General features: G+C 64.0%; 50 protein-coding genes (2 of these 50 cut by a window edge). 22 read left to right on the top strand and 28 right to left on the bottom strand.

Features of this window, described 5'->3' with window-relative positions; genetic code table 11:
- Positions 1-1597, bottom strand: partial view of an arginine decarboxylase gene (speA, locus tag FHS47_RS15870; protein WP_167030035.1) — the 5' portion only. The gene continues 293 nt to the left of window position 1, outside the view; 1597 of the gene's 1890 nt are visible here — the first part of the coding sequence; it begins with the start codon at positions 1595-1597; its stop codon lies off the left edge, out of view.
- A 318-nt stretch (positions 1598-1915) separates the two neighbouring features.
- Between speA and speE the strand changes: the two genes are divergently transcribed.
- On the top strand, positions 1916-2773 hold the full coding sequence (gene speE, locus FHS47_RS15865) for a polyamine aminopropyltransferase (RefSeq protein WP_167030033.1): 858 nt from the start codon (positions 1916-1918) through the stop codon (positions 2771-2773).
- A gap of 39 nt (positions 2774-2812) precedes the next feature.
- Here the strand turns inward: speE and FHS47_RS15860 are convergent, their stop codons facing one another.
- Positions 2813-3847 carry a hypothetical protein gene (locus tag FHS47_RS15860; protein WP_167030030.1) on the bottom strand — a complete coding sequence of 345 codons (1035 nt, stop codon included), beginning with the start codon at positions 3845-3847 and terminating at the stop codon, positions 2813-2815.
- A gap of 195 nt (positions 3848-4042) precedes the next feature.
- Here FHS47_RS15860 and FHS47_RS15855 point away from each other — a divergent pair, with 195 nt between their 5' ends.
- The 5 genes from FHS47_RS15855 (at position 4043) to FHS47_RS15835 (ending at position 8058) form a co-directional block, all read left to right on the top strand.
- The gene (locus FHS47_RS15855; protein ID WP_193569940.1) at positions 4043-4240 is read left to right on the top strand and encodes an antitermination protein NusB; all 198 of its coding nucleotides are present in this window, start codon (positions 4043-4045) and stop codon (positions 4238-4240) included.
- A 67-nt stretch (positions 4241-4307) separates the two neighbouring features.
- Positions 4308-4940, top strand: a complete 633-nt coding sequence (locus FHS47_RS15850) for a ParA family protein (protein WP_167030027.1) — start codon at positions 4308-4310, stop codon at positions 4938-4940.
- A 63-nt stretch (positions 4941-5003) separates the two neighbouring features.
- Entirely contained in the window at positions 5004-5474 is a 471-nt protein-coding gene (locus FHS47_RS15845) for a histidine phosphatase family protein (RefSeq protein WP_167030024.1), read from the top strand.
- A 10-nt stretch (positions 5475-5484) separates the two neighbouring features.
- Positions 5485-6039: a YceI family protein gene (locus FHS47_RS15840; RefSeq protein WP_167030021.1), complete on the top strand. Its 555-nt coding sequence runs from the start codon at positions 5485-5487 to the stop codon at positions 6037-6039.
- Between the two features lie 60 nt (positions 6040-6099).
- Complete coding sequence (locus FHS47_RS15835) at positions 6100-8058, top strand: phospholipase D family protein (RefSeq protein WP_167030018.1); 1959 nt, start codon at positions 6100-6102, stop codon at positions 8056-8058.
- Positions 8059-8085: 27 nt separating this feature from the next.
- Here FHS47_RS15835 and FHS47_RS15830 read toward each other — a convergent pair whose 3' ends face one another.
- Positions 8086-8646, bottom strand: coding sequence for an energy transducer TonB (locus tag FHS47_RS15830; protein WP_167030015.1), 561 nt, complete (start codon positions 8644-8646; stop codon positions 8086-8088).
- A 50-nt stretch (positions 8647-8696) separates the two neighbouring features.
- Positions 8697-9983 (bottom strand): acetyl-CoA C-acetyltransferase, encoded by a 1287-nt coding sequence (locus FHS47_RS15825; protein WP_167030011.1) that lies wholly within the window; start codon positions 9981-9983, stop codon positions 8697-8699.
- Positions 9984-10167: 184 nt separating this feature from the next.
- Here FHS47_RS15825 and FHS47_RS15820 point away from each other — a divergent pair, with 184 nt between their 5' ends.
- Together FHS47_RS15820 and FHS47_RS19960 are read left to right on the top strand one after the other, a co-directional pair.
- On the top strand, positions 10168-11295 hold the full coding sequence (locus FHS47_RS15820) for a hypothetical protein (protein ID WP_167030008.1): 1128 nt from the start codon (positions 10168-10170) through the stop codon (positions 11293-11295).
- 79 nt (positions 11296-11374) lie between these two features.
- Positions 11375-13879 (top strand): GGDEF and EAL domain-containing protein, encoded by a 2505-nt coding sequence (locus tag FHS47_RS19960; RefSeq protein ID WP_167030005.1) that lies wholly within the window; start codon positions 11375-11377, stop codon positions 13877-13879.
- Here the strand turns inward: FHS47_RS19960 and FHS47_RS15810 are convergent.
- From FHS47_RS15810 to FHS47_RS15785, 6 genes are all read right to left on the bottom strand, one after another.
- Complete coding sequence (locus tag FHS47_RS15810; RefSeq protein WP_167030002.1) at positions 13876-14331, bottom strand: GNAT family N-acetyltransferase; 456 nt, start codon at positions 14329-14331, stop codon at positions 13876-13878. The two genes, FHS47_RS19960 and FHS47_RS15810, sit on opposite strands and share 4 nt — an antisense overlap.
- A 3-nt stretch (positions 14332-14334) precedes the next feature.
- Positions 14335-15720: a nitrogen regulation protein NR(I) gene (gene ntrC / locus FHS47_RS15805; RefSeq protein WP_167029999.1), complete on the bottom strand. Its 1386-nt coding sequence runs from the start codon at positions 15718-15720 to the stop codon at positions 14335-14337.
- Complete coding sequence (locus FHS47_RS15800) at positions 15717-16724, bottom strand: ATP-binding protein (RefSeq protein WP_167029997.1); 1008 nt, start codon at positions 16722-16724, stop codon at positions 15717-15719. The genes ntrC and FHS47_RS15800 overlap by 4 nt, the downstream gene beginning before the upstream one ends.
- 277 nt (positions 16725-17001) lie before the next feature.
- A complete protein-coding gene (locus FHS47_RS15795) occupies positions 17002-18177 on the bottom strand; it encodes a hypothetical protein (protein WP_167029994.1) in 1176 nt (391 codons plus the stop codon).
- A gap of 472 nt (positions 18178-18649) precedes the next feature.
- On the bottom strand, positions 18650-19579 hold the full coding sequence (locus FHS47_RS15790) for an FRG domain-containing protein (protein WP_167029991.1): 930 nt from the start codon (positions 19577-19579) through the stop codon (positions 18650-18652).
- 1119 nt (positions 19580-20698) lie between these two features.
- The gene (locus FHS47_RS15785; RefSeq protein WP_167029988.1) at positions 20699-21172 is read right to left on the bottom strand and encodes a hypothetical protein; all 474 of its coding nucleotides are present in this window, start codon (positions 21170-21172) and stop codon (positions 20699-20701) included.
- A gap of 594 nt (positions 21173-21766) precedes the next feature.
- On the opposite strand from FHS47_RS15785, the gene FHS47_RS15780 reads away from it, so the two are divergent.
- Both FHS47_RS15780 and FHS47_RS15775 read left to right on the top strand, forming a co-directional pair.
- Positions 21767-22651 (top strand): hypothetical protein, encoded by an 885-nt coding sequence (locus FHS47_RS15780; RefSeq protein WP_167029985.1) that lies wholly within the window; start codon positions 21767-21769, stop codon positions 22649-22651.
- A gap of 76 nt (positions 22652-22727) precedes the next feature.
- Complete coding sequence (locus tag FHS47_RS15775; protein WP_167029982.1) at positions 22728-23837, top strand: DUF4062 domain-containing protein; 1110 nt, start codon at positions 22728-22730, stop codon at positions 23835-23837.
- A 157-nt stretch (positions 23838-23994) separates the two neighbouring features.
- On the opposite strand, the gene FHS47_RS15770 is transcribed toward FHS47_RS15775, so the two are convergent.
- The 4 genes from FHS47_RS15770 to FHS47_RS15755 form a co-directional block, all read right to left on the bottom strand.
- Positions 23995-24657 (bottom strand): hypothetical protein, encoded by a 663-nt coding sequence (locus FHS47_RS15770; protein ID WP_167029979.1) that lies wholly within the window; start codon positions 24655-24657, stop codon positions 23995-23997.
- A gap of 69 nt (positions 24658-24726) precedes the next feature.
- On the bottom strand, positions 24727-26412 hold the full coding sequence (locus FHS47_RS15765) for a methyl-accepting chemotaxis protein (protein ID WP_167029976.1): 1686 nt from the start codon (positions 26410-26412) through the stop codon (positions 24727-24729).
- 288 nt (positions 26413-26700) lie between these two features.
- On the bottom strand, positions 26701-28281 hold the full coding sequence (locus FHS47_RS15760) for a M56 family metallopeptidase (RefSeq protein WP_167029972.1): 1581 nt from the start codon (positions 28279-28281) through the stop codon (positions 26701-26703).
- Positions 28281-28655, bottom strand: coding sequence for a BlaI/MecI/CopY family transcriptional regulator (locus FHS47_RS15755; protein WP_167029969.1), 375 nt, complete (start codon positions 28653-28655; stop codon positions 28281-28283). Before FHS47_RS15755 ends, FHS47_RS15760 begins: the two co-directional genes overlap by 1 nt.
- A 217-nt stretch (positions 28656-28872) precedes the next feature.
- On the opposite strand from FHS47_RS15755, the gene FHS47_RS15750 reads away from it, so the two are divergent.
- A complete protein-coding gene (locus tag FHS47_RS15750; protein ID WP_167029966.1) occupies positions 28873-29988 on the top strand; it encodes a type IV toxin-antitoxin system AbiEi family antitoxin in 1116 nt (371 codons plus the stop codon).
- Positions 29972-30883, top strand: a complete 912-nt coding sequence (locus FHS47_RS15745; protein WP_167029963.1) for a hypothetical protein — start codon at positions 29972-29974, stop codon at positions 30881-30883. Before FHS47_RS15750 ends, FHS47_RS15745 begins: the two co-directional genes overlap by 17 nt.
- Positions 30884-30947: 64 nt before the next feature.
- Here the strand turns inward: FHS47_RS15745 and FHS47_RS15740 are convergent, their stop codons facing one another.
- The 8 genes from FHS47_RS15740 to FHS47_RS15705 are packed head-to-tail and all read right to left on the bottom strand — an operon-like array spanning position 30948 to position 39300.
- Entirely contained in the window at positions 30948-31724 is a 777-nt protein-coding gene (locus FHS47_RS15740) for a DUF1080 domain-containing protein (RefSeq protein ID WP_167029960.1), read from the bottom strand.
- Positions 31725-31743: 19 nt separating this feature from the next.
- Positions 31744-32655 (bottom strand): TIM barrel protein, encoded by a 912-nt coding sequence (locus tag FHS47_RS15735; protein WP_167029958.1) that lies wholly within the window; start codon positions 32653-32655, stop codon positions 31744-31746.
- A complete protein-coding gene (locus FHS47_RS15730; protein WP_167029955.1) occupies positions 32652-33707 on the bottom strand; it encodes a sugar phosphate isomerase/epimerase in 1056 nt (351 codons plus the stop codon). The genes FHS47_RS15735 and FHS47_RS15730 overlap by 4 nt, the downstream gene beginning before the upstream one ends.
- A 1-nt stretch (position 33708) precedes the next feature.
- Positions 33709-34299, bottom strand: coding sequence for a gluconate 2-dehydrogenase subunit 3 family protein (locus tag FHS47_RS15725; protein ID WP_167029952.1), 591 nt, complete (start codon positions 34297-34299; stop codon positions 33709-33711).
- Between the two features lie 12 nt (positions 34300-34311).
- Positions 34312-36003, bottom strand: coding sequence for a GMC family oxidoreductase (locus FHS47_RS15720; RefSeq protein WP_167029949.1), 1692 nt, complete (start codon positions 36001-36003; stop codon positions 34312-34314).
- A gap of 10 nt (positions 36004-36013) precedes the next feature.
- On the bottom strand, positions 36014-36889 hold the full coding sequence (locus FHS47_RS15715) for a sugar phosphate isomerase/epimerase (protein ID WP_167029946.1): 876 nt from the start codon (positions 36887-36889) through the stop codon (positions 36014-36016).
- Positions 36890-36907: 18 nt separating this feature from the next.
- Positions 36908-38113 (bottom strand): MFS transporter, encoded by a 1206-nt coding sequence (locus FHS47_RS15710; protein WP_167029943.1) that lies wholly within the window; start codon positions 38111-38113, stop codon positions 36908-36910.
- Positions 38110-39300, bottom strand: coding sequence for a Gfo/Idh/MocA family oxidoreductase (locus FHS47_RS15705; protein ID WP_208382063.1), 1191 nt, complete (start codon positions 39298-39300; stop codon positions 38110-38112). The genes FHS47_RS15710 and FHS47_RS15705 overlap by 4 nt, the downstream gene beginning before the upstream one ends.
- 309 nt (positions 39301-39609) lie before the next feature.
- Here FHS47_RS15705 and FHS47_RS15700 point away from each other — a divergent pair, with 309 nt between their 5' ends.
- On the top strand, positions 39610-40695 hold the full coding sequence (locus FHS47_RS15700) for a LacI family DNA-binding transcriptional regulator (protein ID WP_208382062.1): 1086 nt from the start codon (positions 39610-39612) through the stop codon (positions 40693-40695).
- On the opposite strand, the gene FHS47_RS15695 is transcribed toward FHS47_RS15700, so the two are convergent.
- Both FHS47_RS15695 and FHS47_RS15690 read right to left on the bottom strand, forming a co-directional pair.
- On the bottom strand, positions 40692-42272 hold the full coding sequence (locus FHS47_RS15695) for a Gfo/Idh/MocA family oxidoreductase (protein WP_167029940.1): 1581 nt from the start codon (positions 42270-42272) through the stop codon (positions 40692-40694). The two genes, FHS47_RS15700 and FHS47_RS15695, sit on opposite strands and share 4 nt — an antisense overlap.
- A 98-nt stretch (positions 42273-42370) precedes the next feature.
- Positions 42371-43480 carry a glycosyltransferase family 9 protein gene (locus FHS47_RS15690; RefSeq protein ID WP_167029937.1) on the bottom strand — a complete coding sequence of 370 codons (1110 nt, stop codon included), beginning with the start codon at positions 43478-43480 and terminating at the stop codon, positions 42371-42373.
- Between the two features lie 229 nt (positions 43481-43709).
- Here FHS47_RS15690 and FHS47_RS15685 point away from each other — a divergent pair, with 229 nt between their 5' ends.
- The 7 genes from FHS47_RS15685 (at position 43710) to FHS47_RS15655 (ending at position 49950) form a co-directional block, all read left to right on the top strand.
- Complete coding sequence (locus FHS47_RS15685; RefSeq protein ID WP_208382061.1) at positions 43710-45914, top strand: alpha-N-acetylglucosaminidase; 2205 nt, start codon at positions 43710-43712, stop codon at positions 45912-45914.
- Positions 45915-46040: 126 nt separating this feature from the next.
- Positions 46041-46331, top strand: coding sequence for a hypothetical protein (locus FHS47_RS15680; RefSeq protein WP_167029934.1), 291 nt, complete (start codon positions 46041-46043; stop codon positions 46329-46331).
- Between the two features lie 158 nt (positions 46332-46489).
- Positions 46490-47224: an alpha/beta hydrolase gene (locus tag FHS47_RS15675; RefSeq protein ID WP_167029931.1), complete on the top strand. Its 735-nt coding sequence runs from the start codon at positions 46490-46492 to the stop codon at positions 47222-47224.
- A gap of 119 nt (positions 47225-47343) precedes the next feature.
- On the top strand, positions 47344-47937 hold the full coding sequence (dsbG, locus tag FHS47_RS15670; protein ID WP_167029928.1) for a thiol:disulfide interchange protein DsbG: 594 nt from the start codon (positions 47344-47346) through the stop codon (positions 47935-47937).
- 105 nt (positions 47938-48042) lie between these two features.
- Positions 48043-48447, top strand: a complete 405-nt coding sequence (locus FHS47_RS15665) for an MAPEG family protein (RefSeq protein WP_167029925.1) — start codon at positions 48043-48045, stop codon at positions 48445-48447.
- A gap of 43 nt (positions 48448-48490) precedes the next feature.
- On the top strand, positions 48491-49456 hold the full coding sequence (locus FHS47_RS15660) for a helix-turn-helix domain-containing protein (protein WP_167029923.1): 966 nt from the start codon (positions 48491-48493) through the stop codon (positions 49454-49456).
- 95 nt (positions 49457-49551) lie between these two features.
- Positions 49552-49950 carry a tautomerase family protein gene (locus FHS47_RS15655; RefSeq protein WP_167029922.1) on the top strand — a complete coding sequence of 133 codons (399 nt, stop codon included), beginning with the start codon at positions 49552-49554 and terminating at the stop codon, positions 49948-49950.
- A gap of 21 nt (positions 49951-49971) precedes the next feature.
- Here the strand turns inward: FHS47_RS15655 and FHS47_RS15650 are convergent, their stop codons facing one another.
- Positions 49972-50472, bottom strand: coding sequence for an OsmC family protein (locus tag FHS47_RS15650; RefSeq protein ID WP_167029920.1), 501 nt, complete (start codon positions 50470-50472; stop codon positions 49972-49974).
- Between the two features lie 248 nt (positions 50473-50720).
- On the opposite strand from FHS47_RS15650, the gene FHS47_RS15645 reads away from it, so the two are divergent.
- Positions 50721-51590, top strand: coding sequence for a hypothetical protein (locus FHS47_RS15645; RefSeq protein WP_167029918.1), 870 nt, complete (start codon positions 50721-50723; stop codon positions 51588-51590).
- A gap of 16 nt (positions 51591-51606) precedes the next feature.
- On the top strand, positions 51607-52371 hold the full coding sequence (locus FHS47_RS15640) for an NAD(P)H-binding protein (protein ID WP_167029916.1): 765 nt from the start codon (positions 51607-51609) through the stop codon (positions 52369-52371).
- Between the two features lie 8 nt (positions 52372-52379).
- Here the strand turns inward: FHS47_RS15640 and FHS47_RS15635 are convergent, their stop codons facing one another.
- From FHS47_RS15635 to FHS47_RS15625, 3 genes are all read right to left on the bottom strand, one after another.
- Complete coding sequence (locus tag FHS47_RS15635; protein ID WP_167029914.1) at positions 52380-54065, bottom strand: hypothetical protein; 1686 nt, start codon at positions 54063-54065, stop codon at positions 52380-52382.
- Positions 54066-54195: 130 nt separating this feature from the next.
- Positions 54196-56421, bottom strand: a complete 2226-nt coding sequence (locus FHS47_RS15630; protein ID WP_208382060.1) for a toll/interleukin-1 receptor domain-containing protein — start codon at positions 56419-56421, stop codon at positions 54196-54198.
- 129 nt (positions 56422-56550) lie between these two features.
- On the bottom strand, positions 56551-57494 hold the 3' portion of the coding sequence (locus FHS47_RS15625) for a L,D-transpeptidase (protein WP_167029912.1). Its footprint extends 94 nt past the window's final position; 944 of the gene's 1038 nt are visible here — the last part of the coding sequence; the start codon falls outside the window, past its right edge — the gene reads right to left on this strand; its stop codon occupies positions 56551-56553.

Raw genomic sequence — 57494 nt, 5'->3', positions numbered from 1 at the left:
TGAAGATGCCGAGCCGGTAGGACTCGCCGTCCTTGAGGCCATGCAGCGGCAGGCTGACATCGACGCCTTCGGCGTCCACGTAGTGGTCGATACGGCCATCCGAATCGCAGGTGAGGTCTGCGATCACACCTCGGCGCAGCGGTTCCTCGTCCAGGCGTGCAATGGGCACGATGGGAAAGATCTGGTCGATCGCCCAGATGTCCGGCACCGATTCGAAGACCGAGAAATTCACGAAGTACTTGTCGACCAGCTTCTCGTCCAGGTCGTCCAGGGCCTGGCGATGCGCGCGCTCGGCCGGCAGCAGGCGGGGCCGCACCGCGTTCGCGATGGCGTAGAACAGTTCGTCGAGCTTCGCGCGGTCGCGCAGGTCGAGCTGGCCTAGCGCGTACAGCGCCTGGCCTTCCGCGAAGTGGTGCTGCGCCTCATGGAAGAGTTCCAGCGGCGGGCGGTGGCCCAGCTCGGCGTGGGTTTCGCGCAGATGCCTGAGCACGGCCGGCTCGCCGTCACGCTCGGGGGGAATGGCACCTTCCGGCACGGGCTCCACTTCGCTCACGTTCACGACCATCACCGCGTGGTGGGCCGTCATCGCGCGGCCCGACTCGGTGAAGATCACCGGTGCCGCCATGCCATGCTCCGCCACCGCCTCGGCCAGCGGTTGCACGATGCTGGCCGCGTACTGCTCAAGGCTGTAGTTGATCGAGTTGTAGCTGCGCGAGCGCGTGCCCTCGTAGTCCACACCGAGGCCGCCGCCCACATCCACCACGTCGATGGGCACGCCGAGGCGATGCAGTTCGACGAAATAGCGCACGGCTTCGCGCATGCCGGCCGCGATGTCGCGCACGTTCGATATCTGCGAACCCATGTGGAAATGCTGCAGGCGAAGGGTGTGCTTGAGGCCCGCGGCATCGAGCCGCTCGATCAGCTCCAGCACCTGTCCGGGGCTCAGGCCGAACTTGCCCTTGTCGCCACCGGTGTTCTGCCACTTGCCGGCGCCGATGGAGGCGAGGCGCACGCGCACACCGAGCAGCGGCTCGACGCCCAGAGCCTTCGCTTCCGCGAAGACGTGGTCGAGTTCCGAAAGTTTCTCGATGACGATGTGCACGCGCAGGCCAAGCTTGAGGCCGATGAGGGCCAGCCGTACGTATTCGCGGTCCTTGTAACCGTTGCATACGACCATGCTGCCCGGCCGCGCCTGGGCGAGCACGGCCATCAGTTCCGGCTTGGAACCCGCTTCGAGGCCGAAGCCTTTTTCACCCGCCGCGACCAGCTCGCTGACGACGCCGCGTTGCTGGTTCACCTTGATGGGATAGATGGCGGTATAGGTGCCGGCATAGTTCGCATCGGCGATGGCCTTGCCAAAGGCCCGCTGCAGGTGAGCGAGGCGGTCGGCCAGGATGTCGGGAAAGCGTACGAGCAGCGGCAGGCGCAAGCCCTCGGCGGTGGCCTTGTCGACGATCGCCGGCAGGTCGAGGGCAGGGCCCTCATCGCCGCGGGGGCGGATCAGCAGGTGGCCGGTGCCGGCCACATCGACGTAGCCGTTGCTCCAGTGCGGAATCGCGTAGGTCAGCTTCGCGCGATCGGTGGTCCAGTTCGTCATGGGGGTGACGATCTCCATTTGATTGTGTCGAGTCCCCCGGAAGAGGGGGGCGCGGAACAGTCGCAGCGGCGAACCTTGACCTGAAGCGGGCCTGGCGGCCGGGAGCCTCGCACGCCGCGGGGCCGACCAGACGGGTCTGCGCGACCCGGCGGGCGGGCGGCAGACCGTCTATTGTAGCGGCGCCTCATGACATCGGGGTATCGGCCCGCCGGGGTGGGCACCGCCCTACTTTCCAACGGGCGCAAGGACTTGGCCGCTTTCCGGCCCGTGGCGGTACAATCCACCGTTTAGCCCCCTACCCGTCTTCAGGAAAGCGTCATGTCGCAGCAGCAGCTCAGCTGGTTCACCGAAGCCCACCAGGCATCGGGCTCCTCCATCGGTTTCCGCGTCGAGCGCCTGTTGCACGCCGAGAAGACGCCCTTCCAGACCATCGAGATCTACCAGACCACCGACTGGGGCAACCTCATGGTGATCGACGGCTGCGTCATGCTCACCAGCCGCGACAACTTCCTCTACCACGAGATGATGACCCACCCCGCGCTGTTCACCCACGCCCGGGCCAAGCGCGTCGTCATCATCGGCGGCGGCGACTGCGGCACCCTGCGCGAAGTGCTGAAGCACGAGGAAGTGGAAAAGGCCACCCAGGTGGAAATCGACGAGCGCGTCACCCGCCTGGCCGAGCAGTATTTCCCGGAGCTGTGCGACGCCAACGGCGACCCGCGCGCCGAACTGCTCTTCATCGACGGCATCAAGTACATGGCGGAAGCCGAGCCGGAGTCGATCGACCTCATCATCGTCGATTCCACCGACCCGGTCGGTCCGGCCGAAGGCCTGTTCAACGCCGCGTTCTATGCCAGCTGCTACAAGGCGCTGCGTCACGGCGGCATCCTCGTGCAGCAGTCCGAATCGCCGCTGGCCCATATCGAGCTGATCAAGGCCATGCGTGCGGCCATGCGCACCTCCGGCTTCAAGGCCGTGCGCACGCTGCCGTTCCCGCAGCCGTGCTACCCCACCGGCTGGTGGAGCTGCACCATGGCCCGCAAGGACGGCGACCTCTCTGGCTTCCGCGAGCGCGGGGCGATCAGCAAGGGCTTCGCCACGAAGTACTACAACGCCGACGTGCACAAGGGCGCGCTGGCGCAGCCGGAATTCATGCGCGAGCAGCTGGGCGAATAACGCCGCTCCTAAAAAAAAGCGCCCTCACGGGCGCTTTTTTTATTTCTCGACCTTCGCCGGCTCCCAGCCGGCAGGCGCTTCCGGCGGCATGCCGTAGGCGCGTAGCGCAGCCAGGATCACGCTCATTTCCGTGCCGCCGCTGCGGGCAAGGGCCAGGAGCTTCTGCGCCGTGGCCTTGTCGCCCTGAGCCTGCATGTTGAGCTGCGCGAAGCGCTGCATCTGCCAGATCAGGTTGAGGCGCGCGCGCTTGGCATCCTGCTGGTCGGCTTCGCTGGCCGAGAGCGTCTCGCGCAGGTGCAAGCCAAGCGAACGACCGAGGGGGCTGCTGCCCCACTCCAGCACCTTGGCCAGCTTCAGGCAGTCGCCGGCGACGCCCGCGTCGGCCTTGTTGTCTTCGCAATACTTCGCCGTGGCCTGGAAACCGGGCACCGGTTGCGCGCTGGCCAGGCCAAACACGATCACCATCTGCACGCCGGCAGCGCCCGAGCCCTGCAAGGCGTTGAAGGTGTCCGCCGGGGGAGGCAGCTGGCTCACCGAATTGGCGAGTGCCTTCAGGCTCGCGCCCAGGTAGTCGTCATAGAGCCTGGCATTCGCGGCGCGCCCCAGATCGGCGCGCACGGCGTCGCCGGCGTTCGCGTGGTCATCCATGCCCAGCTTCAGCAGCCAGACCGCCGCGTTGTCGGGCGCCTGCTTTTCCAGCTGCGCCAGCGCTTCCGCATTGGGGCAGGTGCCGCCCTTGGCATCGCAGTCGGCGAGCCGCGCCCACGTCACTTGCGGACCGGCGTCGGCGTTCCTCGACGCACGCTCCAGAAGCGAGTGGTAGCTCAGGACCTCGGGCGGGTTGGCCAGCGGGCGAGCGAGCAGCGCGGCGCCCAGCAGGGGCTCCGCCTCGGTACGCAGGGCCAGCACGCTGGCGAGGTCCTTCTGGAACTGCAGCAGGGCCTTGGTCTGATCCTTCTGCACGACCGGGCCTTTGGCCGGCCCCTTGGCGGCGCCGGGCCACGGGCCATCGGCCAGGGCGGGCAAGGACAGCAGACCCGCAAGGGCCAGCACTGCGATGCGACGTCCGCGCATGGGCCATCTCCGTGAAATAAAACGACAAGGATACGGCCCGACCATGAACGGAAGCTGGGGAGAGACGTGCCCTGCCGGACGCTTCCACGGCTCCGGGGCGACGTTCGCCGCCGAAGTCGCTACCATCGAAGTCTGCTTTCCCTGTTGCATCATGCGCCGGGGGCCACCAATCCTGCGACAGAACAGGAGTTTACCGTGGACCAATTTGCCATCTTCGCCAGCGAACGCGCCGGCTTCTTCGTCGGCTGGGGCACGCTCTCGTTGATCAACGCCGGCCTTGCCCAGGGCAAGAATCGCAGTGGCCTGGCCTGGTGGCTTCTTTCGCTGGTTCTCGGCCCCATCGCCACGCTCATCCTGGTGATCATGCCCAAGGTGCGCACCAAGCTCTTCTGAGCCGCAGGCTTGGCCGCAAGCATCGGGGGTGTGTAGGCTAGGGCTCTCCCAAGGCAGGTGCGCGCGAATGCTTACGACGCTCGTGGCAAGCAGCAAGGGCGGTTGCGGGAAGACCACGCTGGTCACGCAACTTGCCACCCATTGGGCCCAGGCGGGTAAGAAAACGGCCGTGATCGATGCGGACCGTCAGCACTCGAGCCTGCGCTGGGTCGGCCGCCGGCCGGAGAACGCGCCCTCCATCACCGCCATCGAAGGCAGCCGCCGCGCCTTCGACCGCCTGCCGGAGGACGTCGAGAGGGTGATTGTCGACACGCCCGCGGGCGTGGACGAGAAAGACCTCGAACCCTACCTCGAACGCGCCGACGTCATCGTCGTGCCGGTGCTTCCCTCGCATTTCGACCTGGACGCCACGCTGGATTTCCTGAAGGTGCTCAAGGGCTTCAGCCGCGTGAAACGCGGCAAGCTGCCCGTCGGCCTCGTGGGCAACCGACTCAAGCCGTGGACAAACGCAAGCCAGGCCGCCCTCGCCGAACTGGGCGAGCGGGCGCCTTTTCCTGTGGTTGCGGAACTTCGCGACTCGCAAGCGTACGTCTTGCTCACAGCGCTCGGTAAGGGCATCTTCGATTACCACTCGGAAAACGTGCGCGGCCACCAGGACGATTGGGCGAAACTGCTGCGCTGGATCAAGCGCAACACCTAGCAACCAAGGGGCCGCGTCATCGATCACGCCACCGAAGGTGGCCTTGCGGAAGAGACGTTACCCATGCACGAACTCATCCTGTTACGCCACGCCGAGGCCACGCCGCACGGCAAGGACGGCAAGGACGACCGCGAGCGAAGCCTGACCGAACACGGTCGCCGGGAAGCCCGCGCCGCGGGCGAATGGCTCTCGCAGCAAGGCATCTCGTACACGCGCATTCTCTGCTCCCCCTCCAAACGGACGACGGAAACCGCCGAACTCGCCCTCGGCAAGGTCGAATGGCAATTGGAAGACGATATCTACGACGCCACCGTGGGCGAGCTCTACGACATCCTCGACAAGAACTGGGACGCGGACGGCGTGGTCCTGGTCGGTCACAATCCCGGTATCGAACAACTGGTGGCGTTCCTCGTCGAAGGGCGCTCCGAGGACTACCGCGGCATGCCCCCTGCAGGCATCGCGCGCATCCAGTTCGACGGCAAGCTCGAACCCGGCATGGGCAAACTGAAGGTTTTCTGGTCCCCTCCGAACTGAGCCTGCCCGAATGCGCCACCTGCTGTCGGCGATCGTCGCGCTCCTCGCGGCGGCGCCCCTCTCTGCCGCCGACCTTCGCATCGACCCGGTTCACTCGCGCGCCGAATTCAGCGTGCGGCTGCTCTGGGTCAGCACGGTCACGGGCAGCTTCGAAGGCATCCGCGGGGAACTGGCCATCGATCCGGCCCGGCACAGCGCCATCGTCAGCGCCGACATCGACACCGAGAGCGTCCGTATGGAATCGGCACGCCTGCGCCGCTGGCTGCTGGCGCCCGAGTTCTTCGATGCCAGCCGCTACCCGCAGATCCACTTCGAATCCTTCCCCGTATCCTTGCAACTGCTGAGCGAAGGCGGCGACGTGCAGGGCCTGCTCACCCTGCGAGGGGTAACCCAGCCGGTGACGTTCCACCTGCAAGCCAATCATTGCCCCCCGCACAGCCTGGCCGGATGCGTGCTGCAACTGAAGGGCACCATCGACCGGACGGACTTCGAGATGCGAGGGCGCCGGGGCGCCCTCTCGGACCGGGTCAACCTGGGCATGGCCATCGTGCTGACCAATCCCTGACAAGGCGTGGCGGCGCGCGAACTCACGTCGCGTTGCTACTCCTCCCCTATCATCCGCGGCATGCGCCGCCTACTCACGCTCCTGCTCCTTGCCGCCACGCTCGCCGCGGGCGGATGCTCATTGTCCCAGGAGCGAATCCGCAAGGCCGACGCGGTGGTTACCCTCACCGCGGACCGGCAGGACACCTGCGACCCCGCCGATACGAGCCATTGCGCCACGCCCTCCCCCTTGATCGACGCAGCGCTCGAAGCCGATGCCGCCTCCACGGAGGCGAAGCCGGTGCACGTGGCCACGTTGCTGGAAGACGGCGAAAGCGCGCTTGCCGCACGCATCAACCTGATCCGCGCGGCCCGCAAGAGCATCGACGTGCAGACCTACATCTGGGAACAGGACGACGCCGGCAAACTGGTGCTGGACGAACTGGTACGCGCGGCCCGGCGCGGCGTCCACGTGCGCATCCTGGCCGACCAGCTGTTCTCCTTCCGCGATCCGGGCCTGCTCGCGGCGCTGGCCCGCGCCAGCGACCGCATGGAGATCCGGCTATACAACCCCACGTTCCACGCCGCACGTACGCCGCCGCTGGAGTTCGCCGCCGGCATCCTCTGCTGCTTCTACAAATTCAACCAACGCATGCACAACAAGCTGCTGGTGGTGGACGACCTCGTGGGCATCACCGGCGGGCGGAACTACGAGAACCGGTATTTCGACTGGGACGACGCCTTCGACTACATCGACCGCGACGTGATGGTGGGGGGTCCCGCCGCTGCCGAAATGGGCGCCAGCTTCGAGCAGTTCTGGACGCACAGGCGGTCGGCACCGCTCACTCACCTGCGCGATGTGAACCGCGAACTGCTGGCCGATACCGACGACCCGCACCACTGGGAACCACCCACCTACGAGAGACCCGACCGCGTCGCCACGCTGGTGTCCGACGCACTCGATCCCGCGTGGGTCGAGGAGCACATCACGCGCAACACCCTGCGCATGAACCGCGTGGAATACCTCTCGGACCTGCCCGGCAAGACCGACGAACCCAAGCGCAGGGAAGCACGGGCGCTTACCCGCCACATCATGGGGCTGGTGCGCAACGCGAAAAGCGAGATCGTGCTGCAGACACCCTACCTCGTCATGAGCAAACCGGCGAAGAAGATATTCAGTGCGCTGGGGCGTCGCGCGGACCCGCCGCGCGTGGTGGTCTCGACGAACTCGCTGGCATCCACCGACGCATTCGCCGTGTATGCGCTTTCGTACAAACATCGCAAGCGCTACCTCACCGATTACGGATTCGAGATCTACGAACTGAAACCGCATCCGTTCAATGCGGACCCCGACGCACTGGAGGGCCGCACGAACGCCGTCGATACGCCGCCGGTGGACGGAACCGTTACGGGCACAACGGGAAGCGGTTCGAGCGGCGGTGGCCGGGCACGGCACCATGGGCATGGCGCGCCCCCGGAACGGTTCGCGCCTTCGGAATCGTCCAGTCTCCTCAGTATCGGCAGTCGCGCCAGCCGCGGCCCGCGCAACCGTCCCGCACCGCTGCTGACGGCCGGCGTACGGTTCGGGCTGCATGCGAAATCCATCGTCGTCGACGACACCTTCGCGATGGTGGGCACGCATAACTTCGATCCACGTTCTGACCATTACAACACCGAGTCCGGCGTGATCATCTACGACAAGCGCTTCGCCGACCGGCTGCGCGATTCGATCCTGCAGGACACGGAACCCGGCAACGCGTGGACGATCGCGCCCCGCCGGAAGACGATACCGGTGTTGTCGTCGATCAACGAGTTCATTGGGGACGTGTCGGAACGACTGCCATTCTTCGACCTGTGGCCGTTCCGTTATGCCACCAGTTACGACCTCAAGGCGGGCTGCATCCCGATGCGCTGGAAGGACCCTCGCTTCTTCGAATGCTACGAGCCCGTGGGCGACTTCCCCGAAGTGGACGTGTCGCTCAAGCTGATCTACACGCGGATGATCACGGCCTTCGGCAGCTCGGCAGCCGGCATTCTGTAGGATGCGCGCCCTGCGCAAGCGGAAGGTTTACCGCGTCAGTTCAAAGGTGACGGGCAACTCGGTTGTGTAACGATCGGGGCGGTCGGCAGCGGCGAAGCGCCAGTCGCGCACCGCTTCCTGTGCGGCGCGGTCCAGGGCCTCGTCGCCGCTGGAACTGCCAACGGCGACGCGGGTGACGTCGCCTTCAGGCGTGACCGTCACGTGGAGCACCACCTTCCCTTCGCGATGCGCACGCAGCGCGGACATCGGATAACGAGGCGACGGCATGTATACGGGCACCAGCGGGGCCGGCGCGGGAGCAGGCGCCGCGCTGACCATGCGCGCAGGGGGCAGGGCCACGGAGGCAGGCCGCTGACTGGCGGGCCGTACGGACGACGGGGCAACCGCGACCGGACGCGTCGCGGCAGGCGCCACCTGGGACACCGTTCTCGACACCATTGCTGGCGCCGCCGTGGGCAACGTGACCTCGGCGAAGCTGCGTGTCTTCGGCGCGCGCTCGTAGGTAAGCGCGGTGAGCCAGCTCGTGCCGGCAATGCCGACGAGCAGTGCCAGGGCGCTGAGGGAGGTACTGGTACGTAGGGCAAGCATGCGGAGACAGGGTGATGGCGACGCGAGCGCGTCGCCTTTTCCTTCCTTTATCAGGGACGTTCGAGGATGGCCGTGACACCCATGCCGCCCGCCGTGCAGATGGAGATCAGGCCGCGGCCCGAACCCTTCTGCTCCAGCATCTTCGCCAGGGTGGCCAGGATACGCGCGCCGGTGGCCGCGAACGGGTGACCGGACGCGAGACTGGAACCGTTGACGTTGAGCTTGGCCGGGTCGATCGAACCCAGCGGAGCATCCAGGCCCAGCCGCTGGCGGCAGTAGTCTTCGCTTTCCCAGGCCCGCAGCGTGCAGAGCACCTGGGCAGCGAAGGCTTCGTGGATCTCGTAGAAGTCGAAATCCTGCAGCGTGAGGCCCGCCTGCTTGAGCATGCGCGGCACCGCGATGGTCGGGGCCATGAGCAGGCCTTCGCCATGCACGAAGTCGACCGCCGCCACCTGCGCGTAGGTGAGGTAGGCCTGGATCGACAGGCCGCGTGCCGCGGCCCATTCCTCGCTACCCAGCAGCACGGCGGCGGCGCCGTCGGAAAGGCCCGTGGAATTGCCGGCGGTAAGCGTGCCCTGGCCGGAGGTCTTGTCGAAGGCGGGCTTCAGCGCCGCCAGTTTTTCCAGCGTGGTGTCTGGACGGAGGAAACCGTCGCGCTTCAGGCCACGGAAAGGCACCACCAGGTCGGCGAAGAAACCGGCGTCGTACGCGGCGGCGAGCTTCCGGTGGCTGGCCAGCGCCAGTTCGTCCTGCTCCACGCGGCCGATCTTCCACTCCTTGGCCATGAGTTCGCAGTGGTCGCCCATGGACTTGCCCGTGCGCGGCTCGGCAACGCCCGGGAACGACGGCTTCAGTTCCTTGAACGAGAAGCCCCGGGTCGCGGCCTGGAACTTCTCTTTCACCGTCTTCGCACGGTTCATGGCCAGCAGCCGCTTGCGCAGCTTCTGCCCGTACACGATGGGTACGTCGCTGGTGGTGTCGGAACCGCCCGCGATACCGGCTTCGATCTGGCCGGTGGCGATCTTGCTGGCGATGAGGATGGCGTTGTCGAGGGAGGTGCCACACGCCCGGGCCGTGGTGATGCCGGGCGTGGTGGGCGCCAGCCCCGAGGACAGCACCGCCTCACGCGCCAGGTTCCAGTCCGAGGAATGGCGGATGACGGCGCCCATGGCGACCTCGCCCAGCTCGGCGCCATGCAGCCCGAATTTTTCCACCAGCGCCCCAAGCACCTTCACCGACATGCCGAAGTTGCCGACATCGGCGTAGGCCGTGTTGTTGCGACAGAAGGGGATGCGGACGCCGCCGACCACACCCACACGCTTTTGCGTCTTATCCATGCTTGAGAAACTGTCCAGACCGAGGGGATGCCCCAGGGGCAGCCGAGTGCGAAGAAGAGATCGCGGATGCCGACGATCGCCGACGAACGCGTATCGGCAAGGCTAACCCGCATCCCTTCCCGGTGAAAGCCCGATCCGGCCGAATGATAGAATTGCGTTCCTTTGCCGTTCGGAAAAACCTGCCGTGAACGAGTCGCTGATCGCCTGCCCCGCCGTCCTGGCGCTGGAACTGGCCGGGGACGGCGCCCCCGACCGGCTCGAACTCACCCGGGACGAGGCCCGCGTGCTGGCCTCCCTGGTGGCCGACGACCTGCGCGCCCTGCTGCCCGGCATCGAGACCTCGCGCCTGGCCATCGCCGGTGCCCTCTTCGATGGCGTGGAGCTGCTCCGCCCCGGTTTTCCGGCATTCGCCACGCTGGAGGAACTGGCGCGGCGCATCCCCCGCGTGACCGACGCCGGCGGGGTGGTCGCCTTCGGCACCCATGAGGGCCACATGCCCGCGCAGCCGCTGGTGCCCGATCCCGCCTACGCCGGGGGCCCGATGCGGCTCATACCCTGGATGGTGCTGGCGCCCGCCAGCCAGGCCGAAGACATCGCGGCCGCCATGGAAGTGGAACTGGTCGGGCGCGGCGAGGCCGGCACCGCCACAGCGGATTACCTCATGCGCACCCTGGGCATGCGCCTGGAGCATGCGCGATATCTCAGCCGCAACGACCTGCTCGCGCTCACCTGCGTGCAATACGAGCACGTGAACCTGGCGCCCTTGTGGACCGTGCTCGAGGCCGCGCTGCTCACGCCCTACAAGGAGGAGACGGCCCTGGGTTCGCGCGGGCTGCCGTTGCACTATGCGGAGGGGCGCGTGGGGGTTCCGGGGCCGTCGGCGTGGTTCGCGCGCGCCGGCAACAAGGGCGCCAACGCCACCCACGAATTCGCCGGTACGCTGTTCGAACTTCGCCAATACGCCGCCCTGCTGGCCGCACACCACGTCCCCCTTCACATCGAAGGAGAATCGGCTCAAACGGCGGGCTACCTCATCGAGTCCATCGCAACGGCCGACCCGGCGCTGCCGCCTCCCGCCCTTTACGCCCACGAGGCGGCGGGGCTGGGCATGGCGGCCATCACCGTCGCCCAACCCGCACCGGGCAAGGCCAGGGTGCTGGCCCACGGGTATCCGCTGGCGCCCGATGCACTGGCACCCCTGCTCGACGCCCTGGCCAAGGGCCATGGCGCAGCCCACGAGGTTCACGCGCTGGGCCGGGTGCTGCTGGACGCCGACGGTGCCCTGTCGGCCCCGGCACCCGCGCTGCATTGAGGCTCTTTTTTGACGAATCGTCCGATATACGAGAGGGAACCAAGACCGTAGAGTGAGGCGACGTTATCCCGGCTCCTCCATGCGCTCATCGATTCCACCCGTCAGCGACTCACCCTCGGACTGGTCCGCGTACCTCCTGGAGCGCACGCCGGCCATGATCGCGTACGTCGACACGGCCATGCGTTATCGCTACGCCAGCCCCGCGTACCTCGCGTGGATGAATGTCGGCGACGTCGACGTGGTCGGGCGGTCCGTCGCCGAGGTGATCGATCCCGCCCTCTGCGCGCTCATCGAACCCGACATCCGTGCCACCCTCGGCGGCACGGCCATGGTGGCCGATCGCGCCATCCACAACGGCGCCGGCGACCGCTATGCGCAGGCCACTTTCTCGCCGGATATGGACGACGACGGCAACGTGCGCGGCGTGGCCATTCTCCTCGCCGACATCTCCAGCCGCCAAGTGCTCGAGGCACGCCTGCGGGAAAGCGAGCGGCGCTTCGCGCAGGCATTCCGTTACGCCGCGATCGGCATGGCGCTGGTACTGCCCGACGGTCGCTGGCTGCAGGTGAACGAGGCCCTGTGCGCCATGCTGGGCTACGACGAGCAAGCGCTCATGCGTACGTCGTTCCAGGACGTCACCCATCCCGACGACCTCGCCGCCGATCTGGGGCAGGTGGAAAAACTGCTCTCCGGCGACCGCCTCTCCTACCAGATGGAGAAACGCTACCTGCATCGCGACGGCCACGTGGTGCATGTGCAGCTCAGCGTCTCGCTGGTGCGCGACGAAGTCGGCGGGCCGCTGTATTTCATTTCGCAGGTGCAGGACATCAGCGAACGCAAGGCGTTCGAGGACGCTCTCTTCCGCGAACGGGAACTCGCCGAGGTCACGCTGAAATCCATCGGCGACGCCGTCATCACCACCGACACCCAGTTCATCGTCACTTCGCTCAACCCCATTGCCGAGGCCATGACGGGATGGTCCAGCCACGAGGCCGTGGGCCGGCCCATGGACGATATCTTCCAGCTGCGCGATCCGCTCACCCGCCGGCCGATACCGAATCCGCTGATCATGGCGGTCAGCAAGAACAGTATCGTCGGGCTCACCACCGATGCCATCCTCGTGCATCGCAATGGCTTCGACAGCCCGATCGAGGACTCGGCGGCTCCCATCCACGACCACGCGGGCAACGTGGTGGGCGGCGTGGTGGTGTTCCACGACGTGAGCGAGACCCGCGCCCTGGCCTTGAAAATGGCCCATCTCGCGCACCACGACACGCTTACCGGCCTGCCGAACCGCGCCCTGCTCACCTCGCGCATGGAATTCGCGGTGACTGCGGCGGCGCGCCGCAACCAGCGCGTGGCACTGCTGTTCGTCGACGTCGACCACTTCAAGCAGATCAACGACTCGCTGGGCCATGCCGCGGGCGACAGCCTGCTCCAGGAAGTGGCCCGGCGTATCCGTGGTGCCGTGCGCTCCGACGACACCGTGAGCCGCCTCGGCGGCGACGAGTTCGTGGTGCTGCTGCCGCATATCGAGAGCCCCGGCGATGCCAGTGTGGTGGCCGAGAAAGTGTTGTCCGCCTGCGGCCAGGCATTCGGCCTGGGTCTGGACACCTCGGCGCTCACCATCAGTTTCAGCATCGGCATCAGCGTGTATCCCGACGACGCGGAAGACGCCGAGTCGCTGTTGCGCAACGCCGATACCGCCATGTACGAAGCGAAGATGCAGGGGCGCAACGGCTATCGCTTCTTCAATCCCACCATGAACGAGCGCAACACCGCCCGCGTGCGCATCGAGGTGGAACTGCGCAAGGCCCTCGCCCGCAACGAACTCAGCCTGCACTACCAGCCCAAGGTCGACGTGGAACTGGGCACCATCATCGGCGCAGAGGCTCTGCTGCGCTGGCAGATAGACGGCGAAGACATCTACTCCCCCGAGCAGTTCATTCCCGTGGCCGAAGACTGCGGCCTCATCGTGCCCATCGGCGAGTGGGCGTTGCGCGAAGCGTGTCGCCAGGCGGAAGCGTGGACGCGGCTGTACCGACCGCTATCCGTGTCGGTGAACGTCTCGGCGCTGCAATTCCAGCACACACGCTTCTTCGAGTCGCTGCGCGCGGTGCTCGCGGATACCGGCCTGCATCCCACGCTGCTCGAACTGGAAGTCACGGAACGCACGGTGATGGAAGGCGGCGACCACATCGCCGAACTGCTGCGCAAGATCAAGTCGCTCGGCGTGGCGCTCAGCCTCGACGACTTCGGCACCGGCTATTGCAGCCTCTCGTACCTCAAGCACTTCCCGGTCGACATCCTCAAGATCGACCGCGCCTTCATACGCGACGTGGCGTGGGACAACGACAGTGCCGCCATCGTCAGCGCCATCGTCGGCCTGGGCAAGGGCATGAACAAGCAGGTGCTTGCCGAAGGGGTGGAAAGCATGGAGCAAGCCACCTTCCTCGGTTCTGCCGGCTGCTCGCAGATGCAGGGATTCCTGTTCGGCAAGCCGATGACCGCGCGCGAGTTCGAGGAACGCATCGCCGTGGTGGACATGGGCGATCCCACCGTGGGGCTGGACCAGGAACCCTAGGGTTTCAGCGGCGCTTCGTACATGTAGTAGTGGCAGCGCTCCATGCCCAGTCCGGCATACGTGGCTTGTGCACGCTCGTTTTCCAGTTCCACGTAGAGCCGCAGCCCGACCGCGCCCGCGCCTTCGGCCATCGCTTTCACATGCGCGTACATGGCCCGGAACACGCCTGACCGGCGCGCCTCGGGTGCCACATAGACGCTCTGCACCCACCAGAAATCACCGCAGCGCCAGTCGCTCCACTCGTAGGTGACCAACAGGCAGCCCACCGCGATGCCGTCGAGTTCCGCAACGAGGTAGAACCCGCGACGCGGCTCGTCGAACACGGCCCGCACGCCGCGCCCGATGGTCTCGGCGTCCAGTCGCTTCTGCTCCGTTTCCCAGGCCATGGCGATATTCCAGCGGGCTATCGCGTCGGCGTCTTCCGGCCCGGCTCGGCGAATCTGTAATGACATGCGTTATTCCTTCGTGGGCCGCCGCGTGCGCGACGCCCCCAGTTTGCGGGTCAAGGTATTCCGGCCGACACCGAGCGCCGCTGCGGCGTGCTGCCGGTGGCCGTCGTTGGCGATCAGCGCGACGTGCAGCAAGGTCTTGTCCAGCGCCTCGCGGGCACGCGTGTGGATGTCCGGCTCGTTTCGCGCCAGCGCGTCCTGCGCCCAGGCCCGCAGGGCTTCGGTCCACTCGGTGCCGCGTGGCTGCCCGACCGCGACGCCGCCCAGATCGCTCGCCTGGATCTCCACCCCGGGGGCGATCACGGCAAGCCGGCGGCACAGGTTCTCCAGCTCGCGCACGTTGCCGGGGTATTCGCGCTGCTCGATCAGCTTCATCGCGCCGCGCGAGAAACGCTTGGGCGGCAGGTTCAATTCGGCCGCCGCCTGGGCGAGGAAGTGCTTCGCCAACAGGGGAATGTCGGCGCGTCGGTCGCGCAGTGATGGCAAGGCGATGCGCACCACGTCGAGGCGATGCTTGAGGTCCGCGCGGAACAACCCCGCCGCCACGCGCGCCTCCAGGTCCTGGTGGGTGGCGGCGACGATGCGCACATTGCCGTGCATGAGTTCGCGCCCGCCCACACGGTAGAACTCGCCACCGGCAAGCACGCGCAAGAGCCGCGTCTGCAAGGCAAGGGGCATGTCGCCGATCTCGTCGAGGAACAGCGTGCCGCCGTCGGCCTGCTCGAAGCGTCCGGCGTGGCGGCGCGTGGCACCCGTGAAGGCACCCGCTTCGTGACCGAAGAGTTCGCTTTCCAACAACTCGGAAGGAATGGCCGCGGTGTTGAGTGCCACGTAGGGCTTGCCTCGCCGCGCGCTCTCGTCATGCAGCGCCCGCGCCACCAGTTCCTTGCCCGTGCCCGTTTCGCCCGTGATCAGCACATTGAGATCGCTGGCGGCCACGCGGCCGATAAGCCGGAACACCTCGCGCATCGCCGGGCTTTCGCCGAGCAGCGCATGCGTTTCCGCCCGCGTGGCGGGCACCACCACCGCTTCGCGCGCGGCAGCGAGCGCGCGCTCCACCGCTTCCACGGCGTGGTCGAGGTCGAACGGCTTCGCGATGTAATCCGCGGCGCCCGCACGGTATGCCGCCGCCGTGGTCGCGACATCGGTGTAAGCGCTCATCACGATCACGGGACCGATGTTGCGCCGGGTGAGGTCCTCGAGCAGACGCAAACCGTCCTCGCCCGGCATGCGCACGTCGGTGACGAGCAAATCCGGGTGCCCTTCCGTCAGCGCCGCACGCACCGCATCGCCGGTGCTGAATTCGCGCACGGCGTGGCCTGCATCGCGCAGGGCCTCGGCGAGCACGAAGCGCACACCGCGATCGTCGTCGGCGATCCATATGTCGGTCATGCGCGCTCCATGGGGAGATAAAGCGAGAAGGTGGTTTCGCCCGGGTGACTGGTGTAGCGGAGGTCGCCACCGTGTTCGAGGGCGATCTCGCGGGAGAGGGCCAGGCCCAGGCCAGTGCCCTCGGGGTGGCCGGAAACGAGGGGCTGGAAGAGCGTGTCGCGGAGTTCCGCGGGCACGCCCGAGCCGTCATCCACGATGTCGACGCGCAAGGCGGCGCGGACCACACGCTCGCCGAGGCGGACGCCGTGGTCCACGCGCGTGCGCAGGGTGATCGTGCGCGCGTTCGCCTGGGTCGCGTTCCGGGTGAGGTTCAACAGCACCTGGAGCAGGCGATCGGCATCGCCCTGGATGTCCGGCAAGCTCGGGTCGTAGTCATGCCGCGTGGCGGGGGCGCCCGGCTCCGCCGCGACCAGGGCTTCCAGGCGCTCGAGCAATTCGTGCACGTTCACCGGTGCGATCCGGGCCGAACCTCCATGGCGCAAGAGCCCATCTGCAAGCGCCGCCAGACGGTCCGCCTCGGCGATGACCATGGAGGCCAGCTGGCGCAGGTCTTCATCGCCGAGCCGGCGTTCGAGCAGCTGCGCCGCGCCGCGCAGGCCCGCGAGCGGGTTCTTCACCTCATGCGCCAACCCGCGCAGCGTGGCCGACAAGGGCGTGGCAGCAGGCGTCAGATCGGGCGCCAGGGGATGCACTTCGACCAGGACCCGCTCCTCCGCGACCGGCTGCATCGTGACGTCCGCCACCAGGTCCCGGCCCCGCCCCACGTGGAAGGCCGTTCCACGCAGGTTGAAAGCTCGGCCTTCGCTCAGGGTACGAGCGAGGTGAGGAAGGAGCGCGGGGTTGCGCAGCAAGGCCGCGAGGTTCTGGCCGACGGCCGTCCGCGGCCCCACGTCCAGCATTTCACCCAAGGCGGGGTTGAGCCATTGCACCCGGCCGTCGGGCTCGAGCAGAGCCAGGCCTGTACTCAGGAGCGTGAGAAGTTCGGTGTCTTCGGGTGCAGGCATTGCACCAATTTAGGGAACCGACGAGTCCTACGCAACATCGGGTGGATGCGGCGGCCCGTGGACAAAACGCAAAGTCGGAAGCACGCAACTTTGCTGACTGCCAGCAGTTTATCTAATAACCAAACGGTTGCGGATACCGGTCCAGCCCTTTTTTGCGTCCGACCAAATAGAGTGACGGCTTTGTTGGTGGCGTAGCCGCACAAGCCCTTGGTCCTCCATCAATCTGCGAGCCACGGCTGATGGCGGAGCAGGGGTAGAAAGCTACCGGCTCGGCGACCTAGAACGGGAGCCCAGTGGTGAATGTGAAATTTCCGTCGTACTTGAAAATTTGCTTGAGTGCATCCCGTGTCTTATTCATTAAATTTTCGCTTCCGTTCAGAAGTTGGATAGCAGCCTCATCCAGCGTATTGTTAAGTTGTATCTCGAGCTGGTTGTGCTCACGGTGATAGAAAAGGTCGATCGAATCCTCGGTGGCGACTTCGTCTCCACGGAACTTGCCATAGACATTGATCGCGAGCAGAACCTTCTTCCCAAATGCTGGGATGAGGCTCCCACGTTGATCTGCATTGCTTAGTACGGTGGCAAAGAAGCCCTTCCTGGCAGCGTCGACCTGCGCTACGGTGTTCGTGTGTGCGGCATCTAACTCCTTAATAATCCCAGGAAGAGATGAAGCATGAACGAAGTTGATCCGGCTAAATTGTTCAGCCCCCTTGATGATGTAGTGGGCTATGTAATTTTGAAGTTTGGTTTCTTCAATGGATGGATCCTTCTCTTGGTAACTGACCTCTAGCATGTCGCCGTCCATCACAGCCAGTAAGCTAAAAACGTATACGGCCGGCTTTTTCCATCTGCTCCCCAAGCGACCCAATTCATATGCCTGAGCTTTCATCAATGACTTGATAGAGCTGAACATCGCTCGATCGTCGATCGCGCTGAACCTCGTTATCTCAGGCGGCGCATTCTTCTTTGACTGCGTGACAGCCACGAGCTCCTGAAACCCGAATATTTCATGTTTGGGAACGCCCCATATCGAGGGGCTATGGGTAGCCAATGCCTCGTTAAACTCTTCGGGGAACTTGTTCCGGGACAGCGGATACTCGATCGCCGGATCGTTGGTCCAGAAGTGGAGAGGCGTCGAGTTAACATTCGGGTCGAACGGCTTGGCGGGCCTCGTCATGAACACCCACTTATTGTCAGAGGTCCGCTTGCAACTGACAATTATCGCCGAGTAGACGCTGTACTCCTCGTGCCTATGCACTTTATAGGCAATAAGGTCGATCTCCCGGACTTCGCCACTCAGGTCGTCTACGTAGTACTTGTTGCTTACTGTTGACCACCCGGCTTCGGCGAAGGCACGCGCGGTACGATTCTCTAATGGAAACCCAGTTCGTTCGATCGCGGAAAGGATAAGGGCTTTTTCGGATTCGTCAGAGGCACCGCTATGGTCTTCCATAGTCGTCATAGCTTCTCTCTCAGCAGGTTGGTTCGTTGGAGGGAATGGGCTAAAGCGCTCAATGCCAGCTACTTCGATCCGCCCGGCTCAGTATGGCCGCACCGTACTCGCGTTTGAGTTGTCGCTAACCCGATCTAGTGACTTGCCCCCATTGACCCTTGAATCGACGCGCCGTGGGGCAGAGGCTCAATGGGTCCCGAGGGGGTCACTTTGGCATAGCGGATCTGGGCAGCTGTCGGCGTCCAAAATCTGGGTTCAAGACTCTCCCAAGCTTGGGAGCTAGCTATCGCTACGCTCATTCACTCCGTCCGGGACCAATGCTCGCCCAAGCTTCAGTCCCAGACCCGAATCGACGAGCCGCGCCCCGGATAGCCAAACCATCGTCACTCTGACCGGCTCTGGCAGGGACCGGCCAGTCCCCGTTTAGCGTCTGCCTTGCCTACCACCGTGGGTGGCGCAATTGGGTCCGAGGCTAGGTAGGAACGACCCATCGCCTGCTAATGTACTTGGAAACCGATTCAATCTCGGGGAATAACGAGCGCGAATTGATGTTTATTTGATCGAGCTCATCGATGATCGATGACTTGCACCTAGATGGAATTACAATTTGATGAGCCACAACGCCCGACGATTTTTCGAGACCATCGAAGCGTAAGATACCCGCGGCCACAAACGCGCCAGATTGTGCGATGACTCTTCTGTTTGTCTTCTCGGGATAGACGAAGAAATATTTCGCCACATCGACCGGCTTGATTACATTTAGAAAGTAGGGCTTCTCAACCCGGACGAATTGAATCAAACGCTCGACCGGCGCGAGTTGGCGAAAAGCCGTTACTTTTGACTTCGTCCACGGGCCGCCTTCCCTGTAAGCTGCCCGAATTCTCTGAAGTTCGCTATGCGATAGCTTCGCAAGATTACAAATAACGCTCACGGCATCACTGTCGGCGAACTTCACTCGATCTTCGTTGAAGTCGAAGATATGTACTACCCCGTCCGCACTGCCGGTGTCACAACAAGCGAAATAGATAGCGACTAAGGGATTCATCGTGACATCGAGCAGCCGGGTCGGTAAACCATAGTGCTGAGCGCGCACCAATTTCGAGAACATGGATTTGTCAGTTCCGAATTCGAGCGGCGCCTCAACCATCAACTCGCTGAGGATCGCTGGCTCAGCACCCTCGCGATAATCACGTAGGATCGCCGGCCTGACCTTCCACTCACGACAATCTTGCCCTCGAAAGCAACGCGTGTGCGTCGCATTTTTCTCCAGCTTCAAGATCGTCCTGAGAAAGCTTGTTAAGTCGCGCGCCTCGATACCCTCGCTTCGTCCATTTCTTTTCAAAGAACCCGTTGCCAATCCGATACCCCCATTGGTTTGGTGACCAAGCCGGATGCCGATCATATTCGCAAATCAAGACCAACCCATAGGTCGTCCGTCCAACTCGACCTTGTATCGCGTCTCTAGCGAGGGTCTTTCGACTCGAGATATAACGCCACGCTCTATCAATCGCTGGATTTGCAATGCTGCAATCTTCTCTACGCTCGCATGATCAAGCCTCGCGCCTAACATACTCGCGTAAGGACGAAAAATTGGAGTGCTCACTAGACGGCGGTAGTATCCCGAGGACAGCATATCGATTACCCGGTAAATATCGCCTGCCGTAATCTCGCTTATGTGCCCCGCACTTCTCGCCCCTTCGCTCATCAGAGCCTCCCAGATAACGCTGAGGCACGCGTCGGAGCTCCAGTACTCAACAGCTGATTCGGTTCGCCGCTCCCCATACCAAGTCATTGCAAAAAACATCGCACTCAGCATCACAGCAGAAAGCAAGACAATCGATGCGTCCGGCGAACTTACGAATCGTCCAATCAGTGGATTGCTTCCGAATTTTTCCGGGAAGGTCAGCAGGCACAAACAGATGGCGCCAAATACTGAGGAACCGATCCGAGGCAAAAGAGCACGCCTCGAAACGTAGGATCGAGAATCCGATATCAAGTTGGCGCGAAGTTGTGTCGTACTTTCAGTCTCGGAGCTACGAACTGCCTTTACAATGGCTGCGACCAAGACTGGCATGTTCGACACAGATATCAATTCCTGTGTCGAGACCGATTGGCTTTCAATAAAGGCTAGCGCACTACTCGCGCGAAGATATCGATCCTTGTCAGACTCGCTTGCAAACTCACCGCCTGACTTGTCGGGATGTAGCGACGTTATCATCCGCCGCAACTCTTCACACACTTCGTCCCTTCCGAGGACCTCAGGGGCGATGTTCAGTTCGTGTTTGATATGTGCGAGCGATCTCCAAGGCTCCATTCTTGCGACTCCGCGTCCCATAAGATGCTCTCTATGTTCGGCAAAAGGTTCAAATACTTGAACGGATTCGACGGACTGCCTGTGGCCCAGCCGCTACCGCGGGGCGCGACGCGACGGGCTTGGTAAGCTGTTCTCAGCGCATAGTGTGAATCGGCCCGGCGGTCGTACTCGACTCTTCCCGAGATCGCAACGCCGATCGAGGCCGAGTCAAGATGAGCGAAAGCCAGGATGCCCGCCGCGCTCCGTCGATATCTGCTGCGCAGCGCCGCGCAGGCCCGCGAGCGGATTCTTCACCTCATGCGCCAACCCGCGCAGCGTGGCCGACAAGGGCGTGGCAGCGGGCGTCAGATCGGGCGTCAGGGGATGCACTTCGACCAGGACCCGCTCCTCCGCGACCGGCTGCATCGTGACGTCCGCCACCAAGTCCCGGCCCCGCCCCACGTGGAAGGCGGTTCCACGCAGGTAGAAGGCTCGGCCTTCGCTCAGGGTACGAGCGAGGTGAGGAAGGAGCGCGGGGTAGCGCAGCAAGGCCGAGAGGTTCTGGCCGACGGCCGTCCGGGATCCCACGTCGAGCATCTCGCCCAGCGCAGGGTTGAGCCATTGCATCCGGCCGTCGGGCTCGACCAGAGCCAGGCCTGTACTCAGGAGGATGAGAAGTTCGGTGTCTTCGGGTGCAGGCATTGCACCAATTTAGGGAACTGATGGGTGCAGTGCAACAGAGAATTGATGGCCACGTGTGGACAAAACAGCAAAGTCGGAAGCTAGCATTCAACCTTGCTGACCGCCAGCAACTTCTCTTTCTAATCCATCGGTTGCGTGAATATCGACGGTCAGCTCTTGGTGCGCTCTTAGGGCGCGCATGCGGGGTAGGGCCGAACAATCCTCGACTTCACAGAGCTTGCGCCGCACCGCCTGCAGTGGGCGTTCTGCTGTGCGGCCAATACCCGTACTCAAGTCGCTTGGATTGGCCGACCACACGGCGAGATATCGCTGAGCCGTTGCATGACTGTGGTAGTCGCTTGCAGATGGCCGCAGCTGCTGCATCGTCGACACCACCCGGCCCCAATCGAAACCTTTAATCGTCTGATTTTGTTGGATGTCCTTTGCTTATGGGGAAAATGGAGCGAATTGAGCTACGGTTGATCTGTTCCCTGTCGGAGGCGCCATGGATAGCTTGTCGATTTCATCGGAGTACCAGGCAAAGAGCGGCGATCTTGCCAGGTTACTGCGCGGAGTTGTGCATCAGCTTGAGCATTTGGCGACGCTGGGATAGCCTTGGGAACACCAATCGAAGGCAGGGTAAAGACCCTTACATCGATCATTGAGAAGCGAGGCCGGAAGGATACCGACTTAGAATCCGTGACGGACTTTAGAGATCTAATTGGAACGCGGATCACACTGCTGTTTCATCGCGACATTGCTACCGTTGATAGACTCGTACAGGAAACGTTTGATTTAATCGAACGTATCGACAAGGCCGAAGAATTGGAATCATCGCAATTCGGCTATCAGTCACTGCATTTTGTACTGAAAGTTAAAGAGAACTGGCTGTCATCGGTACCCAGTTTTAAAGGCCTAGAGGGCTACGTATTTGAGCTCCAGCTTCGCACGCTCGCTCAGCATATCTGGGCTGTCGCGTCGCACAAGCTTCAGTACAAGCGCGAAGCCAGCGTACCGTCTCACCTGCGGCGCTCAATTAATCGAGTTTCCGCGTTGCTCGAGATGGTCGACCTAGAATTCGACCGGGTGCTCTCCGAGCGAGAGCAATATATAAGCGAACCTTCAGACGAAGATTCGCACTTGAATGTCGACCTTCTTGCTTCTGTTCTCGACCTGCTCCTCCCCGAACAGAACAAAGACGAGGATAGTGAACCGTACGATGAACTTCTCGCAGAACTCGCTGCTGTCGGGATCGACACTGTTGGAAAGCTTACCGACCTCCTAACCGAAACTCGAGTTAGCCGAGAGGCGCACGAGGCAAAGAGAGCCGTAGAAGACCCAATGGACGACCCGGATTCGAGCTGGGAACGGACGCTATCCCGACACCGTCGTGGCGTTTTCTTCACTCACGCTGGGCTGGTCAGAATTTCACTGGACGAGAAATATGGGAATGATGGTATGCGTGCGCTGCGATGGAAAGCCCGCCGACAGGCTTCCTGATTGCGATGTACCACTGGGTTCGACATTCCGCGCATAACCTTGACGCGCCCATCGGACGAGACGAGGGAAAATCTCTATGAAAATCTTTATAAGCTCTCTGATCGCAGGCATGGAGGCGTATCGCGCCGCAGCGAAGTCCGCCATTGAAAGCCTTGGTTTCGAGGCCGTTATGGCGGAAGACTTTGGCGCACAACCGGCCTCGCCCCAAGTTGCGTGTCTGCAGGGTCTTCGCTCAAGCGACGCCGTTGTGCTCATCCTTGGTGACCGATATGGATACCCCCAGCATTCCGGGCTCTCGCCAACTCATGAGGAGTTTCGCGAGGCGCGTGAAACACGGCCCATTTTCGCGTTCAAGCTCGCCGGGATTGTCCCGGAGGCGGACCAGCAGATCCTCATCGAAGAGGCTGGCGGTTGGAGCACTGGGCTGTTCCGTGAGGAGATAGACTCGCCCACAGCGCTCGGTCGTCTCGTTACACAACGCCTACACGAGTGGACCGTTGCCCGATCGGCCGGGACTGTCGACGAGCAAGACCTCGTCAACACCGCGCTGGGCGCACTCCCGGAGCGCCGACGCGGCTTTTACACTGGCGGCCAAAGCATAGCGATTGCAGTCGCCGGCGGGCCACGTCAAGCTGTCCTTCGTCCTTCGGACATGGACTCGAGGGATCTGCACGACGCCATCAAGCAGGCGATGCTCTTTGGGCCGCGCAAGCTCTTTGCGGATGTCCGTTCCCTTGATGCCGCCGTTGATAGCGGCAAGCTCGTGCTGCGCTACGATGGCGGCAAAGCGCAGGTGAGTATTGACGGTCGTGGCACGATGTTCATCATGGTCCCTCTGACGCCACGTGAGCATGGTCTTGTCATGATTGAAGAAGATGTACGGAGCACAATAGATTCGGCATTTTCATTTGCCGATTGGATAATCGAAAAAATCGACAGCACCCAAAGGCTAACGCATGTAGCTCCGATTGTTGCCTTTTTGGGCGACAACATCGGCACTTGGATGTCGGAACAGGAATTCAACTCGCGATCAACGCTCAGCGGATATCCAATGAACATGAATGACGTTCATCAGCCCGTCGTTCTTGAGCCGCCATCCCGGCCGCGCCCCGCGCTGCGCCACCAGCGACCGGCGCTCGTCGACGATTTCGTCGCACTGCTGCGCCGCCAGATGAATACACGATAGATCAGATCGCACGAGAGGCGTATCTAAGGGGCGATGTTGCCCCCTTTGTCGGACAAGCGTCTTTTCGATGGAATAGGAGCCGAGCCCGCTCCCAGCATCGACGTGTGACTGCCATTCCCGGACCATGGCAGATACAGGCCAGCCCAAAGGCGCCTGATTAGTCCTTGGACACGGAGCCTTCTTCGACGCTCCAAACGCTTCGCGGTTTACCCGTGGGATCAAAAAGGGAAAAGCGTCCCCCTCGACCCTTCGCCGTCATTTCGAACAGGCTCACATCACCGATGGCCGCATCTGCATATTCCAGGACAAACGTGGCTGACCGGTTCTTCTCGTCGACATACATGCCGATGGCGTCCCGGTCAGGGTAGTCAAAGGAAATGGCCCCGCGTCCATTGCTCAGCCATGAGATTCCGCCCCGCTCGTCCCCTGCGGCGTTATGGATAAAGAGGCCTACGGAATCTCCGATTCGCTGGAAGTTGGCCGGGACTTTGCCCTGGATCTGCGGCGTGAAGGATTGCCCAACGGTCAGCCGGTCGTGTCCCTGTTCGTCAAGGAACAGCATGGCAACGGACCCAGCGTCGTGGCGGATTCGGTTGGGAACATCTGGAAAGGGGGCGCTCATGACAATGCGCGCCCGTCCTTGCGCGTCGTCGACAACCAGGCCCCGTACGTGAACGACGTCGGGTTGCCTGTTTGGACCGGCAACTGCAAACGCCCCACTTAGCACCATCGACACCACAAAGAGGCCGATGCAAAGGAAGGTCAGACGGCGATTCTTCCGTTCCAGTTGCAACAGCCTGGCTTCAATGTCCAATTTCATGCTGCCTACTCGCCCAATGGATTTCCTTGGACGCGCGGCAGCACAGAATGGTTTAGCGATGGCGTCAGCCTAGAACTCGCGCCAATCGCCCATCGGCGCGGCCGCCGCAAGCCTGCTTGCCGGGGCGGCCTTCGGGGTGCTAACCGTCTGGCGAGCTTCCACCGCCGCAGCGGGACGTGGGCGACTGACCGGGGCATCGCCGCCCTCCACTGTGAAGAAGGCAACCTGCGACGTCAGTTCACGGGCAAGTTCGAGTGCGTGGCGGCTCGAGGCGCTGGCTTGCTCCACCAGCGCGGCGTTCTGCTGGGTGACATCGTCAAGAGCGGCAACAGCGCTGTTGACCTGTTCGACGCCGGCGGACTGTTCCTGGGAGGCGGCGGCGATCTCGTTGACGATATCGGCCACGCGCGTTGCGCTTCCCTGGATGACCGATAGTGCATGCCCCGTACGGCCGACCAGGTCGGCTCCGGAATCGATCCTTTCGACCGTCCGGCCGATGAGGGCTTTGATGTCCTTCGCCGCGGTGGCACTGCGTTGCGCAAGGTTGCGGACCTCAGACGCCACCACCGCAAAGCCCCGGCCCTGGTCCCCTGCGCGAGCGGCTTCCACAGCGGCATTCAGCGCAAGGAGGTTCGTCTGGAACGCGATCTCGTCGATCAGCACGGCAATCTCGCCAATATTCCGGCTGGCGTCCGTGATCTGCTTCATGGCCTCGACCGCGTCGCTTGCCACGCGGCTGCCTTCCACCGCGTCACCGCGGAGATCGTTGGAGATTTGCTTGGCGAGCGATGCACCCTCGGCGTTTTGCTTGATGGTCGAGGAGATCTCTTCCATGGAGGCCGCCGTCTCCTCCAGGGAAGAGGCCTGCTCCTGGGTACGACTGGAGAGATCGTCATTGCCGGCAGAGATGTCCTTGGCCGCGCTTTCCACCTGCGCGGCGTTGTCACGGACGGAGCCCACGATGCGCGCCAGGTTGTCGTCCATGTCCTTCAACGCGTTGAGCATCCTGCCCAGGTCGTCCGTACGGGTGACGGCAAACGACTCGCCGAGACGCCCCGCCGCAATGCGGGCTGCGACCGCGGAGGCTTCGCGCAGTGGCGTCAGGACGCTGCGCACCAGAACGATCGCCACGCCGAGGATAAGCAGCACCGCAAATGCACCGCCCCCCAGCAACACGCCGATAGCGCGGCCATGTGTTTTCGCAGCCTCGAGGGCACGGGCGTCGAGGAGTGTCGATTCGGTGGCAGCGAAGTCATGCAGCAGACCACGCAAGGCGTCCATCCCGGCCTTGCCCTTGCCCTGCCGCTCGAATGCCATGGCGTCGTTGCTCGATGTTCCAGGGTTTGCCTGCTTTTGCAATGCAAGCGCAGGGTCGATGGCATCGGCCAGCCAGCCCCGGTATCCCGCGTCGATGGCGTCAAGGCGCTTCTGTTGAACGGGATTGTCGGCGGTGAGCTTGCGGAGGCTGGCAAACGCCGACTCGTAATCCTTTTGCCCCTGTTGCAGAGGCTCGAGCGAGGCCTCCTTTCCCGTGATGAGGTAGCCGCGCTGGCCGGTCTCGATGTTGGTCAAGGAGGTCAGAAGGCTGGATTCGACGCGGAGCACCTCGTTGGTGTGAACGTCCATGCGATTGCTCTCTTGCATGGAGCCGAGGCATAGGTAGACGATCGTCACGAACGCGATCACGATACCGGCGATGGACGCAAAACCGCCGAAAATCAGCTTGTTGCGCGAAGCTAGTCTAAGAAGTTCCATATGAATCCAGGGGAGCGCGAGGGGCAGTCGCGCGGGTCGATGAGAATGATGGCGCTTTGGGTGCGTCGATGCGCCCGATATGGGAACGGACGTTTCGCCGCGCCAATAAATGCCCCTCCATGGGGCGGTTATCGACAAATCCACCACCGTCCTTTAGGGAAATGTGCAAATTCGGCCAATGACGGGAGCGAACGGGCGCGTCCCTCGACAGGAGCCACTCTGATCCGTCGTCGCGACCGACGACCGGGGAATGCAGATGGCTCGGTGAAAGATGCTCTCTCGGCCGGCTTATTGGCGACGCATGACGGAATTCGAGATCAGGCCGTGCCTGTCGAGCTGGATGAACACCTGCTGCGCGCCGTGTTCGTGTTGAACGTCGTAGATATCCCAGCCGTAGTCCGTCACACCTTCGAACTTATAGGACTGCACCGGACCGAGGCGCGCGAGGTAGTCCCCTACCTGTGCATGGTTGCGTGCGAAGATCCGCGCGGCTGCGGGGTCCAGTCCTTCGTCGCCTTCCGGATTGTTCAGAATGAGGCGCAACGCTTTCTCGCTGTCAGGGAAGGGTTTCTGTTCCTTGACCCTGGTCGCGAGGTCGTCGCGAATCCTGTCCGCCGTTGCCCTATCGACACGAGGCGCGTCGATGGCGACATTGCCGTGCTCGCGCACCACCACGGATGCGACCCGGCCATCGGCCCCTTTCACGAAATCAAGCGTGACATCGATCGCCGGCACGGCGAATTCATGCTCGCCGACGGCGGAAACGTCGATCGTGCCCTGCGCCAGGAACTGGCCGATCGGCGCCACGGTCAGCCCGTTTCCCTTGCGCTCCACGGTGAGCAGCGAATAGTCGCTGAGCGCATAAAAGCCGGCGTAGGTATCGAGGATGGCCGGATCTGTCGCAGGCGCATGGTTGGCGGGCTGTCCGGTTGACACCGGAGGCGTTACCTGCGCGGCGAAGACGGCCATGCCGAGCGCCAGGCTGATCATGGCGAATGATGAAGCCCTTGCCCATTTGCGCGGCGTGGAAAGCATGATCCTTATCCTCCGCTCCAGAAACGATTTCGATTCGGACATCGCCGTCACCGCGGCCACGTACTCGGACTGGTTCTGGCCAACCTGGATCAGTGTTTCGCAGTAGTCGCGGACATCGCCGCCGTCGCGCAGCACTCGCGCATCGCAATCGACTTCGATAGCGCAACGAAGGCGGTGGAACTGCCACCAGAGCAACGGGCTCCATGGCATCGATACGAGGAGAGCCATCGCCACCGCGACAAGCAACGGATCGCATGCGGCCAGGTGCGATTGCTCATGGGCCATGATGTATCGCTGCTGCTCGGGCGATTCTTCCAGCACCCACGCCGGTATCACCACGCGCGATCGCACCAGACCCACGACGGCGGGGCCGACATCGGCGGAAACGAGCACCGGCACGCCACACGAGGTGCCCGGTATCCAGCGACGTTTGCGCCGGTGGAACGACACCGTGGTCACGCCCAGGAACAGCAGCAGCGTGCACGAACTGGCCAGCCAGATATCCGCCAGCATCGTGTCGATGCGCGTCGAGGACGCGTAGGAGGTCGCCCCGCTCCAGTCGATTGCCTTGGCTGCAAGAGGGATCGACGTGGCATCGCCCAGCAACAGAGGTTCTGCGGCCCCCTTGGCCGTTGCGGATGTTTCGGGCGACACCCACGACCGCGGTATGGAGATCGTTGCCATGGCAACCGGCAAGACGATCGACCCCGCAATCGCCGCGATCCACACGCCACGGGTGGGCAGGCGGCGATGCTTCGCGGCCTGTTCGGCCAGCAGCGCGGCACCGCCGAGCACCAGGGCGACGAGAACGGCGTAGATCATCCAGGCAAGCATCAGGGCTTGTCCTTGTCGCTTCCTTCCGCCAGCAACTTGCGCATGCGCGCGATTTGTTCGGGGGTGAGCTTCTGGTCCGACACCAGGTGCGTGAACAGCAACTCCGCGGAGCCCTTGAACAGCTTGTCCGTCAGGTGCTGCAGCGCGTTCTTGCGCGCCGCCTGCTGTTTCACGCTGGCGAAATAGCGATGCCCTCGACCTTCCTCTTCGTAGCCGACATAACCCTTCGCCTGCAACGTGCGCAGCACGGTAAGCACTGTGGTGTACGCGAGCTTGTCGGTCAGGCGCTCGCGTACCTCCGACACCAGCGAGGGGCCGTGGTCCCACAGCACCTGCATGATGTCCGCCTCGCGGTCGGTGAGCGAGATCTTCATGGCGCTTCCCTCGGACGATACCTACTAGCGGTTTAGTAGATATAGGCCAGTGCCCAGCGCCTGTCAACTATAACCTTAGTAGATGGTCGGAGGCTCGTTAGCTGTTTTGGGCTCATTAGCTGTACAGCTAATGAAGTTTATACGACTAACCTTAGATAAATATATGATATTAGCTGTACAGCTAATCAGGCCATTTTAGCTAATCAAGGAGCCGGTCATGACTCAGCTTCCCAGCGACTCTTCAGAACTTACCCTCGCCAATGCGGTGCAAATCGCGTTGCGCAGGGCCACCCGGGGGGAACTGGCAATGCTGGAGTTCGAGCACCTGCTGGCTCCGGGCAAGCGCCTGGACCTCCGTATGCGCCTGATAGTCGACGGTGGGCCAGTGGACTTCGCCATTGAGTTGGTGGGACAGGCTTACCCCCGGGACATTGCCCGGGCAATCGACTTGGTGAAAAGCGCGCAACCCGACGGCGACGTTCCGGTCATTCCGTTGGTCGCTGCCGAGGCACTGAGCCCAGGCGCCAAGGAGCTGCTGCGCCAGGAGGATATCGCCTACTTCGACCGGCGGGGCACCCTCCATCTGCGCTGGCGACACTGGATCATCGACATCCAGCAGACCGAAGCCAAGGCTGCGCCGAGCGCGAAGCATGGAGCCCTGAATCTGTTCACGGGCGCCCGCGCAGGTGTCGTACTCGCCGTGCTCCACTCCCGCGGCGAATGGTTGCATGTCACTGAACTCGCCGCCATGGCGCAGACAACGGGCTTTACGTGCTCTAAGGTTCTGCAGGAACTAGAGCTTCTGGAGTGGTGCGAATCGGAAGGCTCCGGCCGTACTCGGCGTCGACGCCTCGTCAAGCCCAATGCGTTGCTCGATGCCTGGGCTCAGGCATGGCCTCCGAAGAAGGAGAAGCGCTCGCACTGGTACTGCTTTGCCCCCCCGACGCCGGGAGGTGTGCAGCGGCGCTTGTCCGACGCGCTCCAGAAGTCCTCGCCATCATTCCCGTGGGCGTTTACCGGCGCCACCCCGGCCAATGTCTACGCCCCTCTTCTCACGGCAGTCAGCGACGCCGAAATCATTGTCCCGCCCGGACACGCAGCGCGGTTTGCGGAACGACTCGGTTTAGAGCCCGCAGACAAGGGGTTCAACGTCACGATTATTGAACGCGACGCTTCAAGCCTCCTGTTCCGCAAAGATGACGCTGATGGTATGTGGTCTGCCAGCCCGTTTATCCTCTACCTCGACCTGCTCGACGGACGAGGCAGGAACAAGGAACTCGCCGAGAACGTCCGGGCAAAGATGGAGTTGGGAAGGGATGGGATCGGAGAGTAAGCCGCGCACGGCGGACGGATACGACGAAGCGATCACTGAAGCGTGCGAGACAGCCCTGCTCACGCTGCTCGGGGCATTTGGAACACTGAGCGATGACCTGAGGCTCATAGGCGGGCTCGCCCCGCGTTACCTGACGCCGGCTAAGCCACCGCTGGTACCTGCCCATGCGGGCACGACCGACGTGGACGTCGTTCTGGACCTTGCCGTCATCACCGAAGGACACGACTACGGCTCCCTGGCGTCGCAGCTTTCCCGAGCCGGATTCCAACGCAACTTCGAGAATAATAAGTTCTCGTCCTGGCAGTGGCGACTTCAGATCGGGTCTATATCGGTGCTAGTCGAACTCTTGAGCGATGGCGGCACCGCGCTCACTACAAAGCAGGTTCAACTCGCTGGTGAGGATATATCCACCATGGCGATGCCTCACGCGGGCATCGCGCGCGACTGGTACATCACGCACGAGCTGACCGGCCAGCCCCTTGGCAGTGGGGAACTCACGCGCAAAAACTATGTGGCCGACGTGGCGGCCTTCGTCATCCTCAAGGCCATTGCCCTCAACAAACGCTATGAGCCGAAGGACGCTGGAGATCTCATCCACGTGCTGACTTACGCCGCTGGCATTGAAGAGATCGCGCGTATGTTTGTGGAGCGCAAACTGTCCGGGCTGCACGATGCCGCGATCGATGCCGGATTGGAGGCACTGCACTTCTCGTTCGTCAATCAGGCGCGCCCGGAGCGGTCCCCCTTCTGCGACGGGCCGGTGAAGTACGCCGGATTCCACCATGGCAACGCTGATGAAGACACACGCATGGAAGCGCAGCGCTATGCGGCGGGCCTCGTGGCAAGGTTTCTTGCCGAGTACAAGCGGCAACTCAGGGACGCGATCGGGGCTTGAAGCGGCCCTGAGCGCAGGCGGCGGCTCGCCCCGATTTCCCAGCGTCAGCGACCACGCCACCGACTCATTCCAGCGGCCTCACCCAGATGTTCCGGAAGCTGATCGGCTGGGAGTGATCGCCATGCGCCTGCAGCTTGATGGGCGCATCGGTATAGGCCTTGTACTTGGGCTTGCCGATGTAGAAGGTTTCGCCGGTGAGTTCGGTGTGGTTCTGCACGAGCACACCGTTGTGGAACAGCGTGACGTAGGCCGGCGATTTCACCGAACCATCGGCGGCGAAGACCGGGGCCGTCCACACGATGTCGTAGGTCTGCCATTCGCCGGGGCGGCGTGCGGCGTTCACGAGGGGAGCGGCCTGCTTGTAGATACTCGCGGCCTGCCCGTTGACGTAGGTCTTGTTCTCGAACGAATCCATGATCTGGACTTCGTAGCCTTCGTCGCCGGGGCCGGTGGAAGCAAGGAACACGCCGCTGTTGCCGCGGCCCTGCCCTTCACCAGTGATGTCCTTCGGAATCTGCCATTCCAGGTGCAGCTGGTAGCTGCGGAAGCGCTGCTTCGTCTGGATGTTGCCCGTGGTCTTGTCCACCGTGACCACGCCGTCGTGCACCTTCCAGCGTGCCGGGGAGTGATCTTTCGAAGCTTCCCAACCGGAAAGATCGCGACCGTCGAACAGCACCACGGCATCGGAGGGCGGCGCGTTTTCCTTCGCACCCGGCGTCACGACCTTGGGTACCGGTTCCCATTGCTCCGTGGCCTTCGGGTCGTCCTGCGCCGATGCGCACGGCGAGCCGGCCATGGAGATGGCGAAAACGGCGAGGGCTGTCGAGGTGAGGTGCTTCATCGGCGCTCCTGGATAAATGTCATACCGCGCAAATTCTGAATGCGTCGGCAAACGAGGCGAAGGGGTCGGGGCCGGCAGGCATGAATTCGTGGGCGATGAAACCCTGGAAATTCAGGTCCGCGATGGCGGTGGCGATGGCGCGGTAGTTGAGTTCCTGCGTGCCGTCGATCTCGTGGCGCCCGGGAACACCGCCGGTGTGGAAGTGACCGAGCCACTGGAAGTTGTCGCGGATGGTGCGGATCACGTCGCCTTCCGAGATCTGCATATGGTAGATGTCGTAAAGCAGCTTCACGCTGGGCGAGTTCACGCCCTTGCACACCGCCACGCCGAACGCCGTGTGGTCGCCCTGGTAGCCGTGGTGGTCCACCTTGCTGTTCAGCAGCTCCACGTGGAGCGTGATACCGTTCTCTTCCGCATACGGCGCAATCTTCGAAAGCCCGGCAACGCAGTTGTCGATGGCTTGCTTGTCATCGATGCCGGCCGTGCGGTTGCCGAACATGGTGATCAGGTTCTTCACGCCAGCTCGCTTCGCGAGGGGAATCGTGGTTTCGATTTCCTTGATGAGCGTGGCGTGGTTCTTCGGATCGTTGAACCCCATCGTGATGAAGTTTTCGCGCTTGGCGGGATACCCCATGGACACGGCCAGGCCGTGGTCCGTCACCACCGACCATTCGTCCGTGTAAAGAAGGTCCACGCCGGCAAAGCCCATGGACTTCAGGCGTTTGCACAGTTCGGGCAGCGGTGCCTTGGACGTCCAGCGGCTGAGCGACTGCTTCAGGCGCCCGGGGCCCGCCTTGCCCGCCGCAGCCTTGCCGGCGGTCGTATCGGCTGAAGCGATCAGCGGCGCGGCGCCCAGCGCGGCGGCGGCCGTGGCGAGATGCCCCAGCATGGCGCGACGGCGGTTGTCGGGAAGGTTGTCCGATGTGGTCATTCGAGCCCCAGGATGGTGCGGTTGAAGGCACGGTCACTGCCGCTCGAAGCGAAATCGTCGAAAGCGCGCTCGGTGACCTTGATGATGTGCTTGCGAATGAACGGCGCACCTTCCATCGCGCCTTGCTGTGAATCCTTGATGCAGCACTCCCACTCGAGCACGGCCCAGCCGGGATAGTCGTACTGCGCCAGCTTGCTGAAGATCGCGCCGAAATCGATCTGTCCGTCGCCCAGCGACCGGAAGCGGCCCGGCCGGTCAATCCAGCCCTGGTAACCGCCATACACGCCCGAGCGTCCGTTGGGCCGGAACTCGGCGTCCTTCACGTGGAAGGCGCGGATGCGCTCATGGTAGTTGTCGATGAACTGCAGGTAGTCCATCTGCTGCAGCACCATGTGGCTCGGGTCGAACAGGATGTTGGCGCGGGGATGGTGATCCACCGCATCGAGGAACCGCTCGAAGGTGGCGCCGTCGTGCAGGTCTTCGCCGGGGTGCAATTCATAGCAGACGTCCACGCCCACTTCGTCGAACGCGTCGAGAATCGGCTTCCAACGCCGGCCCAGTTCCGCGAAGGCTTCCTCGACCAGCCCGGCAGGACGCTGTGGCCACGGATAGAACAGGTGCCAGGCCAGCGCGCCGGAGAACGTGGCGTGGGCCGTCAGGCCCAGATGGCTGCTTGCCTTGGCCGCGAGTTTCAGTTGCTGCACTGCCCATGCCTGACGCTCGCGCGCATTGCCGCGAAGCGCAGGGGGAGCGAAACCGTCGAACAGGCGGTCGTACGCCGGATGCGATGCGACCAGCTGCCCTTGCAGATGGGTGGACAACTCGGTGACCACCAGCCCGTGCTCGGCGAGCGTGCCGGCGATGTCGTCGCAGTACGTCTTGCTCTGCGCCGCCTGTTCCAGGTCGAACAGGCGGGTATCGTTGGACGGAATCTGCACGCCCACGAAACCGAGCGACGACGCCCAGCGCGCGATCGACGGCAGCGTGTCGAACGGCGACTCGTCCGATGCGTACTGGGCAAGGAAGATGCCTGGGCCCTTGAGTGTCTTCATGTCAGATCTTCAGTGACGTCTCGACAGCCCAGGCCTTGCCGTTGCCTGCCTGCTTCAGCGGGATGTCGCCCTTCCAGGCGCCCGGCACCGGATCGTACTGGAGCACCTGCGTGCAGCCCGGCTGCGAGAGGAAGAAACCGAGCATCGCGAGTTTCTTGCTCATCAGCACGAAGTCGGCTTCGGGCGCGAGCTTGCTGCCCTTGGGCGCCATGACGGCTTCATTGTGCAACCGGGTTACCAGCGCGGTGCGCTGGGCGGGGTCCAGATGCATGAACGGCTTGCCCCCCGCCTTGTCGAAGGCCGCCATGGCGGTGAGGTAGCGCGTCTGCTCCTCCTTCGTGTACACCGCTTCGAACATCTGGTCGATGAAGAGCGGCACACCCGCGTCCACCGCGCCCGGCGTATCGGTGCGCGGAATCACGATGTCCGATACGGCACCGATCAGACCGTACTGCGCAGGCTTGAAGAACTGTGGCGTCTTTCCCGGCGTCTGTGATGCCGCGTGCGCCTCCAACACGGCCAGCAACGAGGGCGCCGCGAGGGCTCCCAGGGCCAGCGCGGACATGCTTTTCAACCATTCGCGACGATTCATGGGTTCGATTCCTCAGATGTTGCCGCGCTTCAGTTCTTCCACGGCGTGGCTGGCCGCACGTGCGGTCAACGCCATGTAGGTCAGGGACGGGTTCTGGCAACCGGACGAAGCCATGGCCGAGCCGTCGGTGATGTACACGTTCTTGCAGGCGTGCATCTGATTCCAGGCGTTGAGCACCGAGGTCTTCGGATCGCGGCCCATGCGCGCGGTGCCCATCTCGTGGATGCCGGCGCCGACATTGGCCGGGATGCTGAACGAATTCACGTCGCGATAGCCCGCGGCCGTCATCATCTCCATGGCATCGTCGATGATCGCCTTGGTGATCATGCGCTCGTTTTCCTGATGCGCCGCGTCGAAGTTCAGGACGGGCAGGCCGTACTTGTCCTTGTGATTCCTGTCCAGCGTCACGTAGTTCTTGTGCGAGGGCAGCATCTCGCCGAAGCCCATCATCGAGACGTACCACGGGCCCGGCTCCTGCGCGGCCTGCTTGAGCTCCGCACCCAGCGCCTTGTCGTCGACCAGTCGGGTCCAGTCCTGACGGCCGGCGCCACCCTGGTAGCCGAACCCGCGCAGATACTTTTGCTTGTCGCTGCCGATGTTGCGGTAACGCGGAATGTAGAAGCCGTTGGGGCGGCGACCGGAGTAGTAGCGGTCCTCGTGGCCTTCGACCATGGCGCGCGCGCCGTTGCCGAAGATGTGATCCATGATGTTGTGGCCCAGCTCGCCGCTGTCGTTGCCGAAGCCATTCGGGAAGCGGCTGGACGTGGAGTTCATCAGGATGTGCGTGGTGCCGAAGGTCGAGGCGCACATGAAGATCACGCGCGCGAAGTACTCGGTCTGGTGGCCCGTCTCGGCATCCAGCACACGCACGCCGGTGGCCTTGCCCTTGTCGTTGTCGTAGATCAGCTCGTAGACGATGGCGTTGGTCACCATGGTCATGTTGCCGGTGCGCTCGGCGGACGGCAGCGTGGACGAATTGCTGCTGAAATACCCGCCGAACGGACAACCGCGCATGCACAGGTTGCGGTACTGGCAGGTGCCGCGCTGCGGGCTCTGGTCGTGCTTCAGCGGCGCGGAAAGGTTGGCGGTGCGGCCGATGATGAGCTTGCGGTTGAACTTGGCGTCCAGCTTGCCCTGGAAGTCCTTCTCCACGCAGTTGAGTTCCATCGGCGGAAGGAAGTCGCCGTCCGGAAGCTGCGCGAGGTGGTCGTTGTTGCCGCTGACGCCGATGAAGTGTTCGACGTAGTCGTACCAGGGCGCGAGATCCTTGTAGCGGATCGGCCAATCCACGCCCACGCCCTCCTTGCCGTTGGCTTCCAGGTCCATCTCGCTCAGGCGGTAGCTCTGCCGCCCCCACATGAGGGAGCGGCCGCCGACGTGGTAGCCGCGGAACCAGTCGAAGGGTTTCGTTTCCTCATACGGATTGTCGATGTCGTCGACGAACCAGTGCTTGGTGGACTGCGTAATGCCATAGAACGACGGGCGCGTGTGCTTGGGCCAGCGGGCGATGTCTGCCTGGGTCGGCTCGTCGCCGTAAGGCAGTTCCCAGGGCGCCTTCATGGCCGTCGGGTAATCCAGGTGTTTGACCATGGGGCCGCGGTCGAGCACGAGCGTCTTGAGGCCCTTCTCGGTCAGTTCCTTGGCGGCCCAGCCGCCGCTGACACCGGTACCGACGACGATGGCGTCGAATGTGTTCTTTTCCATGCCTTTCCCTTCAGCGCAGCGGGCGCAGGTAGTCGTAGTCGACGCGCGCGGCGTCAAGAGAGCTCATGCGGGCGAACGGCCCCTCCTGTTCGACGAAGCAGTGCTTCAGTCCGGAGGCGTCGGCTGCCGCCATGATCGGTTTGTAGTCGAGTTCCCCGTGACCGAGCTCGGCCCCGGGATAGTCCATGCTATGGCCCGGCAGGAAATCCTTGGCGTGCATCAGCGGGATGCGCCCGGGGTTGGCCTTGAAGTAGTCGGCCGGGTTCTTGCCGCCTGCGGCAACCCAGCCGCAGTCGAGTTCGAAGTGCACCAGCGACTTGTCGGTTTCCTTCAACAGCACGTCGTAGAACACCTGCCCGCCGCCGACGTCGGTGAATTCGAGATGGTGGTTGTGGTACGCGTACCGCAAGCCCGCCTTGCGGGCCTTCTCGCCCAGGCGGTTGGCGTATTCGGCGGTGCGCTTGGCGTCGTCGAGCGAATACGCCGGCTCGCCCGACTTCTTCGCTTCCTTCTGCATGATCGACGGCAGCATGCTGCTCACGATGTATGTCGCGCCCAGCGTGTGCGCCGCCTCCACACCCGCGTCGAAGCCGACATCGTCGAAGTGCATGCTCGGGCACGCCAGGCCGGCTTCCTTCAACTGGTCGCGCAGCACCTTGGCCGTGCTCGTGAGGATGGCCTCGATCTCGGTGTATCCGATCGACCTCAGGGTCTTGAGCGTGCCGGTGGGATCGCTCTTGTAGGCGTCGAGCACCATATAGAGCTGGATACCCATCCCCTTGCCCTTCGCCGCGGCGGCAAGAAGCCTTCCCGGCGCGGCAAGACCGACCCCTAGCGCCGCGCCGCACAGAGCGGAGCGCGCGAGGAACTGCCTACGATTCATCATGAGGGAGTCTCCGAAAAATCAATGGGTGCCGACGACGGCAGCGGATGCGGAGGCCTTGCGGTCCTTGAAGAGCAGGACGAACAGGGCGAAGACGAAGGCGGCGAAGGTGCCGGCGATGATCCAGATGGCATGCCAGTCGTGCGTCGCATCGGGGCGCGTATAGGTCTGCACCACGATGCCGGACAGCCAGGAGCCGACGAACATGCCGAGACCGTAGGTCAGGAAGGTGATGAGCCCCTGCGTCGCCGCGCGCAATGCGGGAGGCGCTTCGCGGTCGATGTAGATCTGGCCCACCACGAAGAAGAAGTCGAAGCAGACGCCGTGCAGCACGATGCCGAGCCAGAGCATCCACATCAGTTCGCCGGTGCCGCCGAACGCGAACAGGCCGTAACGCACCACCCACGCGAGCATGCCCACGGCCAGCATCCACTTCACGCCCAGGCGGCGGAAGAACCAGGGAATGAGGAGCATGAAGAACAGCTCCGACATCTGGCCGCCGGTCATCTTGCCCGCGGCGTTGACCACGCCGGCCTCATTGAGGAAGAGGTTGGTGAAGGCGTAGTAGAACTGCAGCGGGATGCAGATCAGGAACGACGCAAGAGCGAACACCGCCATCGAGCGTTCGCGGAGCAGGTGCAGCGATTCCAGCGGCAACACGTGGCGCCATTCGAAACGGGTGTTGCGTGCCAGCGGCGGCGTCGGAGGCAGGGTGAAGCAGTAGCCCGCCAGCACCACCGAGAGGGCGGCGGCCAGGAGGAGCGGCGACGCGGTCGCTTCCACGCCCCATGCGCCGACGGCCAGGCCCACGACGATCCAGCCGATGCTGCCGAACACGCGGATAGCGCCAAACTCTTCCTGCGGATCCTTGATGTGCCGCATGGCCAGCGACGCGGTCAACGCCAGGGTCGGCATGTAGCAGAGGCTATAGGCCAGCAGGGGAATGTAGACCAGCGTAAAGGTGGTCTGTTGCGCCGCGACCGCCAGCAATACCGCGCCCAGGAGGTGCAGCAGGGTGAGCACGCGGCGCGTGTCGAACAGGCGGTCGGCAAGCAACCCCACGAACAGCGGCGAGATGATCGCACCGACGGCGGTGGTGCCCGCGACGGCGCCGATCTCGGTACCAGTGAAGTGCAGCGTCTTGCCGAGCCAGGTGCCGACCGTGACGTACCATGCGCCCCAGATCCCGAACTCGAACAGCATCATCGTTCTAAGGCGCCACTTCATCCGCATTTCCTCGTTGTGCGTTTGGTTTCGAGTGGGTTCTCGACCGGTTGCCACAGGCCGCCGGCGGCGTGGCTCTTCAGCATCGCGTCCACCAGCAGGCTGTTGCGATAGCCATCGGCGAAGGTGGGCAGCGCGACCGGCTTAGCCTCCGGACGGGCGCCGCCGCGGATCCAGGCATACGCATCGGCGATCACGTTGCGGAACGCGTCCGCCCATGCTTCCGGGTGGCCGGCCGGCAGGTGTGCGTAGCCTCGGACGGAAGGCTCCAGCAGCGAGGGATCGCGCGTGAGCACGGTGTTCGCCTTCGCGTGATGCCCCATCCAGAGTTCGTTGGGCTGTTCCTGACGCCACGCCAGCGAACCTTCGCGGCCGTTCACTTCCAGCCGTAGATCGTTCTTGTGGCCGGGGAGCACCTGGCCCACGGTGACGCAGCCGCGCGCGCCGTTGTCGAACCGGAGCAGCACGCTGGCCAGATCTTCGCTGGTGATCTTGCGTCGCTTGCCGGCAGATTTCGCTGCACCGGCGAACGCTTTCGCCGAAGTGTCCGGCGCTTCGCGCACGGGCACCACCGTGTGCAGGTCGGCCAGCACGGCGACGATGCGGGCGCCCGTCACGTGCTCGGCCAAATCGCACCAGTGCGAGCCGATGTCTCCCAGCGCGGAACTCGCACCGCCCAGCTTGGGATCGAGGCGCCACGTATACGCGCGCTCGTCGGTAAGCCAGTCCTGCAGGTAGCAACCGTGCACGAACACGCTCTGGCCGATCTTGCCCTTGGCGATCATCGCGCGCGCCTGTTGCACGAGCGGGTAGCCGCGGTAGTTGAACGTGACGACATGCGCGACGTTCGCCTTCTGCGCGGCTTCGTAAAGTTCGCGCGCCTCTTGCATCGTGGCCGCGAGGGGCTTGTCGGAAATCACGTGCTTGCCGGCGCGCAACGCCGCCAGCGAGACTTCCCGGTGCAAATGGTTCGGCGTGGTGTTGTGCACGACGTGCACGGCGGGGTCGGCGAGCAGCTCGCGGTAGCCCGCATACGCCTGCCCGGCGTTCAGTTCGCGGGCCCGCTTCTTCGCGGATTCGAGGCTGGAACCGGCGATGCCGATCACCTCGACATTGCCCAGACGCCGCACGGCGTCGAGATGGTGCGCGGCGATGAAGCCCGGACCGACGAGTCCCATGCCGAGCTTCATCGATCGATTGTCCTGGCGCTTGTCGATACCGACTGGCTTGCCATGTCTTCCCCCGACGACCCTGCGCCGTCGAAATGTATTCGATTACATCCACTTCCCTTCGAAGAGCCAAAACCCTTCCCTGGTGTGGATTCGTAAGTTCCCCCGGGTGCCTGCTGGCAGGCTGCCCCGAACATGCCAAGATGTAGCAGATGGGTGAAGAAGCCTGCAACGGTTTTATGTAATCCATTACATTGCAGTGCAACATATTCGCGACGTCGTCGGCCACTTCGTCCGGCGCGTCTTCAGTCAGGCAAAGGGTGGAAACGGGTGAGCGCACAGGGATCAAGGCGAAAGGGACAGGGCGGCGACGACACGCGCACCGATGTTGCGCCGCAGCCCGTACGCGTGCGCACGGTCAAGGAAATCGCCGCCATCGCAAATGTTTCGGTGGCAACCGTTTCGCGCGCACTGCAACGCCCCGAGGTCGTAAGCGAGGAAACGCGCCGGCGCATCCATGAGGTCGTCAAGCGTCTGGGCTACACGCCGAATGCCATGGCGCGCAACCTGCGCACCGCCCGGACGCGCCTGGTGGTGGCCCTGCTGCCCGACATCGCCAATCCCTTCTTCTCGGAGGTGATCCGCGGCATCGAGCAGGTCGCCTACGAGAACGGGTATTCCGTGCTGCTGGGCGAAACGCAGAGCAGCCTCGTGCGCGAACAGTCCTATGCCGACATGGTCGCGGCCCGCCAGGCGGACGGCATCATCACCATGTTCCATCGTGTGCCGCCGATTCCCGTGGAAGGCAGGCTGCCTGTCGTCAACGCGTGCGAATACGTGAAGGACAGCGCCATCTCGAGCGTTTACGTGGACAACGTCGCGGCAGCCACCGCTGCCGTCGATTACCTCGTGACCCTGGGGCACCGCGACATCGCCTTCGTGGCTGGCCCCGCCACAAGCCCGATCTGCGTCGACCGCGAGCAGGGCTACCGGCTCGCGTTGCAGCGGGCGAACATCCCCGCCAACCCGGCCCTCGTCGCCGTGGGCGACTTTTCCATCGAAGCCGGCGAGCGCGCGGTCGAGCTGCTGCTTTCGCAAGGCCAGTCGTTCAGCGCGGTGTTCTGCTCCAACGATGAAATGGCCATCGGCGCGATGCGCGCCCTGCTGTCCCGGGGGCTGCGCATCCCCGAAGACGTGTCGGTCGTCGGTTTCGACGACATCCGCTTTTCCCGCTACACCTCGCCCGCATTGACCACCGTCTCGCAGCCGAAGACGGCGTTGGGACGCGAAGCGATGACAATGCTGATCGAGATACTCAACGATCCGGACGTACCGCCGCGCAAGCGGGTGCTGTCCGCCGAGCTGGTGGTACGCGGATCGACCGGGCCCCGCGGACGGGGCCCGGGCGCGCGCTAGAGCGTCCACCCCGCGCGATAGTCGCGACGCAGGAACTGGTTGGCGTCCGCCAGGTTGGTGATGCGCATGTTCTGCGCGTCGTACTCGATCCTGTGGCCCGCGCGCAGCGCCACCACGCCCAGCAGCATGATCTCGGTCAGCTGCGCGGCATAGGAGAACGGAGACGATGCCTCGGTCTTCCCCTTGCAGGCATCCACCCAGTTCATCTCGTGCGAGGTCTTGATGCGCGCGAACTTCTGCGGCGGCGTGCCCACCGAGTCGTGCAGCGATTGCGGCAGCAGGCGGGGGTTGTCCCCGTACGTCTCGTGGATCAGCTTGCCCTTCGTGCCGACGTAGAGGACACCGCCGTCCTTCATCTGTCCGGCGCCCATCGCCTCCAACCCGGGCGGCAGCAACGCGCCGTCGTACCAGGTGAGCCTCACCGGGGGCATGCTGCCACGCGCGGGGAAGTCGAAGTAGGTCATCGTCGCCATGGGGTACGACTCGTTGTTGAACGGCGTCGAGACCGTCTCCACGGACGTCGGAAGGCCCAGGTTGAGCGACCAGAACGGCGAATCGATGAGGTGCGCACCCATGTCGCCGATGGCGCCCACGCCCCAATCCACCCACCCGCGCCAGTTGAACGGATGGTAGAGCGGGTGGTATTCGATCACCGGACCGGGGCCGAGGAAGAGATCCCACTCCAGACCCTGCGGTTTCGGATAGTTGCCGGCCATGGCATTGGCGAGGCGGGCCATCACCGCGTCCATGTCCCAGCTCGTGGCATCCGGCTGCTGCACGGGCCGCGGGCGCGGAATGCCCTGCGGCCAGTAAGCCAGCGGGCGGTTGGTCCAGGCGTGCACTTCGCGCACTTCGCCGATGGCGCCTGCCGCGATGTACTCGTTGATCAGCCGCGCGTCGTCCGTGGAGTGCCCCTGATTGCCCATCTGCGTGACGACACGGGGATTTTCCTTGGCCTTCCTGGCGAGTTCGCGGGCTTCGTGGATCGACCACGTGAGGGGTTTCTGCACGTAGACGTGCTTGCCGAGGCTCATCGCCGTGCTGGCGATGGTGGCATGCAGGTGATCCGGCGTGGCGATCACCACCGCGTCGATGTCCTTCTGCTGCTCGAGCATCCGGCGAAAGTCGGTGTGACGCTTGATCGAGCCGTACTTGCGGGAAAGCAGCTTCGTCAGCTCGATCTTTTCCTGCAGTTTCTTCCGCTCCGCGGGCGTCTGCGCACGCTCGAGACGGGCCTGCGTCTCACCCAGGCCGGCGAACATCTTCTGGAAGGATCGATCCGTGTAGCCCCAGTCCACGTCGCAAAGGGCGACGATGTTCTCGCCCGCCAGCGCGAGCATGTTCTGCCCGCCCATGCCGCCGACACCGATGCCCGCGATGTTCAGGCGGTCGCTGGGAGCGGTGAAGCCCGTGCCGCCGAGCACGTGGCGGGGCACGATCATCAGGCCCGTCGCGGCGAGCGCCGTGCCCGCGATGAAGTTCCGTCGGGAGAGCTTGACGCCCGCTTCCCCGTCTGCGGTCGTCGTCCCGGAAGCGGGATCCGGGTTCCCATTCTCGATCTTCGATTTGTCCGACATATGCGCTGCGATCTCCGTCTGGCTATCAGGAAGCGGTCGGGACGAAGCCCCGGATCCCCTAAGGAAGCCCGAGTTCTTAGCGCAGATTGCAGACAGATTCAAATGTGAGCGTGCGTGCTCACACGTACGAGGTGCGTGGCAACCCGGCGCGCCGCGAGTCGCGGACACCCGTCTTCGCAGACGATGGCGGCGTTATCGCCGCCGTACGGACCATAACGCACGGGATCGGTGGGGCCGAACAGACCCACGGTCGTTGCCCGCGTTCCCGCCGCCAGATGCATGACGCCGCAATCCGCACTGATGTAGGTACCCGCGGCTTCGATGAAGGCCGCCAGCTTGCGCGGATCGCTGGTGTAGTAGGTGGGATAACCGCCGCCGAGCCGCGACATGCCGTCGGCGGAGACGAGTTCGATCACGCATGCTTCGCCGTGGAGGGCAACGAGTTCCATGGTGAAGTCGTGCCACCAGTTCGTGTCAAGCAGCTTCGATCCCGTGGCGTTGGGAAAGATGGCGATGACGGGCAGGTGCCCCTCGTTCACCCCTCGCAGCACACGCGCCAGCGCATCCTGTCCGGCGCGCCGCTCGTGCTCCGTCAGGCGAATATCCAGCCGCGGAATATCTGCTTCCGCTGCAATGCCGAGCGCCCAGCGCAAGGCCTGGACCGGCCGGGCGGCCAGGTGCCGCGCCTGTCCGTGGGTCGGCATGTCGTCGGTGCGAAGTTGCAGCCGCGCATTCGCCAACGCACCAGCCACGCGCCCGGAGGAGGACCCGGCCGCGGCATCGATCACCAGATCGTATCGGCGGGCGCGCAGTTTTCGGAGCGCGCGAAACGTCGCCAGGGGGCGGCGCACCGCGCGGCGATCGAGCGTCGTGCAGTCGCCGACGATGTCGAAGCCGCGGAACAGGGTTGCCGCGGCCGGGCCGGCCGAAAGCAGGTCTACTTCCGCACCGGGGAACCGTCGCTCGATCTCGACCAGCAGCGCCGTGAGCAGCACGGTGTTGCCCAGCCTATGGTTGGGGCGGCACACGAGGATGCGCTGGATGCGCTCCGAAGCGAGGCCACCGGGGCCGACGAGGTTCGCCGGTGGCGGAACCAGATGGCCAGCCATCCATGCGGCGATTCGCCGGCGCCATGTCGCCAGGCTGCCGTGCAAGGGTTTACGGCCCGGTTCGGCCGCCGATGGGGAAGGCAAAGACGCACTACGCATGACGTGCACCGGCAGAAAGGTGTGAGCACGGTGCCAGAGCCAGCTTACGTACACCTGTGGGAAATGTGACGCCAGGATTTCCGTTCAGCGGCCGATGCAGTTACGTTTAGCCGTTAAGACGATGTTCGTCCATGCGCTTAATGCGTCCGGCCCGTTGCCGGACAGACGCGCTCATTAAAAGGGGTCACGCCAGATGCATCGAGATACACCATCCGCACGCATGCACGGCATGCGTCGCGTTCTCATCCGGGCCATGCTGGGCTTCGGACTCGCCTGCTGCGTGGCGCTGCCCCAAGCGCTTGCCGGCACGCCGCCAGCCACCGTCGATAAGGCATTCGATGTGGCACCTGCGCGCGCCGCGCTCGAGCGCCTCGTCGGAAAGGCCCATGCCGACCAGGTTCGTCTGCGCGCGGTGGCCAGGGGACAAGCCGATCGCTTCCGCATCCTGGGAGAAGAAGGCCATCTGGTGATCGAGGGCACCAGCCCCGCCACGCTCCTCGCTGGCTTCGGCTGGTACCTGGAGTACGTGGCGCACACGAACATCTCGCTGGCCGGCGATCAACTGGACCTCCCGCGAGCACTGCCGTTGCCCGCGTCGCCCATCGCGCACGAGGCGAACGGTGCCAACCGGTTCGCGCTGAACGATGTCGACGAGGGCTACACGGAGCCCTACGCCGACTGGGATTACTGGCAGCACAAGATCGACGTGCTGGCGCTGCGCGGCATCAATCAGGTGCTCGTCTACCAGGGCCAGGAGAAAGTTTACGAGGCCACCTTCCAGCGCTTCGGCTACAGCCGCGACGAAATGCTCGCGTGGATCCCACAGGCAGCGCACCAGCCGTGGTGGTTGCTGCAGAACCTGTGCTGCTCGCCGACGCCCATTGCGCAGGGCATCGTCGACCGGCGTGCGGATCTCGCACGGAAGATGGCGGACCGGCTGCGGCAGCTGGGCATGGTTCCTGTCTTTCCGGGGTTCTACGGCACGGTGCCGCCGGACTTCGCGAAGCGCAACGCTGGCGCGCACGTCGTTCCCACCGGCGAGTGGGACGGCTACAAGCGGCCGGACTGGCTCGACCCCACCGACCCGGTGTTCGCCAAGGTCGCCGCCGAGTTCTACCGCGTCCAGACGGCCATGTTCGGCGACAGCAACATGTACAAGATGGATCCGCTGCACGAGGGCATCGAAGGTGCCGACCACGGCAGCATCGATCTCGTTGCAGCCACCCGCGGCATCCAGTCGGCACTCGATCGTGCCCATCCGGGCGCCATCTGGGTGCTCCTGGGATGGGAAACCAATCCGCTGCCGCCGATCGTGAAAGGCCTGGACAAAGCCCATGCGCTGGTCGTGGACGGCGAATCCGAAGCCGTTCCGGCCGACACGGACAGGGAAGCCGAATGGGCGGGCACACCCTATACGTTCGGCACGATCTGGAACTTCGGCGGACACACGAACATCGGCGCCAACCTCTCCGTGTGGAACGAGCGTTTCTGGCAATGGAAGAAGAAAGCCGGCAGCAGGATGAATGGCGTGGCCCTGATGCCGGAGGCCAGCGACAACAACCCGGCGGCGACCGCATTCTTCACCGAACTCGCATGGCGTACGGAACCTGTGGATATCGACGAGTGGTTCCGGCAATGGGCATGGCGCCGATACGGCGGTGCCGCACCGGATCCGCACGCCGTCGCGGCGTGGCACATCCTGCAACGCTCGGCCTACAACCTGCCGGCGACGTGGGACAGCAAGTACCAGACGGGATTCTTCGAGCTTACCCCTAGCCTTTATGCGCACACTCTGCCGCTGGACTACGATCCGGTGGAAATCGAACGTGCCCTCGCGGAGCTGGTGCAGGTCGCACCGGCACTCCGGCAGAGCACGGCATATCGTCATGACCTCACCGACCTCACGCGACAGGCACTGGCGGTACGCAGCCGCGTCATGCTGCCGGAGATCAATGCGGCATTCGAAGCGCGCGATGTGGCCCGCTTCGATCGGCTCACGGGCGAATGGCTCCGCTCGATGAAGCAGCTGGATGCCGTACTCGGCACGAACCGGCATTTCATGCTGGGACCGTGGCTCGCCCGTGCGAAGGCCTATGCGACCAGCCCCGCCGAATGGTCCGCGATCAACTACGACGCACGCTCGCTCATCACCATCTGGGGCCGTCCAGACGTGGCCGATTACGCCCGCCGCGAATGGCAGGGTCTCGTCGGCGACTATTACTACGCGCGCTGGCAGCGTTACTTCGACTCGTTGAAGACGGCGCTGCGCTCGGGCAACAAGGTGGAGAAAATCGACTGGTACGCGTTCGGAGAAGCGTGGGCACACGAGGAGAAGACCTATCCGACGGAACCCACCGGAGATATTCACGCACTGGCCACACAGGTTCTCGCGGACCTGACGAAGGTTCCCGCCGAGCCATCTGCCACCCACTAAAGAATCTTCCTCCGCGTGAGACGCGGGCACACCGTACGAGAGTCAATTCATCCTGCCGCAAGGAAGCGGCGGGCAAACTCTCGCTCGCAATACACCCTGTCTCGCGTCTCGTAAGGAGATAGATCCATGCGCCGTACTTCCCTCTTCCTGGCCGCTTCGCTCGGCCTCGTTGTCGCCTCCCAGGCCTTTGCCTCGGATCGTCCGGATCCCGGCAAACTGACCACGCGCTGCCTGGACGAGGCGTCGAAAAAGTTCGACGTCAAGAACGACTACATCCAGCTTCAGCCGATCAAGGCCGCCGACTCGGGTTACTCTATTTCGGGCACGGCCGACGCGGGCATCGACGGCAAGAAGAACTTCACCTGCGAATTCAACAAGAAGGGCAAGCTCGCCAACCTCGTTCCGGAAGGCAAGTAAGCATGGCACCGTTGGCCGCGCACCGTGCGCGGCCAACGGTGCGATTGTTGCGCCACGCTCACGCCCATGGTTCCCGTGACGCGGCTAGCCCATGACTTCAATTTGTCGGATCGTGTTCTGCCAAAGTTCGTCTTCGACGAACGACGTTGGCCAGTGGCATGACCGGTATCCCTGCAAGCTCCCCATCCACGCGCAAAACCACCATTGTCCTCGTGCACGGCGCCTGGACGAACGGCAGCGGCTGGCGGCCCGTCCACGACCGCCTGACCGAAAAGGGCTATTCCGTGGTGGTAACGCAACAGCCGCTGACGTCGTTCGAAGCGGACGTCGCGGCCGTGGCACGTGTTCTTGCGATGCAGCCAGACCCCGTGGTCCTCGTCGGCCACTGCTACGGCGGGGCCCTCATCACGCGGGTCGGAAACGATCCGAAAGTGCGGGCGCTTGTCTATATCGCCGCGCATGCCCTCGATGAGGGCGAGACGCCCCTCGGCAACGACAGGAGATTCGTGGACCCCCGGAGCCACGCGGGAACCGATGTGCGGGCGACGCCGGATGGATTCCTGTATTTCGAGCCGCTGGCGTATGTCGAGGATTACGCCGCGGACCTCGATCCCGCCACGGCACATTTCCAGGCGCACGCACAGGTACCCACAGCGCTCGGCGCATTCGACGTGCCGGCCACACATCCGGCGTGGAAGGACAAGCCGAGCTGGTACATGGTGGCAGGTGCGGACCAGATCCTGAGCCCCGACCTCGAGCGCATGTACGGCCGTCGCGCACGCAGCACCGTGGTGGAAGTTGCGGGGGCCAGCCACGCAGTGCACCAGTCGCACCCCTACGAAGTCGTCGAGTTGATTGAAGAGGCCGCGGCGACCGTGGCCCATGCGTCTTAAGCAGACACCCGGGCGCGACCGATGCCGACCTCGCATAGGCGTGTCGCACGGCCCACATCGTGAAAGCGATCCTGCGGTTCGCCGGTCTTCTGCCGGGACCTACCCGCAAAGGAACGATCATGACCCATCCCCGGTATCGCACGCTGGCCTTCGCTGCGCTTGGCGCCATGGCCATGACCACCGCCACTTTCGCCGCCGAAGAGGGCCGACCCGTGGACACCCAAGCCATGCGGGGCCACGCAGCGGTCGACGGAGCTATGAAGACCCTTTCCGAAGCGACATGGGTACTCGACGGAAAGCCGGATGCTCCGCGCATCATCTATGCCTTCACGGATCCCAACTGCCCCTATTGCCACGACTTCTGGCAAGCGGCTCGTCCCTGGGTGGAATCGGGCAAGGTGCAGATCCGCACCCTGCTTGTCGGAGTGATCCGCGAGGACAGCCCGAACAAGGCAGCGGCCATTCTGGGTGCGTCCGATCCTTCGGCCGCGCTGACAAGGAACGAGACGACGTTCTCCCAGGGAGGCATCGATCCTGTGGAGACGATCCCCCCCCGCATCCAGGAGCAGCTCGAAAGGAACCAAGCATTGATGCAGTCGCTGGGGTTCCGCGGCACGCCCGGCATCGTGATCGCCGATGCGGATGGAAAGCCTGTGAAGGCGAACGGCTTGCCACGGGACGGAAAACTTGAAGCGCTTTTCGGACCCCGATAGCGCCATGGCGTAAATGACCACAAAGTTGGCATTTGTCGCCATACCGGTCGGTGCGGGCAGGGGGCAGACTCCGGCAGAGCATTCCCAGCCGCGACGAGGCCACCCATGACGAGACCTACCCCGGAACTCCATATCCTCGCCGTCGTCTGCGTGGTGACGGTGTTGATGTGGATTCCCTACATCGCAGCGCGCATTGTCACGCGCGGGCCGATGAAGACCTTGGCCAACCCCGACCCCTCATTCGCGCCCGACCCCGCGTGGGCGGAGCGGGCGCGCAGAGCGCACGCCAACGCCGTGGAGAACCTCGCGGTGTTCGCGCCGCTGGTCATCGTCGCGGCGCTCGCCGGTGTAAGCACGCCCAAGACGATCCTGGCTGCTCAGGTTTACCTCTGGGCGAGGATCGCGCATTACCTCGTTTACACGGCTGGCATTCCCGTCGTGCGTACGCTCGCTTTCATGGTGGGCTTCGTCGCGACACTCACGATCGCCGGCGCAGTGCTTGGATTCTGATCCTGCTGTATCGTTCCGAAAGACAACTTCCGGCCTAGACGGCATGCGCATCCTGGTACTCGCACTCGAGGGTCTGTTCGACACGGGGCTGTCCGTCATCCTGGACGCGCTCGACGCAGCGAACCATATCGCTTCGCGCGCGCTGTCAGGCGCCGTCCATTTCGACGTGTCGATCGTCGGTGTGCGGGACACCGTGCGCTCGGGCCAGGGTTTCATCATCCCGGTCGAAGCGATCGATCCCGACCTGAAACCCGACTGGGTGGTGTTACCCGCGCCCAATGCCACGACGCCCGAACAATTGATCCCCGCACTCGCCCGTCCGGACGTCGCCGAAGCCCGGGGGCAACTGCTGCGCTGGTATGCGAATGGCGTGCCGATAGCCGCATCGTGCATCGGCACCTTCCTGGTCGCAGAAACGGGGTTGCTCGATCATCGGCAGGCCACGACCACGTGGTCGCTCGCGCCGCTTTTCCGGCAACGCTATCCGAACGTTGCACTGGACGAGTCACGCATGCTGGTGCCGACGGACATTGGCGTCACGGCCGGTGCGGCAATGGGTCACCTGGATCTCGCGCTCTGGTTGATTCGCCAGGCGAGCCATGAGCTTGCGATGCTGGTATCGCGCTACCTGCTCGCCGATGCCCGCTCTCTCCAGGCTCCTTACATCATTCCCCACCACCTGGCGATGGCCGACCCGCTCATACTCCGCTTCGAACAATGGGCCCGTGGGAACCTCAAGCGAGGATTCTCGTTGCGCGAAGCGTCCGCCGCCCTCGCCACGAGTTCGCGTACCTTGCAACGGAAGTGCGAGACGGTGTTGGGTAAATCGCCGTTGGCGTACTTCCAGGACCTTCGTGTGGAGCGCGCGCGCTCATTGATCCACTGCAGCGGTATGGACGTCGATGCCATCGCGGCCGAAGTGGGCTACGAAGATGGAGCCACGTTACGGTCGCTTCTGCGGAAACGGCTCGGCCGCGGAGTGAGGGAGCTTCGCGCGGATTCCCGATGAAGCGGTGCGCGAAATGAGGTGTCGGCAATAATTTAATTGTCCCGGCGGCGGCCGCGCGCGATAGTTGGCGCGCCATTCCACCACTGGGAACCGTCATGCCGTTCACCCGCGTATCGCTACTGGCGGGAAAGCCGCCCGCTTACCTTGCCGCCATCTCCGACAGCCTCGACCGCGCGCTCGTCGAATGCTTCGGCGTGCCTGAAGCCGACCGTTTCATGGCGTTCGATCAGCTCCAGCCGGGCGAGTTCGTTTTCGACCGCACCTATCGTGGCGGGCCGCGTTCCGACGATTTCGTGCTGTTTCATATCACCACCGGCAAGCAACGCACGCCGGCGGTGAAGGAGCGCTTCTTCCAGGGCCTGGTCGAACGCCTGGCCAAATCGCCCGGCATACGGCCCGAAGATGTGATGGTGATCATCGCGAACTCCGAATTCGAGGACTGGTCGTTCGCGTCGGGCGTGTCGGGAGCGGCGCCTGTCCCCCGCGACGAATGAGCTCGCCGCCTGCCGGCTGCCTCAGGCCACGGCGGTGGGATCCACCTGCCGGCAGGACTCGTCCATGGCCTTCGGGTGTGTGCGGTCGCAAGGCCGGTCGTCGACGACCGGCACGGGCTGCGGCGCCACTCGCGTGACGATCTCCGCGCCAGCGTGCAGCGTCTTGCTGATCGGACACGCTTCCGCGATGGCCAGCAGCCGGTCGCGCTGAGCCGGCGTGATGTCCCCCTCGATGAACACGTTGCGTTCGAAGATGTCGCGAGCGGTGGTCTCGTCGCGCCGGTGCGTCACCGACGCCTGCACGCGGTCGAGCGGAAGACCTTTTCGCCTGGCGTACATGCGGATCGTCATGACCGTGCACGCGCCGAGTGCCGAGCTGAGCAGGTCGTAAGGCGTCGGTCCCGATGCCATGCCGCCCAGGTCGAGCGGCTCGTCGATCACGAGCGATGGGCCTTGCCCGTGCGCCCTGACCTGGAAAAGACCTTCGCCCGTTTCTTCGACGATCACCGGATTGGACGTCATGACAATGCTCCTTGGGTTGCTTGCGGAGATTAGCGCGTCCGCGCATCGCGACACAGGGCTCTGCTCCACGGCCTGCCGTCGGAATTGTTGTCCCGGGGGCAACATGGTGAGCCTCGGCGGCGGCTTCCGGCCGGGCGCGCCCACGCCTAACCTTCGAGCGAAGCAGCGCCGGGCCTCCCGGTTCGTACAAGCCTGTGAGATCAGGATCTGCTTATATGGCGGAAAGCAGACAGGCGAGGGCGATACCGATGCAGAACATCCTTTTGCAGACCACGATCGAAGGCGACAGCGACGATTGGCACATCGGTCGCTTCCACCTTCTCAAGGCATTCCTGGAAGGCATTCGCGACGAACATGGTGAGCCGGCCTTTCGCGTCACCGCGCGCAACCGCGGACCGGTCGAACATGACGATGCGGTGTTGTCACGGCTCGACGAGTCCGACTACCGGCAGCTGTGGCTGTTCGCTGTCGACACGGGCAACGGCCTCACCAGCGAGGATTGCGCGGGCATCAGCCGCTTTCGCCGAAACGGCGGCGGCATGCTCGTCACCCGCGACCACATGGATCTGGGCAGTTCCATCTGCAACCTCGCCGGTGTGGGCGCCGCACACCATTTCCATTCCCGCAACCTCGACCCGGACCCGAGCCGGCATTGCATCGACGACAAGATCACCACCGACATCTCCTGGCCCAATTACCACTCGGGCGCCAACGGCGATTACCAGAAGGTGGAAGTCGTCGGAGAGGTGCATGCTGTCTTGCGCGATCCGGATTCCGCCAGCGGCGTCATTGCTTTTCTTCCGTCGCATCCGCACGAGGGTGCCGTCGGCGCGCCGGCCGACGATCCGACCAGTCGCGTCATCCTGAAAGGGCGCAGCCTCAGCACGCACAGGGACTTCAACATCGCGGTGGCGTTCGAGCAGTCCGAGAGCGGCGGTCGTGCCATCGCGCAATCTACATTCCACCACTTCGCCGATTACAACTGGGACCCGTCCACGGGCTGTCCTTCATTCGTCTCGGAAGCACCCGGGGACGGACTGAGGCAGTTCCCCGAAGCACTCCGCTCCACGAAACGCTACGTGCGGAATGTCGCCCAGTGGCTTACCGGCGGGACATGAACACGAGGTAGGAACCATGAACATCGTAGTCGTCGGCGGCAGGGGCCTCGTCGGGCGGAACATTGTCGAGCGGCTTCGCAACGAAGGCCACCACGTGTCGGCCGTCTCCCGCGCAACGGGCGTGGACGTGATCAGCGGCCAGGGGCTTGCCGAGTGCATGGTGGGCGCGGAGGTGGTGATCGACGTCACCAACGCGCCGACCTTCGACGACGAGTCGGCGTTCCATTTCTTCCGTACCGCCATCGGCAACCTGCTGGAAGCCGAACTCGCGGCGGGCGTACGGCACCACGTGACACTGTCCATCGTGGGCACCGAGCGGCTGGAAGACAGCCATTACCTTCGCGGCAAGGCGCTGCAGGACCGCGTGATCCGGGCATCCGGCATTCCGTTCACCATTGTCCATGCGACGCAGTTCTACGAGTTCCTCGTTGCCATCATCGAGAACGCCGTGCGCGATCAGGTGGTGCGGCTATCGCCTGCGTACATCCAGCCCGTGGCATCGGACGACGTGGCCGCATTGATGGCGGCGCTCGCGGTGGGCCAACCCCTGAACGGGTCCATCGAGATCGCCGGTCCGGAGAGGGAAAGGATGTCCGAACTGATCCAGCGTTTCGTCGTCGATCTGGAAGCGCCCTGTGACGTGCAGACCGACGGTCGCGCACCCTATTTCGGCGCGGTGCTCGATGAGGACAGCCTGGTGCCAGGGGACGGATCCCTGCAAGGCGGCGTCGGCTTCCAGAAGTGGCTGGAAAGGTCGGAGTTCTCGCGCGTCGGCTGGTAAGGTCCGTATCACAGCTTGCTGTGCTCGACTTCCCGCTCGCGCTGCAGAAGTGTCCATTCCGCATGCTCGGTCAACGCTGCGTCGCCCAACGCGTGAAGGATCGCACGCTGCCTGGCGGGATCTGCCGTGCGGTCGAGCGCGACGCGAGCGCTGGCAAAGATGCGCTGCATGAAACGGTACTGGCGGATAAGTTCGCGATCCGCCTTCCGATAGGCGTAGGCTTCGCGCACTGCGGCCATGATGGAGAGCACCGCCATGGTGGTGACCAGGGTCACCTTGGTATCCACGTCGAGCCGTGTCGCGAACGCCGCCAGGAACACGCTGATCGCTACGCCACCCCACAGGCTGACGAGCCCTATGGTGGCGGTGATGTGATGCAGCCTTGTACGTTCGGAGGCCTTCCGTTCGTAGTACTCGAGCTGACCCGATCTACCCGATTGCCCCACCCATTCCTCGATGACCTCGTGAAGAGCGTCGTCGCCGGGTTCCTCGGGTGTCGACGATGGGTACAGGCTGGCCGCACGCATCACGTTACGGATCCATCCCAGTTCGATGTTCTGCTTCTGCAGGAAATTATCGTGGGCGAATTCGTGGTCGGCATCCGCTGCGACCCCGGCGCGGCGCCAGCATGACTGGACCCGCAAGCCCTCGGCGAGCGCGCGATAGTCCAGGTATTTGCGATGCCAACCACGATGACGCGCGAGGAGAGCCACTGCCCCGCCCGTCGCGAACAACAAAAGGAAGAGGTAGATCAGCGAATCGTGTGTGGGAACGTGGGCATAGAAAGTGAATGCGATACCCATGAGCGCTGCCGCGGTATACGTGACGCGTAGGGCGAGGAGCACGCGCTGGCGGAAGTGCACGGCGAGCCAGTCCGCGGCATGAAAGAACCGTTCGATCAGTACGGTCGCCGCGCACGGCGTCCCGTGCAACGATGGGGGGTCGGCTGCGATGCGTGCGGCATGGCGTGCGCACTCCCTGTTGAATTCGGTCATGCGCGCGAACATCAGGTCGAAGTCGCCGGGCATGTCCGCGTGCATCGCCGGATCCGCGCCCGTCCGCCATCCGGCCTCGAGCGGTTTCAACCCTGGGGCCGGTTCTCCTTGGCCGCGCGAACACACGATGTGGTACAGCAGGCTTTCCGTGCCGTCGCCAAGCACGTGGCGCTTGTGCGGAAGGCCCGGCAGGCTGCCGGAAAGGTGATAGGCCACGATCTGCGCGGTTCCTCCAAACCCTCCGACGTCGTTGCCGTCCCACAGCGCCAGGAGCACGTGGCAATGGCTGGCGATATAGACGCCCGCGGTGGCGTACTGCCTGTCGCGCTCGATTCCCGGCGTGGCGATGACATGGCGTGGCTTGCCCATGAGGCGCGGCAGCAGTATCACCTCGGCCTGGTCGCGGAGGGTTTCGAACGACCGCCGAACGTCGTCGTTGTCGAAGTCGTCCATGTAGAGGTCGGGCGGCAACGGCAGCGGCGCCATCAGGCGAACTCCACAGGCCAGGGCTTCCCGCGCCACAAGCTGGTCGCCACCCTCCGCCAGCGACGACAGGAGAACGATCGGCAGTCCGCGAAACCGCTGGCTCAGGTCGTCGAAGAATTCGCGGACACGAAGGCTTATGCCCTCGCGTTGCGAGGGAGAGATATCCCGATGGCTCGTAACGCCGACGACGAGTGGGACGACGGACGAGATCATGGGCATCAGCTCGGTTTTATGGCGCCTTTCTTGGTCAGGTCCGTCGTCGGCAGGGTCTTGCCCTGATCGGATGGTTTGGCGGTGGAGGGTACGGCCGGCTTCTCGGGTTTCTTGTCGCTGGGGGCGTTTGTCACGGTGGTTCTCCCGCTGGGTGGAGGAGTCCTTGCTGTCCTGCCGCCACCTCTCCGTCGGTGGCCGTGGATGGCGGGTGGGAGGCATCGTTGGGCGGGTAATCGATACCCTGCCGCTGCAGCGCAGCCAGGAGAGCGGCGTCGCGGTAGCCGTCGGCCCACAGGTGCGCTATGGAGGGTGCCGCGTCCGTTTTCCGTTGAAGATCCAGCAGCGCCTGGACCTTCAGGGCGAGCAGCCGTGGATCGCTCCCCACGCCGGCTTCTGCCACCGTGCGCAGCGCCTGTTCCCGCAGGCTTCGCGCGCTGCCACTGTCTGCAGCCGCGTCGGCCTGCACGAGCAGTCCCGCGGCCTTGGCGAGCAGGAGGGAACGGTCGCCCGGGGCCTTTTCCAGGAGGGAAGCAAGCATGCGCAACCCTGCGTCCGCCTGACGGCGCGCTCCCGCCTTATCGTCCATGGCATGCAACTGCGCGGCATGCTCGAGCAGCGTTTCGGCGTATTCGCGGCGCCACGTCGCATTTTCCCCGTCCTGCGCGGTGAGGCTGGCGAAGATCGCTTCCGCCTTCGCGATCAGGTTACCCGCTGCGAGCAGATCGCCGTGCAGCCGGCGCAGACGCGCGAGCTGCGTGCCGTACAGCGCGACCTGTTCCCGGGCCTCCGCGTTGCTGGCATCCATGGCCACCAGCGACGACGCGATGTCCACCGCGCGCTGCAGGCGTTCCATGCCGGACTCCGGATCGCCCGCCAGGGCCTGGGTCCGTCCAAGGATCGCGTGTGCCGTCAGCAGTCGGCCCTGGCGACTCGCATCTTTCGGAGCTTCGGCGGCAAGCCGCATCTGGATGCGTTCGTCTTCCGCGTACTTCCGCAACGCCTCGGCAAGGTCGCCACGCAACAGCGCAAGCTTGCCGAGATTGTTCTGGGCGGAGCCAAGGTATTCGCTCCACTCCGCGTTCCCGGGTTGCGCCGCCACGAGGCGCTGCATCGCGACAAGCATGCGCCTGTACTGGACGGCCGCTTCGTCCAGTTGTCCGCGCGCCTCCAGCACGTAGCCGATGTTGTTGTCGACGAGGGCAAGTTGAAAGGCGATATTCAGATCGTCCGGGGCGCTTGCGGACGCCCGCTGAAGGATATCTTTCGCCGACGCGAAGGTGCCTTGCGCGGCGTCCAGCTTTCCTTGCCGCCAGTACACCAGTCCCACGAAGGTCAGGGCTTCCGCGTGCGCGAGTCGGTACGCCGTGTCGGTGCCGGCGAGATCCAACGTCGATGCGATCGCGAGCGCCGCCTGGTACGAGGTCATCGCCGCGGCCAGCTCTCCCTGGTCCAGGCGAACGCTGCCGATCTTCTGCAATGCGGTCGCCCGCTGGCTCAATGCGCGTGCGCCGAGATCTTCCCCGGATTGCGCCTGGAAGTACGCCATGGCCTTGTCGTCCACCGCTTCCAGGATGTCCAGCCGAGACACCTCGGACAGTTTGTCGTTGAGGTCTCCGAGCATGAAGGCCACCAGGTCCTCGGCTTCCTTCTGCCTCCGCTCCGCGGTGTTGCGCGCCACGATGGCCGCCACCGCCAGTGCTCCGGTCATGACGGCAATGCCGATCGACGCGGATGTCAGGAGCATGGCCCTGTGCGCGCGACGCTGGTAATCGCGTCGTTTCAACGCATCCAGGTCCAGCCCGAGCAAGCCGGCGACGAGCCGGCACTTCGCCTCGGCCCGTGTGTCCTTTCCCGGCCGCACGTCGGCGGCAACGGGTTCCAGCATGTCGTCGCGCAAGGAGCCGTCCGCACGCCAGCGCCGGCGCAAGGCGGGCGCAAAGCACTCGTCCGCTTCATGCGCCGGGACGAGGCTCGCGTTCGGCTCGCCCGCCACGATCAGGCAAAAGATGCGGTCTTCGCGCCCCAGTCGTTTGAAAGCTGCCACCTCTTCGTTCACCCAGCGCGATGTCGCGGCGCTGGGCGAACAGACGACGAGCAGGCTCTCGGAGCCGGAAAGCGCTTCGTTCACCTTCGCGCCGAGGTCGGCCGCGCTGGCGAGTTCGTCGGTGTCTCGGAAGATGGGGCAAAGCCGTCGCGGTACCGGTCCGACGGCCGTCACCTGCCCGACGAGCCGTCGCGGCACCACGTAACGTTCCAGCGCCCGGTGCAACCATCGCGCCCAGGACTCGTCCCGGTGGCTGTAGCTGAGGAAAGCGCGGTACCGGAACGCCGGCACCGCGGACATCTGGGCGGCCACGTGGAACACTCCCTACGCACGCGGTTTTCCTGCCGTAACCAACGCTAGCACCGAAAGCGTGACTTGTGTCTCATTTTCACGAGCCCTTCACGCACAAATTCTTCGGCACCCGTGGTGCGTAGGCCGCTGCTACACCCCGGGTGGATCCGAGTCGATCACCTGCACTTTCGGGCCCGTCGTCGAAGGCTGGATGCTCTCGTCGGTGGCCAGCAGCACGGAGCCGGGCGACAGCAACGGCAGCACCTTCTCCATGAACTCCCGCGGCACGGCGACGCGATCGACCAGCGCTTCGTCCACCACCTTGCCCGCTTCGTCGCCATGACCGGGGATGCCGATGGTGATCCAGTTCGGCATGCGCAGGCCCGCGCGGTTCGGCGAATCCGGCATGAAGCCCGCTGCCACGATGAAGGCATGCGTGCCAGTGAGAGGATCGGTCACCTGGACCTTGCTGCGACCGATCTCGATCCCGTTGCGGAAAACGAAGACCGTGCCATCGGCAACGCTCAGCACCATGGAAATGGGGCCGGTCGGTGACGCCTCGGGCGTCCATCGATACAGCTCGCCCGAGGCCAGGGGTGCCAGGTCGAGGTCCGACCCGTTGCGCGGGTCGATGGGGATCACCGCACTCGGATGCACGACGGTGACCGGCGCGGTGCCCTGCTCCGCCACGACGACGGTCATGCCCATGTTGGTGGCGTCGAACAGCAGACGGGCGAACTCGGTGGGCATGTGCACGCAGCCATGCGATTCCGGATAACCGGGCAGGCCCCCCGCATGCAACGCCACGCCGTCCCAGGTCAGCCGCTGTTGGTACGGCATCGGCGCGTTGTCGTACTTCTTAGAGTGGTGGTCCTTGTCCTTCTGCAGGATCGTGAAGACGCCCGTGGGCGTGGCGTACCCTTTCTTTCCGGTACTCACCGTGGTGACGCCGATGAGGATGCCGTTGCGGTACGCATAGGCGCGCTGCTCAGTGAGGCTGACGATCACCGCCATCGGGCCCGCGCCGACCGGACGCCCACCCCAAATCCATTCGCCCGGTTTGAGGTTTGCCGGTGGAGTGTCCGCAGGGCTGG

The sequence above is a fragment of the Luteibacter sp. SG786 genome (assembly GCF_011759605.1).
Taxonomy (GTDB): Bacteria; Pseudomonadota; Gammaproteobacteria; order Xanthomonadales; family Rhodanobacteraceae; genus Luteibacter.
This window is presented reverse-complemented; position numbering and strand designations above follow the sequence as displayed.

What these genes read in the sequence shown, in the direction of transcription:
- FHS47_RS15735 (WP_167029958.1), bottom strand. Translation starts at nt 32,655, where the DNA reads ATGACCACATCGGACAACCTTCCCGACAACCGCCGTCGCGCCATGCTG.
- FHS47_RS15685 (WP_208382061.1), top strand. Translation starts at nt 43,710, where the DNA reads ATGCGTCGCGTTCTCATCCGGGCCATGCTGGGCTTCGGACTCGCCTGC.
- FHS47_RS15790 (WP_167029991.1), bottom strand. Translation starts at nt 19,579, where the DNA reads ATGATCGGCATCCGGCTTGGTCACCAAACCAATGGGGGTATCGGATTG.
- FHS47_RS15850 (WP_167030027.1), top strand. Translation starts at nt 4,308, where the DNA reads ATGCTTACGACGCTCGTGGCAAGCAGCAAGGGCGGTTGCGGGAAGACC.
- FHS47_RS15715 (WP_167029946.1), bottom strand. Translation starts at nt 36,889, where the DNA reads ATGATGAATCGTAGGCAGTTCCTCGCGCGCTCCGCTCTGTGCGGCGCG.
- FHS47_RS15800 (WP_167029997.1), bottom strand. Translation starts at nt 16,724, where the DNA reads ATGCCTGCACCCGAAGACACCGAACTTCTCACGCTCCTGAGTACAGGC.
- FHS47_RS15645 (WP_167029918.1), top strand. Translation starts at nt 50,721, where the DNA reads ATGCAGAACATCCTTTTGCAGACCACGATCGAAGGCGACAGCGACGAT.
- dsbG (WP_167029928.1), top strand. Translation starts at nt 47,344, where the DNA reads ATGACCCATCCCCGGTATCGCACGCTGGCCTTCGCTGCGCTTGGCGCC.
- FHS47_RS15750 (WP_167029966.1), top strand. Translation starts at nt 28,873, where the DNA reads ATGACTCAGCTTCCCAGCGACTCTTCAGAACTTACCCTCGCCAATGCG.
- FHS47_RS15655 (WP_167029922.1), top strand. Translation starts at nt 49,552, where the DNA reads ATGCCGTTCACCCGCGTATCGCTACTGGCGGGAAAGCCGCCCGCTTAC.
- FHS47_RS15860 (WP_167030030.1), bottom strand. Translation starts at nt 3,847, where the DNA reads ATGCGCGGACGTCGCATCGCAGTGCTGGCCCTTGCGGGTCTGCTGTCC.
- FHS47_RS15720 (WP_167029949.1), bottom strand. Translation starts at nt 36,003, where the DNA reads ATGGAAAAGAACACATTCGACGCCATCGTCGTCGGTACCGGTGTCAGC.
- FHS47_RS19960 (WP_167030005.1), top strand. Translation starts at nt 11,375, where the DNA reads ATGCGCTCATCGATTCCACCCGTCAGCGACTCACCCTCGGACTGGTCC.
- FHS47_RS15665 (WP_167029925.1), top strand. Translation starts at nt 48,043, where the DNA reads ATGACGAGACCTACCCCGGAACTCCATATCCTCGCCGTCGTCTGCGTG.
- FHS47_RS15710 (WP_167029943.1), bottom strand. Translation starts at nt 38,113, where the DNA reads ATGAAGTGGCGCCTTAGAACGATGATGCTGTTCGAGTTCGGGATCTGG.
- FHS47_RS15695 (WP_167029940.1), bottom strand. Translation starts at nt 42,272, where the DNA reads ATGTCGGACAAATCGAAGATCGAGAATGGGAACCCGGATCCCGCTTCC.
- FHS47_RS15825 (WP_167030011.1), bottom strand. Translation starts at nt 9,983, where the DNA reads ATGGATAAGACGCAAAAGCGTGTGGGTGTGGTCGGCGGCGTCCGCATC.
- FHS47_RS15690 (WP_167029937.1), bottom strand. Translation starts at nt 43,480, where the DNA reads ATGCGTAGTGCGTCTTTGCCTTCCCCATCGGCGGCCGAACCGGGCCGT.
- FHS47_RS15640 (WP_167029916.1), top strand. Translation starts at nt 51,607, where the DNA reads ATGAACATCGTAGTCGTCGGCGGCAGGGGCCTCGTCGGGCGGAACATT.
- FHS47_RS15760 (WP_167029972.1), bottom strand. Translation starts at nt 28,281, where the DNA reads ATGCTTGCCTGGATGATCTACGCCGTTCTCGTCGCCCTGGTGCTCGGC.
- FHS47_RS15830 (WP_167030015.1), bottom strand. Translation starts at nt 8,646, where the DNA reads ATGCTTGCCCTACGTACCAGTACCTCCCTCAGCGCCCTGGCACTGCTC.
- FHS47_RS15675 (WP_167029931.1), top strand. Translation starts at nt 46,490, where the DNA reads ATGACCGGTATCCCTGCAAGCTCCCCATCCACGCGCAAAACCACCATT.
- FHS47_RS15770 (WP_167029979.1), bottom strand. Translation starts at nt 24,657, where the DNA reads ATGAAATTGGACATTGAAGCCAGGCTGTTGCAACTGGAACGGAAGAAT.
- FHS47_RS15785 (WP_167029988.1), bottom strand. Translation starts at nt 21,172, where the DNA reads ATGCCTGCACCCGAAGACACCGAACTTCTCATCCTCCTGAGTACAGGC.
- FHS47_RS15840 (WP_167030021.1), top strand. Translation starts at nt 5,485, where the DNA reads ATGCGCCACCTGCTGTCGGCGATCGTCGCGCTCCTCGCGGCGGCGCCC.
- FHS47_RS15835 (WP_167030018.1), top strand. Translation starts at nt 6,100, where the DNA reads ATGCGCCGCCTACTCACGCTCCTGCTCCTTGCCGCCACGCTCGCCGCG.
- FHS47_RS15730 (WP_167029955.1), bottom strand. Translation starts at nt 33,707, where the DNA reads ATGAAGACACTCAAGGGCCCAGGCATCTTCCTTGCCCAGTACGCATCG.
- FHS47_RS15755 (WP_167029969.1), bottom strand. Translation starts at nt 28,655, where the DNA reads ATGAAGATCTCGCTCACCGACCGCGAGGCGGACATCATGCAGGTGCTG.
- speE (WP_167030033.1), top strand. Translation starts at nt 1,916, where the DNA reads ATGTCGCAGCAGCAGCTCAGCTGGTTCACCGAAGCCCACCAGGCATCG.
- FHS47_RS15845 (WP_167030024.1), top strand. Translation starts at nt 5,004, where the DNA reads ATGCACGAACTCATCCTGTTACGCCACGCCGAGGCCACGCCGCACGGC.
- FHS47_RS15810 (WP_167030002.1), bottom strand. Translation starts at nt 14,331, where the DNA reads ATGTCATTACAGATTCGCCGAGCCGGGCCGGAAGACGCCGACGCGATA.
- FHS47_RS15775 (WP_167029982.1), top strand. Translation starts at nt 22,728, where the DNA reads ATGAAAATCTTTATAAGCTCTCTGATCGCAGGCATGGAGGCGTATCGC.
- FHS47_RS15680 (WP_167029934.1), top strand. Translation starts at nt 46,041, where the DNA reads ATGCGCCGTACTTCCCTCTTCCTGGCCGCTTCGCTCGGCCTCGTTGTC.
- FHS47_RS15660 (WP_167029923.1), top strand. Translation starts at nt 48,491, where the DNA reads ATGCGCATCCTGGTACTCGCACTCGAGGGTCTGTTCGACACGGGGCTG.
- FHS47_RS15740 (WP_167029960.1), bottom strand. Translation starts at nt 31,724, where the DNA reads ATGAAGCACCTCACCTCGACAGCCCTCGCCGTTTTCGCCATCTCCATG.
- FHS47_RS15725 (WP_167029952.1), bottom strand. Translation starts at nt 34,299, where the DNA reads ATGAATCGTCGCGAATGGTTGAAAAGCATGTCCGCGCTGGCCCTGGGA.
- FHS47_RS15705 (WP_208382063.1), bottom strand. Translation starts at nt 39,300, where the DNA reads ATGAAGCTCGGCATGGGACTCGTCGGTCCGGGCTTCATCGCCGCGCAC.
- FHS47_RS15635 (WP_167029914.1), bottom strand. Translation starts at nt 54,065, where the DNA reads ATGATCTCGTCCGTCGTCCCACTCGTCGTCGGCGTTACGAGCCATCGG.
- FHS47_RS15765 (WP_167029976.1), bottom strand. Translation starts at nt 26,412, where the DNA reads ATGGAACTTCTTAGACTAGCTTCGCGCAACAAGCTGATTTTCGGCGGT.
- ntrC (WP_167029999.1), bottom strand. Translation starts at nt 15,720, where the DNA reads ATGACCGACATATGGATCGCCGACGACGATCGCGGTGTGCGCTTCGTG.
- FHS47_RS15650 (WP_167029920.1), bottom strand. Translation starts at nt 50,472, where the DNA reads ATGACGTCCAATCCGGTGATCGTCGAAGAAACGGGCGAAGGTCTTTTC.
- FHS47_RS15745 (WP_167029963.1), top strand. Translation starts at nt 29,972, where the DNA reads ATGGGATCGGAGAGTAAGCCGCGCACGGCGGACGGATACGACGAAGCG.
- FHS47_RS15795 (WP_167029994.1), bottom strand. Translation starts at nt 18,177, where the DNA reads ATGGAAGACCATAGCGGTGCCTCTGACGAATCCGAAAAAGCCCTTATC.